General features: G+C 38.7%; 48 protein-coding genes and 1 pseudogene (1 of these 49 running past the window's edge). 28 read left to right on the forward strand and 21 right to left on the reverse strand.

The genetic code is table 11. The features are described 5' to 3' along the window. The coding region (locus tag GQR47_RS15515; RefSeq protein ID WP_165724020.1) for an IS30 family transposase at positions 1 to 856 on the forward strand (856 nt) is incomplete at its 5' end. Between the two features lie 219 nt (positions 857 to 1,075). On the opposite strand, the pseudogene GQR47_RS20530 reads toward GQR47_RS15515, so the two are convergent. Then, positions 1,076 to 1,323 (reverse strand): annotated as a pseudogene (locus tag GQR47_RS20530) (LysR family transcriptional regulator); the annotation flags it as partial. 169 nt (positions 1,324 to 1,492) lie between these two features. Here GQR47_RS20530 and GQR47_RS15520 point away from each other — a divergent pair. Beyond that, positions 1,493 to 1,972: a hypothetical protein gene (locus GQR47_RS15520; RefSeq protein WP_165724021.1), complete on the forward strand. Its 480-nt coding sequence runs from the start codon at positions 1,493 to 1,495 to the stop codon at positions 1,970 to 1,972. A gap of 22 nt (positions 1,973 to 1,994) precedes the next feature. Here GQR47_RS15520 and GQR47_RS15525 read toward each other — a convergent pair whose 3' ends face one another. Beyond that, positions 1,995 to 2,882, reverse strand: a complete 888-nt coding sequence (locus GQR47_RS15525) for a LysR family transcriptional regulator (RefSeq protein WP_002958663.1) — start codon at positions 2,880 to 2,882, stop codon at positions 1,995 to 1,997. A gap of 116 nt (positions 2,883 to 2,998) precedes the next feature. Between GQR47_RS15525 and GQR47_RS15530 the strand changes: the two genes are divergently transcribed. The 7 genes from GQR47_RS15530 to GQR47_RS15560 all read left to right on the forward strand — a co-directional run bounded on the left by GQR47_RS15530 (position 2,999) and on the right by GQR47_RS15560 (position 8,632). Further along, positions 2,999 to 4,171, forward strand: a complete 1,173-nt coding sequence (locus tag GQR47_RS15530) for an MFS transporter (RefSeq protein WP_165724023.1) — start codon at positions 2,999 to 3,001, stop codon at positions 4,169 to 4,171. A 418-nt stretch (positions 4,172 to 4,589) separates the two neighbouring features. Then, entirely contained in the window at positions 4,590 to 5,405 is an 816-nt protein-coding gene (dkgB, locus tag GQR47_RS15535; RefSeq protein ID WP_165724025.1) for a 2,5-didehydrogluconate reductase DkgB, read from the forward strand. A gap of 79 nt (positions 5,406 to 5,484) precedes the next feature. Further along, positions 5,485 to 5,772, forward strand: a complete 288-nt coding sequence (locus GQR47_RS15540) for a putative quinol monooxygenase (protein WP_024605502.1) — start codon at positions 5,485 to 5,487, stop codon at positions 5,770 to 5,772. A 426-nt stretch (positions 5,773 to 6,198) separates the two neighbouring features. Further along, positions 6,199 to 6,429 (forward strand): hypothetical protein, encoded by a 231-nt coding sequence (locus GQR47_RS15545; protein ID WP_165724026.1) that lies wholly within the window; start codon positions 6,199 to 6,201, stop codon positions 6,427 to 6,429. A gap of 94 nt (positions 6,430 to 6,523) precedes the next feature. Then, complete coding sequence (locus GQR47_RS15550; RefSeq protein ID WP_165724028.1) at positions 6,524 to 6,868, forward strand: hypothetical protein; 345 nt, start codon at positions 6,524 to 6,526, stop codon at positions 6,866 to 6,868. Between the two features lie 456 nt (positions 6,869 to 7,324). After that, on the forward strand, positions 7,325 to 7,729 hold the full coding sequence (locus GQR47_RS15555) for a hypothetical protein (protein WP_002958658.1): 405 nt from the start codon (positions 7,325 to 7,327) through the stop codon (positions 7,727 to 7,729). Between the two features lie 138 nt (positions 7,730 to 7,867). Further along, positions 7,868 to 8,632 (forward strand): 2-keto-4-pentenoate hydratase, encoded by a 765-nt coding sequence (locus GQR47_RS15560; RefSeq protein WP_165724030.1) that lies wholly within the window; start codon positions 7,868 to 7,870, stop codon positions 8,630 to 8,632. A gap of 8 nt (positions 8,633 to 8,640) precedes the next feature. Here GQR47_RS15560 and GQR47_RS15565 read toward each other — a convergent pair whose 3' ends face one another. Next, on the reverse strand, positions 8,641 to 9,294 hold the full coding sequence (locus GQR47_RS15565) for a DUF6058 family natural product biosynthesis protein (RefSeq protein ID WP_138490422.1): 654 nt from the start codon (positions 9,292 to 9,294) through the stop codon (positions 8,641 to 8,643). Positions 9,295 to 9,465: 171 nt separating this feature from the next. Here GQR47_RS15565 and dapA point away from each other — a divergent pair, with 171 nt between their 5' ends. Next, a complete protein-coding gene (gene dapA / locus GQR47_RS15570) occupies positions 9,466 to 10,383 on the forward strand; it encodes a 4-hydroxy-tetrahydrodipicolinate synthase (protein ID WP_154902881.1) in 918 nt (305 codons plus the stop codon). Between the two features lie 129 nt (positions 10,384 to 10,512). Then, positions 10,513 to 11,817 (forward strand): DEAD/DEAH box helicase, encoded by a 1,305-nt coding sequence (locus GQR47_RS15575; protein WP_002958629.1) that lies wholly within the window; start codon positions 10,513 to 10,515, stop codon positions 11,815 to 11,817. Between the two features lie 31 nt (positions 11,818 to 11,848). On the opposite strand, the gene GQR47_RS15580 is transcribed toward GQR47_RS15575, so the two are convergent. Together GQR47_RS15580 and GQR47_RS15585 are read right to left on the reverse strand one after the other, a co-directional pair. Further along, complete coding sequence (locus tag GQR47_RS15580) at positions 11,849 to 13,348, reverse strand: amidase family protein (protein ID WP_165724031.1); 1,500 nt, start codon at positions 13,346 to 13,348, stop codon at positions 11,849 to 11,851. Between the two features lie 95 nt (positions 13,349 to 13,443). Beyond that, positions 13,444 to 15,051 (reverse strand): NAD(P)/FAD-dependent oxidoreductase, encoded by a 1,608-nt coding sequence (locus tag GQR47_RS15585; RefSeq protein WP_154902879.1) that lies wholly within the window; start codon positions 15,049 to 15,051, stop codon positions 13,444 to 13,446. A gap of 194 nt (positions 15,052 to 15,245) precedes the next feature. Here GQR47_RS15585 and fdxA point away from each other — a divergent pair, with 194 nt between their 5' ends. The 3 genes from fdxA to GQR47_RS15600 all read left to right on the forward strand — a co-directional run bounded on the left by fdxA (position 15,246) and on the right by GQR47_RS15600 (position 20,272). Continuing rightward, positions 15,246 to 15,569, forward strand: a complete 324-nt coding sequence (fdxA, locus tag GQR47_RS15590) for a ferredoxin FdxA (protein ID WP_002958626.1) — start codon at positions 15,246 to 15,248, stop codon at positions 15,567 to 15,569. Positions 15,570 to 15,705: 136 nt separating this feature from the next. Continuing rightward, a complete protein-coding gene (locus GQR47_RS15595) occupies positions 15,706 to 17,949 on the forward strand; it encodes a carbohydrate binding family 9 domain-containing protein (protein WP_165724033.1) in 2,244 nt (747 codons plus the stop codon). A 412-nt stretch (positions 17,950 to 18,361) separates the two neighbouring features. Beyond that, complete coding sequence (locus GQR47_RS15600) at positions 18,362 to 20,272, forward strand: bifunctional diguanylate cyclase/phosphodiesterase (protein WP_165724034.1); 1,911 nt, start codon at positions 18,362 to 18,364, stop codon at positions 20,270 to 20,272. A gap of 115 nt (positions 20,273 to 20,387) precedes the next feature. Here the strand turns inward: GQR47_RS15600 and GQR47_RS15605 are convergent, their stop codons facing one another. The 7 genes from GQR47_RS15605 to GQR47_RS15635 form a co-directional block, all read right to left on the reverse strand. Next, positions 20,388 to 21,089 (reverse strand): TorF family putative porin, encoded by a 702-nt coding sequence (locus tag GQR47_RS15605; protein WP_024603578.1) that lies wholly within the window; start codon positions 21,087 to 21,089, stop codon positions 20,388 to 20,390. A gap of 9 nt (positions 21,090 to 21,098) precedes the next feature. Further along, the gene (locus tag GQR47_RS15610; RefSeq protein ID WP_165724036.1) at positions 21,099 to 22,316 is read right to left on the reverse strand and encodes a BCCT family transporter; all 1,218 of its coding nucleotides are present in this window, start codon (positions 22,314 to 22,316) and stop codon (positions 21,099 to 21,101) included. Positions 22,317 to 22,474: 158 nt separating this feature from the next. After that, the gene (gene betA / locus GQR47_RS15615) at positions 22,475 to 24,142 is read right to left on the reverse strand and encodes a choline dehydrogenase (RefSeq protein WP_165724037.1); all 1,668 of its coding nucleotides are present in this window, start codon (positions 24,140 to 24,142) and stop codon (positions 22,475 to 22,477) included. Between the two features lie 11 nt (positions 24,143 to 24,153). After that, on the reverse strand, positions 24,154 to 25,617 hold the full coding sequence (betB, locus tag GQR47_RS15620; RefSeq protein ID WP_165724038.1) for a betaine-aldehyde dehydrogenase: 1,464 nt from the start codon (positions 25,615 to 25,617) through the stop codon (positions 24,154 to 24,156). A gap of 1 nt (position 25,618) precedes the next feature. Further along, positions 25,619 to 26,194, reverse strand: coding sequence for a transcriptional regulator BetI (betI, locus tag GQR47_RS15625; protein WP_024603276.1), 576 nt, complete (start codon positions 26,192 to 26,194; stop codon positions 25,619 to 25,621). 409 nt (positions 26,195 to 26,603) lie between these two features. Further along, positions 26,604 to 26,909 carry a hypothetical protein gene (locus GQR47_RS15630; protein ID WP_002958617.1) on the reverse strand — a complete coding sequence of 102 codons (306 nt, stop codon included), beginning with the start codon at positions 26,907 to 26,909 and terminating at the stop codon, positions 26,604 to 26,606. After that, on the reverse strand, positions 26,909 to 27,166 hold the full coding sequence (locus GQR47_RS15635) for a DUF3081 domain-containing protein (protein ID WP_008169639.1): 258 nt from the start codon (positions 27,164 to 27,166) through the stop codon (positions 26,909 to 26,911). Before GQR47_RS15635 ends, GQR47_RS15630 begins: the two co-directional genes overlap by 1 nt. 146 nt (positions 27,167 to 27,312) lie before the next feature. On the opposite strand from GQR47_RS15635, the gene GQR47_RS15640 reads away from it, so the two are divergent. Next, complete coding sequence (locus GQR47_RS15640) at positions 27,313 to 28,593, forward strand: flavohemoglobin expression-modulating QEGLA motif protein (protein ID WP_002958615.1); 1,281 nt, start codon at positions 27,313 to 27,315, stop codon at positions 28,591 to 28,593. An 80-nt stretch (positions 28,594 to 28,673) separates the two neighbouring features. Here the strand turns inward: GQR47_RS15640 and GQR47_RS15645 are convergent, their stop codons facing one another. From GQR47_RS15645 to GQR47_RS15660, 4 genes are read right to left on the reverse strand one after another with little or no spacing between them, the layout of a single operon-like run. Continuing rightward, positions 28,674 to 29,477: a DUF1338 domain-containing protein gene (locus tag GQR47_RS15645; RefSeq protein ID WP_165724039.1), complete on the reverse strand. Its 804-nt coding sequence runs from the start codon at positions 29,475 to 29,477 to the stop codon at positions 28,674 to 28,676. Between the two features lie 35 nt (positions 29,478 to 29,512). After that, complete coding sequence (astD, locus tag GQR47_RS15650; protein ID WP_165724040.1) at positions 29,513 to 30,979, reverse strand: succinylglutamate-semialdehyde dehydrogenase; 1,467 nt, start codon at positions 30,977 to 30,979, stop codon at positions 29,513 to 29,515. A 7-nt stretch (positions 30,980 to 30,986) separates the two neighbouring features. After that, positions 30,987 to 32,021, reverse strand: coding sequence for an arginine N-succinyltransferase (astA, locus tag GQR47_RS15655; RefSeq protein WP_010553006.1), 1,035 nt, complete (start codon positions 32,019 to 32,021; stop codon positions 30,987 to 30,989). Between the two features lie 50 nt (positions 32,022 to 32,071). Beyond that, positions 32,072 to 33,277 carry an aspartate aminotransferase family protein gene (locus GQR47_RS15660; protein WP_165724041.1) on the reverse strand — a complete coding sequence of 402 codons (1,206 nt, stop codon included), beginning with the start codon at positions 33,275 to 33,277 and terminating at the stop codon, positions 32,072 to 32,074. Positions 33,278 to 33,471: 194 nt separating this feature from the next. Between GQR47_RS15660 and GQR47_RS15665 the strand changes: the two genes are divergently transcribed. Continuing rightward, positions 33,472 to 33,900 (forward strand): Lrp/AsnC family transcriptional regulator, encoded by a 429-nt coding sequence (locus tag GQR47_RS15665; RefSeq protein ID WP_002958609.1) that lies wholly within the window; start codon positions 33,472 to 33,474, stop codon positions 33,898 to 33,900. Between the two features lie 518 nt (positions 33,901 to 34,418). Continuing rightward, a complete protein-coding gene (locus GQR47_RS15670; protein ID WP_165724042.1) occupies positions 34,419 to 35,585 on the forward strand; it encodes a cellulose-binding family II protein in 1,167 nt (388 codons plus the stop codon). 59 nt (positions 35,586 to 35,644) lie between these two features. On the opposite strand, the gene GQR47_RS15675 is transcribed toward GQR47_RS15670, so the two are convergent. Next, positions 35,645 to 36,577, reverse strand: a complete 933-nt coding sequence (locus GQR47_RS15675; RefSeq protein WP_024595451.1) for a hypothetical protein — start codon at positions 36,575 to 36,577, stop codon at positions 35,645 to 35,647. 386 nt (positions 36,578 to 36,963) lie between these two features. On the opposite strand from GQR47_RS15675, the gene GQR47_RS15680 reads away from it, so the two are divergent. The 10 genes from GQR47_RS15680 to rluF all read left to right on the forward strand — a co-directional run bounded on the left by GQR47_RS15680 (position 36,964) and on the right by rluF (position 52,513). Continuing rightward, positions 36,964 to 37,266, forward strand: a complete 303-nt coding sequence (locus GQR47_RS15680; protein ID WP_024595450.1) for an isoamylase early set domain-containing protein — start codon at positions 36,964 to 36,966, stop codon at positions 37,264 to 37,266. A 9-nt stretch (positions 37,267 to 37,275) separates the two neighbouring features. Next, positions 37,276 to 39,270 carry a 4-alpha-glucanotransferase gene (gene malQ / locus GQR47_RS15685; RefSeq protein ID WP_165724043.1) on the forward strand — a complete coding sequence of 665 codons (1,995 nt, stop codon included), beginning with the start codon at positions 37,276 to 37,278 and terminating at the stop codon, positions 39,268 to 39,270. After that, entirely contained in the window at positions 39,271 to 41,478 is a 2,208-nt protein-coding gene (gene glgB, locus GQR47_RS15690; RefSeq protein ID WP_165724045.1) for a 1,4-alpha-glucan branching protein GlgB, read from the forward strand. It abuts the gene before it with no gap. Continuing rightward, positions 41,471 to 43,534: a glycogen debranching protein GlgX gene (gene glgX, locus GQR47_RS15695; RefSeq protein WP_165724047.1), complete on the forward strand. Its 2,064-nt coding sequence runs from the start codon at positions 41,471 to 41,473 to the stop codon at positions 43,532 to 43,534. Before glgB ends, glgX begins: the two co-directional genes overlap by 8 nt. Further along, complete coding sequence (locus GQR47_RS15700) at positions 43,527 to 46,064, forward strand: glycogen/starch/alpha-glucan phosphorylase (RefSeq protein WP_165724048.1); 2,538 nt, start codon at positions 43,527 to 43,529, stop codon at positions 46,062 to 46,064. Before glgX ends, GQR47_RS15700 begins: the two co-directional genes overlap by 8 nt. Before the next feature lie 14 nt (positions 46,065 to 46,078). Then, positions 46,079 to 47,380 (forward strand): glucose-1-phosphate adenylyltransferase, encoded by a 1,302-nt coding sequence (gene glgC / locus GQR47_RS15705; protein WP_002958601.1) that lies wholly within the window; start codon positions 46,079 to 46,081, stop codon positions 47,378 to 47,380. A gap of 80 nt (positions 47,381 to 47,460) precedes the next feature. After that, a complete protein-coding gene (locus GQR47_RS15710; RefSeq protein ID WP_165724050.1) occupies positions 47,461 to 48,996 on the forward strand; it encodes a glycogen/starch synthase in 1,536 nt (511 codons plus the stop codon). 89 nt (positions 48,997 to 49,085) lie between these two features. Continuing rightward, positions 49,086 to 50,300 (forward strand): HDOD domain-containing protein, encoded by a 1,215-nt coding sequence (locus GQR47_RS15715; protein ID WP_149603661.1) that lies wholly within the window; start codon positions 49,086 to 49,088, stop codon positions 50,298 to 50,300. A 30-nt stretch (positions 50,301 to 50,330) separates the two neighbouring features. Then, a complete protein-coding gene (locus GQR47_RS15720; RefSeq protein ID WP_165724078.1) occupies positions 50,331 to 51,401 on the forward strand; it encodes a DUF418 domain-containing protein in 1,071 nt (356 codons plus the stop codon). A gap of 86 nt (positions 51,402 to 51,487) precedes the next feature. Continuing rightward, a complete protein-coding gene (gene rluF / locus GQR47_RS15725) occupies positions 51,488 to 52,513 on the forward strand; it encodes a 23S rRNA pseudouridine(2604) synthase RluF (RefSeq protein ID WP_165724052.1) in 1,026 nt (341 codons plus the stop codon). A 22-nt stretch (positions 52,514 to 52,535) separates the two neighbouring features. On the opposite strand, the gene GQR47_RS15730 is transcribed toward rluF, so the two are convergent. After that, the gene (locus GQR47_RS15730; RefSeq protein ID WP_165724054.1) at positions 52,536 to 53,120 is read right to left on the reverse strand and encodes a hypothetical protein; all 585 of its coding nucleotides are present in this window, start codon (positions 53,118 to 53,120) and stop codon (positions 52,536 to 52,538) included. Positions 53,121 to 53,182: 62 nt separating this feature from the next. Further along, positions 53,183 to 53,437 (reverse strand): MetJ regulator of methionine regulon, encoded by a 255-nt coding sequence (locus GQR47_RS15735; RefSeq protein ID WP_165724056.1) that lies wholly within the window; start codon positions 53,435 to 53,437, stop codon positions 53,183 to 53,185. A gap of 242 nt (positions 53,438 to 53,679) precedes the next feature. Here GQR47_RS15735 and GQR47_RS15740 point away from each other — a divergent pair, with 242 nt between their 5' ends. Continuing rightward, entirely contained in the window at positions 53,680 to 54,012 is a 333-nt protein-coding gene (locus GQR47_RS15740; RefSeq protein ID WP_165724058.1) for a PBPRA1643 family SWIM/SEC-C metal-binding motif protein, read from the forward strand. Between the two features lie 110 nt (positions 54,013 to 54,122). Here the strand turns inward: GQR47_RS15740 and GQR47_RS15745 are convergent, their stop codons facing one another. Both GQR47_RS15745 and GQR47_RS15750 read right to left on the reverse strand, forming a co-directional pair. Continuing rightward, on the reverse strand, positions 54,123 to 57,191 hold the full coding sequence (locus GQR47_RS15745; RefSeq protein WP_165724060.1) for an efflux RND transporter permease subunit: 3,069 nt from the start codon (positions 57,189 to 57,191) through the stop codon (positions 54,123 to 54,125). Positions 57,192 to 57,193: 2 nt separating this feature from the next. Beyond that, positions 57,194 to 57,671, reverse strand: the 3' portion of a protein-coding gene (locus GQR47_RS15750) for an efflux RND transporter periplasmic adaptor subunit (RefSeq protein ID WP_165724062.1). 605 nt of this gene lie beyond the right edge of the window; 478 of the gene's 1,083 nt are visible here — the last part of the coding sequence; its start codon lies off the right edge, out of view; the stop codon is at positions 57,194 to 57,196.

The following is a 57,671-nucleotide window of genomic DNA, read 5'->3' on the forward strand; positions in this document are numbered from 1 at the left end:
GATTTCAAGAGAGCTTTCTAGAAATACAGGTAAGCGAGGTTACAGACACAAACAAGCTCATGAGCGGGCTTTGTTTCGCCGAAGAAGTGCAAGAAAACCGCTTAAGATGACACCTGAAATGATAGCTTTAATTACCCAGAAGCTTAATGAGAAGTGGAGTCCTGAACAAATAACGGGATGGTTACGCAAAGAAAGTGAACAGTCTGTCAGCCATGAATGCATTTATCTGTATATCTGGGAAGATAAAAAAGCAGGTGGTGATTTATACCTACATCTGCGCCGACACGGTAAGAAATATCACAAGCGCAGTCATGGTAAAACAAACCGAGGGCAAATAAAAAATCGCGTTAGCATTGAAGAGCGCCCACAAATAGTTGATGAGAAAGGCCGTATCGGAGATTGGAAAATAGATACCGTCATAGGCAAAGGTCATCGAGGCGCCCTTGTTACCATTGTAGAGCGGGTTACCCAATTCACTGTATCAACTCAGGTGGCAGGCAAAACAGCACAAGCCGTCACTGCGGCGACGATAGAACTATTAAGGCCATATAGGTCAGCGCTTCATACCATCACGGCTGACAATGGAAAAGAGTTCGCTTATCACGAGCAAATCACAGAGGCTTTAAGTGTACCTGTTTATTTTGCTCACCCTTATCACTCATGGGAGCGCGGATTGAATGAAAACACGAATGGATTACTACGTCAGTATTGGCCGAAGAGCACAGATTTTAAGGCGGTAACACCAGCGCAAGTTATACCAGTACTTGAGCAACTTAATAATCGTCCGAGGAAGACACTTGGATTTGAAACGCCTGCAAAATTGATGCAGGATCACTTGGCGGCTAAAGCCGCCTAAACGTTATGCACTTCAGGTTTGAATCCGCGTTTAATAAGCATATCAATATCAATATTAATACGCAGAACTTATAAACTAAGCCTAGGCCTTATAAAATCTAAAAACGCCACAATTCGCGGTGATACCGCATTTTTTCGCCGCTGCTTGCGCTAAGCGAAAACGTAAATAAAATGAGTTTTACTAACGGCCAAATTTACGAGCATGTAAGTTCGAATCTTATAAATCACCAATACGTATGGCTAAGTCTGTTTTATGCTCGAGTAAATTAATAGTACTGCCGTGTGAGGTTATATCAAGCGTTATGTGAGAGTATTACTTAGCGAATTCACCAATTAAAGGCGTAAGTTGATGCAATACAAAAGGGTTTGCCGAATCTATTAGCTGCTTGCCATTTGGCGATTGTTTTAAAGCTTTATGGCGTTTTCATCTGTGCATAAAATATTTAGCCTTTCGCAGGCGTATTTTAAAAGTATAGCTTTCCTAGCATTTTAAATTAAGCAAAATAATACCCCGTGGCGACTTATAAATCCTGTTGCCGTTTAAAGTGCGGACGGTCAATTTGTTACCATGTTTGGAATGATAATTGCTTCTAATTATAAAAATAAAGTCGTCAATTTTTAGACACATGAGGCAAAAATGAATTTTGGAACTCTTTCTTCACAGTTATACAATGACAATAGCTATTCGAATCTAAGTAATTTAAAGAAAAACACTGTAAAAACGGATGATCCTAGTAAAAGTCCAGAGGCTAAAGCAGACTCTTCTTTAAATAAAGACGCCGAAAAAACTACGAGCTCTACTGCAGCTACTGAAGACGCAAAGTCTATCATTAGCAGCGAAACAGAAGATTCGAGTGACAATTCAGCAGTTCAAATGAATAAAGCGATCGAGTCAATTAAAGATTTACAGAGTAAAATAAGAGAAATGACCAATAGTTCTGATACGCCCACAGGGGAAGCGATAGAAGAGCTAAGCGAACTTAAAAAGCAACTCGATAGTGAGCTATCGTCGATACAATTGACAGTGCGAAAAAATGTATCTACTTTAATGGATTCAATGTTTTCATCATCTTCAGATAATAAAAATTCAGGTTTGCTTTTTAATAACCAAGCATAATTTAACTTGCTTTTTAATATAGTTATAAGCTTAGTCGTGGCTTTATAAAATCTAAAAAAGCCACAATTCGAGACGATACCGCACTGTTTTTATAATACACGGCTTGTACAACCTCTCGGTTATTAGGAGAGCTAACTGCACTGGGTAACACTTCAACTAATTTACCTGTTTTTAGGTCATTGCCAATCATAAAGTGAGAAAGTAGTGCCACACCTTGATTTGCAATACATAGTTGGCGCACTGTTTCGCCGCTGCTTGCGCTAAGCGAAAACGTAAATAAAGCGGGCCTTACTAACGGCCAAGTGTTTAATTTAGGGGAGTCACTAAAACCAATTATTTTGTGATTTTGTAAGTCATCTATTTGCGTAATTGTTGCGTTGTTTTTTATATATTCTGGGCTGGCTACAATACGTAACTGGCTGCTGCCAAGTTTACGAGCATGTAAATTTGAGTCTTTTAAATCACCAATGCGTATGGCTAAATCGGTTTTATGTTCAAGTAAATCAATAATGCTGTCGTGTGAGGTTATATCAAGCGTTATGTGGGGGTATTGCTTGGCAAATTCGCCAATTAAAGGCGTAAGTTGGTGCAATACAAAAGGGCTGGCCGCATCTATTCGCAGCTTGCCACTTGGCGCGTGTTTTAAAAGCTTTATGGCTTCTTCACCAGTATAAAGCGTATTTAACCCTTCGCGCGCATATTTTATAAAAGTATGGCCTTCTTCGGTAAGCTCTAATCGGCGCGTTGTTCTGTTTAGTAAAGTGCATTGCAGTGTATTTTCAAGGCGTGATACAGCTCGCGACACTTTAGCCACCTGTTGATCGAGCAAATTAGCCGCTCCCGAAAAGCTTCCACAATCTACTACCGTTATAAACGTTTCTAAATCTTCAGTTTTTGAATGAACTGCCATAAGTATACCAACACCATCTTTGCATTATTAACAAAAGTATTTTGTCACTAATGCTATTTTTTGCAAATGATATTTTAGCCAAACTACATTCTTCAAATATTAATGAGGATATAACTATGCCATTGGCTTTGTGGGCGCTTACCTTAAGCGCATTTGCAATAGGAACAACTGAGTTTGTAATAGTGGGATTAGTACCCACCATTGCAAACGACTTAGGCGTAAGCCTACCTTCAGCAGGTTTGCTTGTAAGTTTATATGCGGTTGGCGTTGCCATTGGTGCGCCGGTGCTAACAGCTTTAACGGGTCGTTGGAATCGTAAAGTGGTACTAATAAGCTTAATGGGCTTATTTGTTTTAGGTAACTTACTTGCTTGGCAAGCGCCAAGTTACGAAACATTAATACTTGCGCGCATTTTAACGGGGCTTGCCCATGGTGTGTTTTTTTCAATCGGATCGATGATTGCCACAAGTCTAGTAAGCAAAGACAAAGAAGCCAGTGCAATAGCCATTATGTTTACCGGGCTTACTGTAGCACTAGTAACTGGTGTGCCACTAGGTACATGGATTGGACAACACTTTGGTTGGCGTGCAACGTTTTTAGTTGTGTCGGTATTAGGTTTAATTGCATTAATCGGCAGCTCTATTTTAGTACCAAAAAACTTAAAACAATCAATACCAGCGACGTTTAAAGAGCAACTACAAGTAATCGTAAAACCGCGTTTATTACTGGTGTATTTAATGACGATATTGGGCTATGGCGGCACGTTTACAGCGTTTACTTATTTAGCACCTATTTTAGAGCAACAAACAGGTTTTGCGCCTTCGGCTATTGCCTTAATAATGCTTGTTTACGGTGTATCGGTAGCGATAGGTAATATTTGGGGTGGAAAGTTGGCCGACAAACGCGGCCCAATTAGTGCACTGAGCATTATATTCAGCGCTTTGAGTATTATTTTACTGATATTTACCTTTACGATGGAATCAAAAATTGCCGCTGTACTTACTATTTTAGTATGGGGCGCATTTGCTTTTGGCAATGTGCCAGGCTTGCAACTTTATGTTGTAAAGCAAGCACAAAAGCACACGCCAAATGCGGTGGATGTTGCATCAGGTTTGAACATAGCCGCATTTAATATTGGTATTGCACTTGGCTCAATTATTGGCGGTAGCGTAGTAGAGAACATGACCCTGCAAGATACAGCATGGATAGGCGCCGTTAACTCTGTTTTAGCACTTGGTGTTACACGCTACAGCGGTATGCTTGATAAACGTGAAATTCAGCAAGCATAAAGCCTTAGTAGGGTCTGTTGACCTTTTTGGATTAAATTTGTTCAATCTAGGGATGATTTAATCACGGAGCGAGGTTTGTAACCTAGTGGGCTAAGTAAAAATCGAGGGACAAAGAGTAAATCCACCCTAGGAAGAACCTGCAGGCAGCGCGTATTTGGCATTTATGCTGCGTTATCGCCTATTAATGTGGAACAACCACACTGCATAGGCTCTGCCTTGCCTAAATACCAAATACACTGCTGCAAATGTAATCTCTAAAGATTAACAGACCCTAACCTTGAAACTAAAATTAATGACCTCATACCTGTTATGAGGTCATAGATTTTTAAGTGACAGTCGTAATAAGAAGTAAAAGGTGTATTTCGTAAAACTTTTAAAAGTTTGTATTTCAAAACCGATTATTTTATAAGGATAAACCATGACAAAACGTGTAATAGAAATGCCAGAACTAGGTATGGGAACATTCCGCTTAGAGGGCGACACTGCCTATAACTCAGTAAAAATGGCACTCGAAGTTGGGTTTCGCCATATTGATACCGCACAAATTTATGGCAACGAAGAGCAAGTAGGTCAAGCCATAAAAGATAGTAATATTCCGCGCAGTGAAATATTCTTAACCACCAAAGTGTGGAATAACAAATTAAATAAAAGCGACTTTATCCCAAGCGTTAAAAAGTCACTTGAAAAGCTACAAGTTGATTCGGTCGACTTACTGCTAGTTCATTGGCCATCGCCTGCTAACGACGAGCCAATGAGTGAATACCTCACTGAATTACTAAAAGCGAAGCAGCTTGGTTTAACTAAGCACATTGGTGTATCAAACTTCACCATTGCAAACTTAAATGAAGCAATGCAAACACTTGACTCGCGTGAAATATTTACCAATCAGGTTGAGGTTCACCCATATTTAACTAATACTAAATTGCGTGCATTTTGTGCTCAGCACGATATACATGTAACTGCGTACATGCCATTTGTAGTAGGTAAAGTACTTAAAGATCAAACCATTATCGACATTGCTAACAAGCACGATGCAAGTCCAGCACAAGTTGTTTTAGCATGGGTTAACGCAAGCGGCATGACGACAATTCCATCATCAACTAAGCGCAAAAACTTAGAAGATAACTTTAACGACCACGTTAAGTTAGATGATGAAGACATAGCCCGCATTGATGGTCTTGATTGCGGCGACCGCCAAGCAACACCGGACTTTGCGCCGCAGTGGGATCAGTAAACTTACCTCAAACGCAAAGTTAAACTAAATATTTTAAGGTGTAGATTATCTACACCTTAACTTTTAAAAAGGAATACACATGTTAACGGTTATAGCGGCACTGTCGTGCAAAAATATTGATGCAGATGTAATGCTTACAGCACTTGAAAACTTACAAAAGTCATCGCGCCAAGAAGTAGGGTGCTTACGTTATGAACTATCGGTAAAAAGTGATAATGAACATACCGATTACGTTGTTAGCGAACAGTGGGCGTCTGACGAGCACTTTGAAGCGCATAAAAACGAGCCACACTTTAAAGCATTTGGTACGCAAGTTACTGGGCTTTTAACCAATAGTAGTATTGATGTATATAAATCAATTGGTTAAGCAGCTTTATACCACTTAGCTAAACTACATAACTAAGTAAATACTCAAATAGGTGCTGTTAACTTACATCACCTTTTATTCTTACACTCTAACCTGCCTAAATACTCTACTTCCCCAATATACCAATGAAACCTATTAGGACCCTTTTTTTGTTAATGCGTAGTGCGTCAAAATCAAAAGAGGTTTATAAAACTATTAAAAGTCGTTTTGGTATCACAATCCACTCTAATATATAGCCTATTTAATTTGTTGTTTACATTAAAATTCTCTGGTGTAAATTATAGAAATATAACATGGCATTTTAGTCAGCCGTAAATAGTTCGAGTGGTACTGAATAAGAGACTCAAAATAGCAAACTATTTATATATTTTTTGTGTGTTATATTTTTAGAGCTGAGTTAATTAAACTAATAATGGAGACATGGGTATGGAAATTAATAAATCTAATCAATCTAATCAATCTATCCTTATTTTTGTAATCCCTTTATTAGCTGCGTATTTCGGATCAAAAGTCATATTTCACTTATTTGCTTTTGAGTATCTTGTGTTTACAGATACTTTTGACATTCTAAAGCTACTCATTGATATTAGTGTATTTGGAGTGTTGTTCTATATTAGTTCGCTGGGCGTTGGTTATGTCATCAGAGCTAAAACATAAGTTTTTAATCATTAGCTGGTAAATTGCTAGCTAAAAAATCACAGCCAATAAAGCCTTAACAGCTTTAAACTGTATAATTTATATAGAGATAATAATGAAAAAATTAATCGCAATAATAGCGTTGTTAGGCTTTGCCTCATTTGCACAAGCTAATGATAGTTTTGTAGTGAATGCTAAATTTTATGATAATAAAAACTTAATTGGCTCACCTACTTTAGTAGTCAATTCAAATGAAGAGGCGTCAGTTTCAGTTGATAATTCGTATAGTTTTGCTCTTACAGTAACGCCAATTGATGATTCTACTGTTAGTTTAGCAACTGACCTAAAACTAGGTGGAAAACATATGGCTCCCTCTTTAGTTGTTGAACTAGGCAAAGAAGCAAGTATTAATGTTGATGGTAAAGAGTTGTCAGTTTTAGTAAGTAAATCAAGCAGTTAATAATACCAGCCTGCATAAATCTTTGATCAATTTAACGAATTAAATTGCACTATAACGTCGTTAAAAATTTTTTATTTAGAACAACTAGATATAAAAATTTTTGCCTAGTTCTAGCGTAATTTTCTTAACGTTAAATAGACCCCATATATAAGCAGATTGGTATAAGTTAAAAACTAGGAATATAATTAATGAGAAATTCAAAAAATGAGATAGTAAAATATGGAGTCTCTTTTGGTACGGCCCTAGCAATTGCTATTTCATGGAGTGCTAATGAGTCTGTGTTATGGGCAATTTTGCACGGTTTTTTATCTTGGTTTTATGTTATTTGGCATGTAATTACGCGATAAGTGTTTTCGCGTTTGCACTGATTGATTATGTAGATTGCGGTCAATGTTAATACTCGAGCAATTACCATCTAAAACTATTAAGTCAAAAATATAAAAGGAATAATTAATAATGAAAGGTGCTGGTGGAAGCTCTGGTGGTATTGGGCATTTTTTTATTGGTTTAATTATGATGTGCGGTGGCTTTTATATGCTGCTAAACGCAATTTCGGTGACCTCTAATTTTGGACTAAGTTCTCGCATTTATAGTGTTAATGCTTTAGGTGGCTTTGGCGTTACAGGCGGCATGGTTATGATCCCATTTATTTTCGGTGTGGGTCTGATTTTTTATAATTCTAAAAATATTTTAGGCTGGGTGCTATCTCTTGGCTCGTTAACCGCACTAATATTTGGTGTTATATCGAGTGTTCGATTTAGTATGCGAACTATGACGTCGTTTGATTTGATTGTTATTATAATTTTAGCGTTTGGTGGCTTAGGGCTATTTTTACGCTCTCTCAAATCTATTGATACTTAAATAATTGCCACGCTTTGTTTTCAATACAATTTTAATTATAGGCATTTAACATGATGTTCCAATGCCTAAGCTAATACATTAATAATGTAATCCTTCCTATTTACTGCTTAACCAGTAACGTATTTTAAAGAGATTTATGTGAACAACTCAATACAGCTAAAACTAATTGCTACTCACTTATTAGCACAAAGAGAAGAAAACCCAGCACGTTCAAACTTTCCTAAAGAGTTAGTACTAGACTCGACTGACGATGCGATAGAAGTACAAAAGTTGATGATTTATTTAAATGATCAAACTGTATATGGCTGGAAGTGTATGCTGCCTTTAGATGATGGCTCAATTATATTAGCGCCTCTTTTACATGCACCTATAAAACAAGCTGAAAATTGCCCACTGTATACAACAAATAACAAAGCGCTGATAGAACCAGAAATTGCATTTATTTTACAAAGCGATTTACCAAGTAATAAAACCTATACAAATGAAGACGTAGATACTGCATTTGCCAGCGCCCATTTAGCACTTGAGCTTATTCAAAAAAGGTTTGATGAAGGCACTCCAAGCACTCACATTGAAAAGCTGGCTGATGGCCTATCTAATCAAGGCGTGTATTTAGGCCCACAAATAGATAAAGCCAAAGCGTATAACGCAAATACTGTAAATATTAACGTTAAGCAAACTGAGCTGGAGTTAAACTTTGCAGGTGTGCATCCTGCAGAACTTGCGCAGCTTCCACTTTATTGGGCGGTTAATTACTTATCAGCAAAGGGAATTAATTTAAAAACTGGGCAAGTGTTTATAACAGGCTCTTATTGTGGTGTTGTTGAGCTTAATACAGATCAGTTAACCACGGTTAGTTACGAAGACTTAGGGTCTGTTAGCACTACGTTTTTATCAAAGTAAATTTAGCGTTACTTAATAGATAAATCATATTTTAAAATAAGCGCATCTATATAGCGGGTGCGTAATGTGTGTTGTTTTTCATGATCGGCGCCATGCCCTAGCGCTTTGTTTAAAAGCTTTATGGCGGGGTGTAATAGCGCTCTTTCTTCTTGGTTTAAACTCGCTTTACTGCGCAGTTCTGTAATGTCGTCAACTAATAGCCTGCCAATGTCTACCGAGACTATTTCGTCTATTAATCCATTTTGAGTAAGTACGCCATATTTACTGCATAAAAACTGTTGCCAAACTTGCTGTAAGTGCTCGTCTATTTCACAGCCAAATAGCTCTTCGCTAAACGTAAATCCTTGCTGAGCGAGTTTAGTTAGGCTTGCAGTATATTGCTGCGCAAAATAATTAAAAGCATGGCTTGATGATTCTATTTTTTGTTTTAAAAGACCTTGCCCCCAATTAACACAGCCGCGCGGATAATAGTCGTCATATTCTTCGCATTCATACAAACCCGAATATGAGCTGCAGCTAAGTTGACTTTTAATACAGTAACTTGGTTTGGGGAACACACTTCGCTCTTGCCAAGCTAAAAGTGTATCTGCATCTATGTTTAATGCTTGGCACAGTTCATCGGTGTTATAAAAATGAGTTGCTAAGTAGTCAGATAAACGCATAAAGCCTCTGGTATCGTTAAAAATAAAATACTGTTCATATATACAGTTATTCATTTTGTATTACCAAACTCAATAACACAAGCGATTTTATAATTAAATGTGCGCTTATACCTCCAAAAATACCGGCAAGTATGTTACAAATAGCGCAAGTTTTATAAATAATGAATTTTTATGCGCACCCTAGAGAAAATTAAACAAGCAAGCCTTATTACAGCTATTAAAACGCCATATTTAGCAAACGGTGAAATTGATCTCGCAAAGTACGATGAACTCGTTGAAATACAAATTGCAGCGGGCGTTGATGGCATTGTAGTCGGTGGCACAACAGGCGAAGGCCAGTTAATGAACTGGGAAGAGCATTTAATGCTTATAGCGCACAGTGCAAACAAATATGGTGACAAACTGATTATTGTTGGTAATACCGGTAGTAACAACACCCGTGAAGCGATTAAAGCAACTAAATATGGCTTTGCCAGCGGTATGGATGCAGCACTGCAAATTAACCCATATTACGGACGTACGTCAATCGCGGGTGTTAAAGAGCACTTTAAACGCGTACTTGATATTGGACCTGCCTTTATTTACAACGTAGCCGGTCGCACAGGTCAAGACCTAACACCTGATATTATTGAACCATTAGCACAGCACTCGAACCTAATTGGTATTAAAGAATGTGGCGGCAATGAGCGCATTGCACAGTATGAGCAGCAAGGCATTGCGTGTTGGTCGGGTAACGACGATGAAGCACATGATGCTCGTCATGTACACAAAGCTCACGGTGTTATTTCGGTTACTTCTAACCTTATTCCTGGGTTGTTTCGCCAATTAATGGATACTAAAAATGATGAGTTAAATACGTCATTACAACCATTAATGAGCTGGTTGTTCTGTGAGCCAAACCCTATTGCTATTAACACTGCGATGATGATGACAGGTGCAGTAAATCCAGTATTTAGATTACCGTATTTACCGCTTAGTGATGAGCAACAAAAAGTAGGTTTGCCATTAATAAATGAGCTTAACGAACGTGAAGTTGTCGGTGGTAAAGCACAGTTATTAAAACAAAATGAGGTATTAACGCTTTCTTGAGTTGATAATCAATATTTTAATGACTTAACAAACTAATTTTTAGCTTTTAATCCAGTTTAAAGCTAACTGTTGACTCGTTTTTGCTGTATAATTTGCGACCCTTGATAATGTGGCCGTAGGTTATACAGCATGAATTTTAAATCTTTTAGTTTCGCTCCTGAAATCATCCAGGCGTTGGACGAACTTAACTATCACACTCTTACGCCCATTCAGCGCGCAGCAATCCCTGCTGTTCGTAAAGGTAAAGACGTTTTAGCCAGTGCACAAACTGGTACCGGCAAAACTGCCGCGTTTGCTTTACCTATCATCCAAAAATTGGTTGAGTCTGAACTCAGCACAACGAATGCACCTCATGCGTTAGTACTTGCTCCAACGCGTGAACTTGCAGAACAAATTGCAAATAATTTTAGAGATTTTGCAAAGCATACATCACTTAAAGTTGTTAGTTTATTTGGTGGTGTTAGTACCGCCGGCCAAGCAAACGCTTTAAAAGAAGGTGTTGATATTGTTGTTGCAACCCCAGGTCGTTTATTTGATCATATTCGTTTAGGTAACTTAAGCCTTGCAAGTGTTAAGCACCTTGTTCTTGATGAAGCTGACCGTATGCTTGATATGGGCTTTATTGAAGACATGCAAAACGTGATTAAAAGCTGTGCAGAAGAGCGCCAGATTTTACTTTTCTCAGCTACATTCCCTGCAGCAATTAAACAGTTTGCATCTAAAGTATTAAAACAAGCTGAAATAGTGCGTGTTGATCAAACTAACAGTACAGCAAGTACTGTTGAGCATGTTGTTTATCCTGTTGAAGAGCGTCGTAAGCAAGAGCTACTTTCTGAATTGATTGGTAAGAAAAACTGGCAACAAGTGCTTGTATTCGTAAACATGAAAGAAACGGCTGATGAGCTTGTTAAAGAGCTTAACCTTGATGGTATTCCGGCAGGCGTTTGCCACGGTGACAAATCTCAAGGTAACCGTCGTCGTGCTTTACGTGAGTTTAAAGAAGGCAAAGTACGTGTATTAGTGGCTACAGAAGTGGCTGCTCGTGGTATTGATATTGATGGCTTACCTCGTGTAATTAATATTGATTTACCATGGCTTGCAGAAGATTACGTTCACCGTATTGGCCGTACAGGTCGTGCTGGTCGCCAAGGTCAAGCAATCTCATTTGTTAGCCGCGAAGAAGAAAACACTTTGTTTGAAATTGAAACGTTAATCGGTCAAAAAATCAAACGTGTATATTTAGAAGGTTACGAAGTAAGTAACCGTGAAGTACTAATTGATAAAATTGGTAAAAAACCAGCGCATTTACGCCGTACACGTTCTAACAAGTTATCAGGACAAGCAACCGGTGAAGCGAGAGCAGTAAATCGCTCACGTATTTCAAGCGTTCGTAAAAGCTTAAAAGGCGAAAAACTGTCACTTAAAAAGTCATAGTTAACGCCGTTTAGTTTAAAAAAACCTGAGTTTACTCAGGTTTTTTTGTGCCTGATGATAACACCTCATCAATAATATTTGCGTATACATAAGCCGCTTGCTCGCCCTCTTTATTTGCTATTATGGACAAACCAACTGGTAAACCACTTACTTTGCCTACCGGCAGAGTTATGTGCGTTGTGCCTGCAATAGCAGATAACGAACTACTACTACCATTAAAATTATCACCATTAACTAAGTCTGTCTTCCAGGCGGGTGATACTGTAGGCGCTATAACAATATCAAGCTTGTTGTTTTTATATACATTAACAATGGCTGTCGTTGCTAAAGTGCGATAGCGTTCTTTAGTCTCTTGGTATTTTTGTTTGTTAGTTAAATCAATAGCCTGAGATTGAACTAGGATATCTTGCTCAAAGTAGGGCATTTCTGTATTTTTATTTTGAATATTAAAATTAATAAGTGCTTTTAGGCTTTTTACACCCACTTGTGCTGGAGTGCTTGCGAGGTAGTGATTAATTTCGGCTTTAAAGTCGTAAAGTAAAATATAGTATTCATCAACAAATAGCGTATCTAAGTTATCAGTAATATCTACATTAATAATAGTGTGCCCAGCCTGTTTTAATGCTTGTAACTGCTTGGCATAAAGGCGCTGCGTTTCAATTGTAAATTTGTCGCTAGGCAGTGCACCAATAATAAGTGACGATTTTGATTTTAGATTACCTGTTTTTAATTCAAACCCTGTAGTTGTTGCATCAAGGGAGCCTTCACCTTGCAAAACTGATAAAACCAGCAATGCATCTTTAAGTGAATGCGCCATCGGCCCTACTGAATCTTGGCTACTTGAAAGAGGTATAACGCCTGAGCGTGATACTTGGCCCATACTCGGTTTTATTGCATAAACTCCATTTACTGAGGCAGGGCACGTAATTGAACCGTCTGTTTCAGTCCCTAATGCTATGGGCGCAAAGTTAAGTGCGACTGCCACAGCAGAGCCTGCACTAGAACCACATGGATTACGTGTTACATCGTGCGCATTATGTGTTTGTCCGCCTACGGCACTCCAGCCTGACGATGAATAGGATGAACGAAAATTTGCCCATTCACTTAAATTAGCTTTGCCTAAAATTATAGCGCCTGCATTACGTAGTTGTTTAACAACAAAAGCATCATTATTAGTAACGTTATTTTTAAGTGCTAAAGAGCCAGCCGTTGTGGGAAGTGTGCCTTTAGTCTCAATATTATCTTTAAGAAGTACAGGTATTCCATGTAATGGTCCAGCCCAAGTTCCTTTAGTGGCAAGTTCATCTAACGTTTTAGCTTGAGCAAGTGCTGTAGGCTCTAAACTAATAACCGCATTATATTGTGGATTAAGTTTATTAATTCGCTTTATATAACTTTGGGTGAGTTGCTGTGCATTAATAGAATTATTTTTATATGCAGTGTGGATTTCATCGATGGTTTTTAGCTCTTGTGCTTTAGCGTTAAAAATTGCTAATACACTAAGCAACGAAAAGGTAAATGTTTTGATCATTGTTGAGGTGCTTGAGTTGTCATTATTTTCTATACATTTAGCACAAAAAAACCTCACAAAGTGAGGCTTTTCGATAAACAGCTTAAAAAAGAGGTTTAAGCGTTTTCTAACATAGACAGTGCGACTGCTTCAGCTGCTTTAATACCATCAATACCCGCTGATAAAATACCGCCAGCGTAACCTGCGCCTTCACCAGCAGGGTAAAGCCCTTTGGTGTTAATACTTTGGAATGTTTTATCACGCTTAATACTAATAGGCGACGAAGTACGTGTTTCCACACCGGTTAATAAACCGTCGTTAGTTGAAAAGCCACGAATTTGTTTATTAAACGCTGGTATCGCTTCGCGAAGGGCATCAATTGCAAATTGTGGTAACACTTTACTCAAGTCAGTTAACTTAATACCAGGTGTGTAAGAGGGTTGTACTTCACCTAAGTCTGCAGATGATTTACCTTTTAAGAAATCTCCAATTAACTGTGCTGGTGCATCGTAGTTGCTACCACCAAGCTCATACGCTTGCTCTTCAAGTTTGCGTTGTAAGTCTATTCCGGCAAGTGGATTACCAGGGAAATCTTGCTCTGGTGATATACCTACCACAATAGCGCTGTTAGCGTTGCGCTCACTTCGTGAATATTGACTCATACCATTGGTAACAACACGGCCTTCTTCAGAGGTTGCCGCGACTACTGTGCCACCTGGGCACATACAAAAGCTGTAAACCGTGCGGCCATTGTCGCAGTGATGAACAAGTTTATAATCGGCAGAGCCTAAAATTGGGTTTCCTGCATTTGTGCCAAAACGACATTCATCGATCATTGATTGTTTATGTTCGATTCTAAAACCGACTGAGAATGGCTTTGCTTCAACATAAATCCCTTTTTTATGGATCATATCAAACGTGTCACGTGCGCTATGGCCAACGGCTAATACAACATGTCGAGTGTTTAGTTGCTCGCCATTTGAAAGCGTTAAACCTGTTACTTGCCCGTCGTCTAAATGAATATCGTCAACACGTGTGCTAAAGCGAATTTCGCCGCCAAGCTCTATTATACGAGCGCGCATTTTTTCAATCATGGTGACAAGTTTAAACGTACCAATGTGTGGCTTACTTACGTATAAAATTTCATCGGGTGCGCCTGCTTCTACAAATTCAGTAATGACTTTTCGGCCATAATGCTTTGGATCTTTTACTTGGCTGTATAACTTACCGTCTGAGAAAGTACCTGCGCCACCTTCACCAAATTGTACATTTGATTCTGTATTAAGTGTGCGTTTACGCCAAAAGCCAAACGTGTCTTTTGTACGTTCACGTACTTCTTTACCGCGCTCTAATATAATGGGTTTAAAGCCCATTTGAGCAAGTAATAAGCCCGCAAATAAACCACAAGGACCAAAACCAATCACGACAGGGCGCTCTTTGATATTATTGTTAGCTTGGGCTACAAATTTATAACTTGTGTCTGGTGCTACTTTTACATGTTGGTCTTTTTCAAATGCTGCGAGTAGCTCGGCTTCGTTATCAACTTCTATATCGAGTGTATAAATAAGTAAAATAGCTGATTTTTTACGTGCATCATAACCACGTTTAAACACATTAAAACTGTGCAATTGTTCAGGTAGGATTTTTAGTTTATTTACAATTGCTTGACCAATTGCGTCTTCGTCATGATCAAGTGGCAGCTTAATTTCGGTTAAACGTATCATTTATATCTCTTTTAGGTGTCATAGCGGGGTATTATTACCGCTCACAATAAGGGGATGCAGGACACAACGAGTGTGCAAACATTAGGCGCGCATTTTACGTTAAAATAGCCTGATATGGCACTTATTTATTGTATTTTTGGGGTGGATGGGTATGATCCACAACTGTTGTTCAAAATCTTAGGTATTAAAATAGTATGGCGTTTGTTGTCACCGAAAATTGTATAAAATGTAAGTACACCGATTGCGTATCAGTGTGCCCAGCAGATGCATTTTTTGAAGGCCCTAATTTTTTAGCAATTAGCCCGATTGATTGTATTGATTGTGGCTTATGTGTCCCTGAGTGTTCAGCTGATGCGATATACCAAGAAGATGAGCTACCAGAGTCTCAAAAAGAGTTTACTGAATTAAATGCTGAACTTGCACTGGTCTGGCCGCGCATTACAGAGGTTAAACCTGCACCAGAGGACGCTGATGTATGGAATGGCATAGACGATAAGCTTAAACTACTCGAAACATAATACATAACAATTAGTTACTCCTTTATCATTAAATAGTTAATTTTTCATTTCAAAGTATTAACAAATGTACCTGGATAAATTACAATCCTCAGCTTAAGTTGCTCCTTATGAGTAATTACAGTCTAAATGGATGTTTATGCAGTACTTTATAACTATAATAAAAAAGTTTACCTTCCTATTTTTAAGTTTTGCTTTATTACTTTCAAGCCTTGATGTAGCGGCTAAAAAACAGCAAGTATCCTTGTCCCGTATTAATTCAAATATCACCGTTGATGGTGTTATGGATGAAGCGCACTGGCAAAATGCAACACGTATATCTTTACTTTACCAAGATGAGCCTAACGAAAAAGGCACACCCCCTGTAAAAACTGATGCCTTTATTTACGAAGATGGCACTAACTTATATGTTGCCTATGTTGCACAAGACCCAGACCCTACGCAAATTCGTGCATCACTTCGTGACCGCGATACGCTATGGGAAGACGACGTCGTTATTCTTGTTATTGATACATTTAATGATGAACGCAGTGGTTATGAATTCCATGTTAACCCGCTGGGCGCGCAAGGCGATATACGAATGACCGACACCGATGGCTGGAGCTCTGATACCTCATGGAATGCTATTTGGGATAGCGCAGGACAAATTAACGACAAAGGTTATGTTGTTGAAATGCGTATTCCTTTTAAAGCACTGCGTTTTCCTGAAAATAAAAATGAGCTAACGTGGGGTTTTTCTGTAATGAGAAACTACCAACGTGATGTGCTATATCAGCTATCAAACATGGGGTTTGATAGAAACGTGAAATGCAGCCTTTGCCAGTTTGATAAGTTAGTTGGATTTAGTGACATTGAATCAAGTAAAAATATCCAATTAACACCTACATTAACCACACTGCGTAACGATAATAAATCTGCGTTGCCAGGTGATTGGGATAAGGGTGATATAGATACTGAAGTGGGCTTAGATTTACGCTGGGGTTTAACAAAAGATGCTGTTTTAAACGCGACAATTAATCCTGATTTTTCGCAAGTAGAAACTGACTCTTTAGAGCTTGATGTAAATACAACCTTTTCAATTTATTACGCTGAAAAACGTCCTTTCTTTTTAGATGGTGCTTCTTACTTTAAAAGTAGTTTATTTGAGCTTTTATATACACGTACAATTGCAGAGCCTACTTTAGGTGCAAAGCTGACGGGTAAAACGGGCGATCATAGTTATGCGCTAATGCTAGCTGATGACGACAATAGTAATATTTTACTGCCAACGAATCAGGGCTCTGGCTTTGCAAGCTTAAACGAAAAAACGAATGCAGCCGCAGGGCGTTATCAATATGACTTAGGTCAGCAAGGTACTATTGGTATTTCAAGCACGCACAGAGAAAGTGATGACTATCACAACACTGTATTATCAGTGGATGGTAGCTACTGGTTTAATCAATCGGATACTCTTTTGTATCAAGTGTCATCTGCTGATACTCGTAACTCTGAATTTTTAATTCAAAACTATAACTTATCTCAAACTCAATCAGATGAAGCTTATGCTCTAGAACTTACCCGCGATAAACGTGATTACAAATTATTTGCATCTTATGAAAATATTGGGCAGGACTACCGCACTGATTTAGGTTATCAAGCTAAAGTCGATTATGAAAAAGTAGGCTTTGGTGGCGGACAAACATGGTACAGAGATGAATCTGATTTACTTACCTCATGGTCATACGAAGCTGACTGGGATAAAACGTGGGCACAAAATGGCGACTTACTTGAAGAAGAATACGAAGGCTTTTTGAGTTTTAAAGGTCAAAAACAATCTATTTTTGAAATTGGTTTAGTACACCGTTATGAAAATTATAATGACAATTTTTATAATCAAAATATTGGTTACATTTATACGGGCTTTAAACCCACTAAAGATTTAAAGTTATCATTATATGTTGAATACGCAAGCCGCATTGATTATGCAAATGAGCAATTAGGCGATGCGTTTGACACCCAAACCCAAATGGTGTGGGACATTAACGACCATTGGCAGCTCGATGTAAAACATAACTACAGCCAATTAGATAACCCACAAGGGGAGCGTGTATTTACAGCTAACTTAGTTGATTTTAGGCTTCATTATAAATTTAGTATGCGTTCAATTCTTAAGCTTATTTTACAATTTGAAGATATTGATAGAGACGAAAATGCCTACTTTTATCAAGTTAGCCAAATTAACAAAGACTATGGTAGTCAGCTTGTTTACTCATATAAAATTAATGCGCAAACACTGTTTTATTTGGGTTACTCAGATAGAGGTTACCAAGACGATTCACTTAAAAATATTGAGCGGGATCAACGTACCTTATTTACAAAAGTTAGCTATGCATGGCAGCTTTAAATTTTAATAATAACAGTACTAGCGATGATTTTTACTAGTTTGAGTAGCAATGCATAATGCGCAAGAATAATTTTTAAATGATGTACGACAGCGGAGCAAATGCGATTAAGGTTGAGTAAATATAAGTACTTAAAGCTGAAGTGGTGAGGCATAGATTAATGCGGAAGAAAAAATTATAGAGCTTATTGACGGCATGTATTAAATTTTAAACAATTGAAACGTTTTTGTTTATTTTTATTAATCCCACCTATACTATATGTAGATACAGTTAGTTAATCCATTATCGTTACAATTTTTTGTTATTCTAATGGCTTAGGGTTATATCAATGCTTGCGTAGTACTAAATGCAAGCGATATAATCCGCTTTTGGTAATGGGTTTGATAGGAGAAGCAAAATAGATGGATTTTTTTTATGAATAAACTTAAGCCGCTCGGTTTTATTTTCTTAATCATAGTTCTATTTTGTTTCTGCATAAACATAGAGTTAACTAATCAGATCAACCGTATAAATCTATTTCAGACTAATATTGATATACGAAGTTTCGAGATCACGAATACCTCCCTTGATATGGCTCCTTGGTATAATCCCATTTTAAATGGCCATTATATAATTAAGCAGCCAACAGCTGATTTTTTACTTATTAAAACCACTGATACCCAATTTGTAGCCGCTGATTCTAACAAGTTAATCATGATGACGCTCGCATCACCCATGAACTTTTTATTTTTATGTATATTGATATTTGGCTCAGGTATCTACTTACGTAGAGAACGTAGAAAACGTCATTATAAAAATCAAATAGCGGAACTCAACCGCCAAGCCAATAGCTTACTTACTGCATTTAATTTACAAGTTAAACCGGCAGAGAACCCATTAGGTGTAAGCAGCTTAAGTCAATCTATAAATAGCTTAAATTCACACGTAGTTAATTATGTTAAACAAACTCAAACAAGTATTTGTCAAGACAAACTGACGCTGTTAATTGACCGCCATGCATATATTGAACACATAGACAGACAAATAAATCATGCTAATCAGGAAGATCTCAAGTGTGCGCTTCTATTTATCGACTTGGATGGCTTTAAACAAGTAAATGATTCGTTTGGCCATAGTTTTGGTGATGAAATATTAGTTCAAGTGGCCAGTCGACTTGCAAATGTTTTACGTCACCATAAGTTAAGTAATATTAATAGCGCTAATCAATTAGAGCAAAACTTATCAAGATTAGGAGGAGACGAATTCTCCATATTTATAGAACTACTTGATGATAGCGACAGAGTTGTTGACATAGCGAAGCACGTGCTAAGTGAGCTTGAAAAAGACTTTGTGCTTGGCAATAAAATAGTAAAAATTAGTGCCAGTATTGGTATTGCTGCTTACCCAGAAAGCGCGTCAACCCCACAAGCACTTTTACAATTAGCTGATGTTGCTATGTACAGAGCTAAGAGTGATGGTAAGGGAATATTTAAAGTTTACTCGCCGGAAATGGGTAACAAAATGCGCCGTTATCATTATTTACTCGAAGAATTGCGTTTAGCGCTCGCGTGTAAAGATTTTTACTTGTCTTTTCAGCCAATTGTACATGTTGAAGATTGTATGATTGATTATTTTGAAGCGCTTACACGTTGGGACCACCCAGTTGAAGGTATGATCCCACCTTCAGAATTTATTCCAATAGCAGAAGAGTCGAATTTAATATTAGAGCTTGGCGATTGGATTATGCTTGAATCGTGTCGGCAAATGGCTGCATGGCATAATGCAGGTATGCGCAAAGTAAAAATATCAGTTAACGTTTCGGGCATTCAGTTAAAGCACCGTGATATTTATGATTGGATAATGAAGAAGCTAAAAAAAACCGGCTTACCGGCGACGTCTCTAATGCTTGAAATTACCGAATCAACATTTATTCAAGCCAGCCCTAGAATAATTAAAGAGCTAAGTAGATTAAGAGAAGAAGGCATCACTATTGCAATTGATGACTTTGGTACAGGTTTTAGCTCGTTAAGTACATTAGCGGATTTACCAATTGATGTTATTAAAATTGATCGCTCGTTCATAGCTCAAGCCAATAAAAGTCAAAAATATAACGATATATTAAATACAATTAGTGAGCTTGGACAAAAGCTGGGCCTTAAAATTGTAGCTGAAGGCGTTGAAGAAATAGGGCAGTTTGAGCTTGTTAAAAAAATGGGTGTGAGTTCAGTTCAGGGGTATTTAGTGAGCCGTCCTGAGTCATCAGTTAATGTAGGCAATAAAGTATTACGTAATAACACCAGCAATCTTTCTGCATCGGGTACAAGTGCGTGGGATATTGTTAGTTAGTTAGTTAGTTAGTTAGTTAGTTAGTTAGTTAGTTAGTTAGTTAGTTAGTTATTTTACAAATAAAAATGCCACTCTAAATAGAGTGGCATTTTTTGTTTAATCAGTAATTAATGTATTAAAGATCAAATGTGCGTGAAACAGCAAGTACAATACGCTCATCAGCATAATCGTAATCTAAGCTAGTGTTTTCAGCAGCCACTTCAATACCAAAACCTTCGTAGCTTGTTTGATAAGCTAAGCGGTAGTGCTTGTACGATTTTTTCTGGTTTGTATCCCAAGCCCACTTTTCACCATCAAGTGAGTTTGAAATATCAAAACTTGCACGTAGTGCGTGATTTGGAGCTAGTTCATAAGTGTGAGCAACCATTGAAATTACATGACCCGCACCTGTTCCAAAGTAATCCCAGCTATACCAAAAGTTAAGCTCAGTTTGGCCGTATTCACTTGCATAACCAAACTTAGTGTAAGCTTCAGCGTAGTTACCGTCACTGTTATTACCTTGATAAGTGTAATAAGCGATACCGTAATCAACGCTGAATTGCTCATCAAGTTGTACATATTTACCTAAGTAAGCATCAAGCTCAAAATCAGTGTCGTCACCAAAATCTACGTTTGAGGCCCAAACACCAGCGTAAACACCACTATCAAAGGCATAATCTAAGCTGCCTTGAATTGCAGGGTCGCTATCGGTCTGTGTTACACCATTAAAAGTGTAGTCAGACGCTGCAGTGATTGTTGTTGACCAATCAGCTGCTGCAGTTGTTGATAAAAGTGCAAATGGTAGTGCTACTACAAGTTGTTTTAGTTTGTTATTCATTATTAATCCCTAGTGTACTGTGTCTATTTTTGTGTAATCAATTGCGTTTGCTTTTGGTGAGCTATCTATATTTGTTACTGTTTTAAATTTACTGTAACCAATAAATGCTGCACAGATAAAGAACAAGCCGATAACTAATGCGCCTACCCACTGAATTTGTAAAAATTCTAATTTAAACAATAGTGTAAGTAATGATAGACCAACAACATTTCCGATTATGTATTTCATTTTGCCAAAACGCTTTACGGTAAAGTTTAGGTTATCTGTATATAAACGCACTAACGAATCAAGTGAGTTAATTACAAATACAATACCTACAAATACCATAGCGAAGTTTTTAATACCTTGAGTTGGGATGCCCGCTTCATGGTAGTGATAAAGTACGCTAAACCAAATCGCAATAGGAATAGAAGGGAAAATCAACATTGCACCTAATACTTGGTATGTTTTAAGTCCACCAACAAAGCGTGATGTAAATTGACCAATCATTATGCTCCACGCAAACCACCAGAATAAGTAAAACTCATGGTAATCATTAAGCGGTAAAACAAATTCATTAATGTTTGCAAAGTAAGTACCAATAGAACCTAAGTTATCTGTAAATGCTGACATTTGACTATCACCTATCACAAATGCGCCAGTCCACATAAAGGCGATTAAAGCTAAGAATAACCACGTAGTAGAAATACTTAAAATACGTACATATTTAATGTCAGTACTTGAGTACACAGCAAAACAGATAGCAGCAAACACAATTAAGTAAAACTCAGAAACTATACTTGTTCCATCGCCTAATTCGGGTAAATACCATGGTAGGTTTGTAAGCAGTAAATAAGCGGTAAATGCACATGTACCAATAATTACAACGTTATTGATAAATTTAACCCAAGGAATTTCGAAAAATTTCACTTTAGGTTCTATTACACAGAAATAAAAGCACGTAAGAAAGTAAAATCCCCAGATCAAAAATCCCCAGTAGCCAAACTCAATAGCCAGTGGATTTGCAAACGCGTATTCTGGGCTTGCTTTTATGTCTGCATAACCTGCAAACTCAGTTAAAGGAAACATAATAAGGCCAACATCTAGGCCAGAAGTAAATAGTATTGCTATAAAGGTAAAGGTTCGAACTGGTGTTACACCTACTACGCGAACATTACCCCATTTAATTAAAATAGTGATAATAGCAAGTAAGGTAAAAATGATGCCTGCATTAAGCCAAATAGTCATTGTTACCCTCCAGTAATGAATAAAAATAATTCATAAGCACTCCGTATTTTATTGTTTTATTCTCGCATTAACACAACGTAACCTATTTACATCGTGTGCCACTGCAAGGCACGCATTGGTTTAGCCCGACGAGACTAAACCTAAGCATGTGGCTAAAGTTAGATCTCCGTACTACGTTGTGTTTCTTGCCAGTTTGTTGTTATGGCAACATTCACATCCGATTTCTGTAATGGTTCTTTACCTAAAATTATGTCAGCTGCTTTTTCGGCAACCATAATAGTAGGCGCATTCAAGTTTCCGTTAGGAACTGTTGGGAATATAGATGAGTCAACAACACGTAGTCCTTCAATACCATGTACTTGCGTATTTGAATTAACAACGGCCATATCATCTCCACCCATTTTGCATGAGCAAGAAGGGTGGTAGGCACTTTCTACGGCTTGGCGTACAAAGGCATCTATTTCTTCATCTGTTTGAATATGTTTACCTGGTTGAATTTCTTCATCGCGGTATTCATCAAAGGCACTTTGTTCGATTATGTCGCGTGTTAAGCGAACGCACGCTCTAAAGCCTTCAATATCGTCTTGGTGTTCAAGGTAATTAAATAAAATGGTTGGTGGTTGCTCAGGGTTCGCAGAAGCAATAGTGACACTACCGCGACTTTTTGGTTTGTTATGACCAACATGTACCTGAAAACCATGACCTGCAAATGCACTTCTACCATCGTAACGCATAGCCGCTGGTAAAAAGTGATATTGAATATCTGGCCATTCAACACCAGGTTTTGAGCGAATAAACGCACACGATTCAAAATGATTCGTTGCACCTAAACCCGAACGCGTTAATAACCAGCGCGCACCAATCAACCCTTTTGAAACAATGCCTAGTTTGCCGTTAAGCGTGATAGGTTGCTTACACTTGTATTGAAAGTAAAACTCAAGATGATCTTGTAAGTTTTGACCTACACCTGGTAGATGATGCTGTACTTCAACGCCTGCTTTTTCAAGCGCTTGAGTATCACCAATACCAGAGAGTTGTAAAATATGTGGAGAGCCGATAGGGCCTGCACTTAATATAACGTCTTTTGCAGCATGTGCAGTTTTAACGTCGCCATTTACTTTGTATTCAATGCCTGTGGCTTTTTTACCATCTAAAATCACGCGCTGTGCTAGTGCACCTGTAATAATCGTTAAATTACTACGCGATTTAACAGGGTCTAAATACTCACGCGAAGCAGAGCTGCGCACGCCGTCTTTTACGGTCATGTGCATTGGGCCAAAACCCTCTTGCTGCGATGCATTATAATCATCTGTAGACGCGTAACCGGCCTGTACACCTGCTTTGATAAAGGTGCGGTAAAGCGGGTTTTTCATTTCGTTGCCGTTATTAACGCCAAGCGGGCCTTTGCCACCACGGTAAGTATTTTCACCAAGATAAAAGCTTTCTGCTTTTTGAAAATACGGTAAACACGATTGGTAATCCCAGCCGTTTGCACCGTGTTGCTGCCATTCGTCAAAATCTTTTGCGTGGCCACGTACGTATACCATGCCGTTGATAGATGACGAGCCGCCTAATACTTTGCCTCGAGGACAATGCATTTCACGGTTATCTAAATGAGGCTCAGGCTGCGTATGAAACTGCCATGCGTATTTTTCACTATTCATAGGAATAGATAACGCGGTTGGCATTTTTATAAAAATACTTTTATCGCTACCGCCAGTTTCAAGTAGTAACACGCGGTTACTTGAATCTTCAGATAAACGGTTGGCTAAAACACAACCCGCCGAACCCGCGCCAACAATAATATAGTCGTAATGATTACTCATAGTAGGGCGCCTTAAAATGGGCTTTCTATGTCGGCCATACCAACATAAATAGACTTAGTTTGCGTGTATTGATCAAGCGTTTGTATACCATTTTCACGGCCAATACCCGATTGCTTGTAACCGCCAACTGGCATTTCAGCCGGTGAGTTACCGTATGCATTAATCCAACAAATACCGGCTTGTAACTTATGAATTACGCGGTGAGCACGTTTAATATCACTCGTAAATACGCCAGCAGCTAAGCCTAGGTGTGTACCGTTAGCGCGTGCAATCACATCGCCTTCATCGTCAAAAACAAGCACGCTCATTACTGGACCAAATATTTCTTCTTTAACAATAGTCATATCGTCATTACAATCAATAAACACAGTTGGTGCTACAAAGTATCCATTAGGTGCAGATTCAGGTGAAAGCGTTGTACCACCGGTTAGTAGTGTTGCGCCTTCTTCAATACCTTTATTAACGTAGCTCATTACTAGTTCTTGATGCTTTTTAGAGATAAGTGCGCCAAAGTTAGTATTTAAATCTTGTGGGTCGCCAGCAATAATGTTTTTCTCAGTGCGCGCTTTAAGCTCATCAATAAACTGCTGATATACATTTTTGTGAACGTAAATACGTGTACAGTTAGTACAAATTTCGCCTTGCGTATAAAAGTTACCTAACATAGCAGCGCTAACCGCTTGCTCTATGTTGGCATCATCAAATACTAATAGTGGAGATTTACCACCAAGTTCCATCGTGACATCTTTTAACGTACCGGCAGCACTCGCTACTACTTTTTTACCTGTGCCTACTTCACCCGTAAACGATACTTTATCAATATCGCTATGCTGCGTTAGCCACTGGCCTACATCGCCCGCGCCTTGAACAACATTAAACACACCTGCAGGTACGCCAGCTTCAACAAATACTTCTGCAAGTTTAATTGCGCCAAGTGGTGTTTCTTCAGATGGTTTGAATATAAATGCATTCCCAGCAGCAAGAGCAGGGCCTGACTTCCAACATGCAATTTGTAGTGGGTAGTTCCATGCACCAATACCCGCACAAATACCTAATGGCTCTTTGCGTGTGTAGTAAAAGTCATCACCAACCATTTGTTGTTGGCCTACCTGTGCTGGCGCAAGACCTGCAAAGTATTCAATTACATCAGCGCCAGTTTCAATATCAACACAATTTGCTTCTTGCATTGGTTTACCGGTGTCGAGTACTTCTACAAGTGCTAGTTCATCGTTACGCTCGCGTAAAATAGCCACTGCTTTTAATAAAATGCGGCTACGTTCAATGGGTGTCATTGCTGACCACTGAGCAAAACCTTGCTTTGCACTCTCAATGGCTGCGTTTTGAATAAATTCGTCGGCAATTTCTACTGCGTAAATAACCTCGCCCGTTGCTGGGTTTGTTACATCAAATGTTTTGCCGTTCTGGTTTGCAAGAAAATGGCCGTTAATAAAATTTTGATAGACAGGTGTAGTCACGCTAGGCTCCATATTGCTTGATAAGTGAAAGTACATAGCTTTTTGCTAACTTTTCACAGTGTTTAAACTGATTATTGTCTGATTTACTCAGTACTGCTCTTAACCATAGGCCATCGATCATTGCGGCGCTAAGTTCTGCAGCTTGATTTGCTTGCTCAATAGGCATTAATTGTTTAAAAGAAAATGCTAAATTACTTTGCAAGCGTTTACTGTTTACATTTTGTAGTCGGTGTAATTCTTCATCATGCATCGATTGCGCCCAAAAACTTAACCACGTTCGGGTTGTATCATTACGCTGTTGTACAAGCGCAAAGTTGGCTTCGATAATAAACATTAAACGTTCAGTCGCATTTGTTTGATGATTTACTTTGCCTATCAAGTCTTGTTTTAAGCTTGTTAGTAAGTATCGAACAGTGGCTTCAATCAACCCCTGCTTACCACCAAAATAATGACTAATAATACCCGACGATAAACCTGCATTTTTACTAATGCTGTTTATAGTCGTTCCTTGTAATCCATTCGTCGCAACAGATTCTATAGTTGCGTCAATTAGCTGCTGACGCCTGACAGGTTCCATTCCAACTTTAGGCATAATTTTTATTAATTGAACGTTCAATAAAGATAAGCTTAAGGTAATAGCTCTAACAATTCAAGGTTGAGGTAAATATCTAGATGCCAAAATGTAGATTAATCATTAATAAAAGAGCAATTAATAGGACAAAGAAGATGTGGTTTTTATTTATTTAATTTTATTTAAAACAGTAGCTTGAGAATTTAATTTTTAAATTTAATAATAGTAATGATTTGTTTACAGCAATAAATGAATAAAATGTCAAAAAACCATTAGAACAATAATAGTTAGAGTACTAATAGTATTATTTTGATACAAAAGAACACTAAACCTGCAATTGCTTAGTGCTCTAATAAATTTATATGGAGAGTAAACTTTGTGGTTTTATCGCTTTAAAGCGCTTGGTATTGAAAGGTTAGGCATTATTAATAACGCCTTTAAAAAGTAGGGGGTAACGTCTTAGTCTATTGCCAATGTAGTCATCAGCTAAAATTTGCTGGCAAATGAAATCAATATCTTTGCTTGCTTCAAATACCCAATCAAAGCGCTCTATAGCCAGTAAAAAACCACGCTTTAAATGAGTTTGAGAACGGTACTGTTCTAGGTTGTCTTGAATAATAGAGACTTTACTTGGATTAGCTTTAAGCTCTTCTACTACTTGATTAATAAAAGTAGTATTGAGCTTACTGGTCGGGCGGTGTCTGAGTTTTCGTGGGTGCATTAGCTCTCGTTTGCAATGTTATATAATTTTTTCAAAAAGTCGTCTTTATGCTTTTCATGCTCGTAGTCAAGGTGGTAAGTATTATGAAAACCAAAGCGCAGTTCTACGCCGCTACCTTGTAGATATACGGTGTAACCGTCTACGTCTGAATATGCAGTAACTCCCTGATAATGTTTGCCTTCATCAGTCATTTCACCTTTTTGAATTATGCGTTCATATACGGCTAAAATCTGTTTATTGTCGAGTTCGTTTTTCATGTTTTATACCTTTTATTAAAAAGCTAATACGATATAGATATGAGGGTCGATCATCTTAAAAACAATAGCTAAAAAAATGTGATATTGCTTTGTAATTTGGCCTTTTTAAATTATGCTCAAAATTCATTTATTGTTGAGCTTACACCATGATAGACAAGGCGTTACTACTAAAAACTCGTGAGTTATCGGATCAATTAATTGCATTGCAAACGCCTATTAGGATACTCGATGCTATTAATTGGGATAAACAAACTAAAGAGGAGTTTTTTAGACAAAAATGTCAAAAAAATCCACTGATCGATCGTGCATACTATCAACAGCGCGATCTTGGTTTTGTACCTAGCGAGTTACGCCAAGCGTTTTCTACTTTGCACCGTAACATTATTAACCAATTGGGTCAGTTAAATCCCATAGCTCAATACATGGGAAAAATGTGCACAGAGTATAAAACAGTATTAAGCATGCTTGAGTATCGTGGCACACCAGAGTTTCATGACTTATCGGTGGAGTTATTTGGTCACCCTAAAGATTTATTTCATGCCGGTGAGCCCTCACTTTCTGAGCTAGCTAATATGCTAGATAAACCGCTGCAAAATTTACTTATAGCCGACATACTGCCTGACGACCCTAAAAATATTGATGCTGTTGATGCAGTGCGTATTCTGTCTGAGCAAGTAACCGCTAGTATGGCAGGCATAAACGTTGAGGTAATGCTTAGCGATGGTATTGTTAGTGATGCAGCCGCAGGTGCTAATAATATAAAGCTTAATCAAGATGTTAAGTTTTCTCAGCGCGAACTTGATATTTTAGAAGTTCACGAAGGGTGGATACACGTCGGTACCACTCAAAATGGTTTAGCTCAGCCTTATTTAACGTGTTTGAGTAAAGGCACGCCAAGCTCCACTATTACCCAAGAAGGCTTAGCGGTCCTTACCGAAATTATTACTTTAAAATCAACTCCAAGGCGTTTATCTAAATTAGTGAATCGTATTCAAGCCGTTACAAAGGTAATAGATGGCGCCGAGTTTGTAGACATTTACCGTGATTACGTAGCGCAAGGTTTATCAAAAGATGACAGCTACACACTTGCGCAGCGTGTATTTAGAGGCAGTACGCCAACAGGTTTGCCTTTTACAAAAGATATTGCTTACATTAAAGGCTTTGTACTGGTTTATAACTTAATACGCGTTGCAATACAGCTTGGTCGAATAGATAGACTTCCTTTATTACTGGTAGGTAAAATATCGATAGATGATTTTAGATTAATATCGCAGCTTCATGATTTAGGTGTAATAGAGAGTCCACAATTTGTACCACCACACTTTAAAGATTTACGCGGTTTGGCAACTTGGTTGAGCTTCGGTCGTTTTATTGGCGACTTGTCGTTTGAAAAGTTAGAAAACGATTATAAACCGCTATTTTTATAATTAATCAATATAACTTATCGACACATCGACATAAAAAAAGCCCATAACGGGCTTTTTAAAATAAGGTACTTTAGGTTTTGCTATCGAGCGTTCGTGCTTTCAAATATTTTGTCAGCTGAGGCTGCAACAAAACCAGTATAAAGCTCGCCGTCTGCTTTAGGGTAACGAATAGCAAACTCATAAAAGCAGCTAGGAATGCTCATATCACCGTCACTAAAGGTAACTGAGTATTCATCAGCAAGTGTTGACGATTGCTCTAGTAACACCTCTGGTGAGCCTTTAACTTCACCGCCTGACGTATTAAGCGAAAAGCCGGCGTCTTTTAGGGCTTGGTTAACATCATGAATGTTATCAAACTTAGCAAGCGTATTAATATTTACGGTAAAGTGATTGGCACGGTAACCCCACGCCGACATCCACGCTGCATATTCGCTTTCAGCTAGCAGTTGTTTGTAAGTATCGGTGCTTACTTGCCAATGCGTGCCTGAATATAAAAAGTTGTCTGCTGTAACTGCACTTTCGTCAATTTGACTTACCATATCTGTCACGATGGCTTGTAACTCTGGCGAGCATTTTTCTACTAATAGTTCAGAGATAAATACTTTTGGCTGATTAGGATCGCTATGCTCATAGTGTTTTGCGTAAAGTTTTTTAGCTTCAAAGTGGTACTCACCACATTCTTTGTAACCAATTGCTAAAAAGTGAGCGGCGAGCTTTTCAAGACCCACTTTTTCTATATTAAATGTACGCAGCGCAATATGATCGTTAATGATGTCATCTTTTTGCGTTGACCCTAAAAGGTCATGAATTTTATCTGCCGATGGAGTTACGTTTAAATAGTTTTCCCAAAGGTTCTCAAATAATGTGTTTACATCAGTATGCATGTTAAGTCCTTAAATCTAAAATTTGGTTTTATTGCTTATTCAATTACTAAGCCCGGCGCTAGGGTTTGCGGTAAGCTCACTTTGTCTGACTCCACAGATGCGACAGGGTATGCGCAATAATCGGCGGCATAGTATGCACTTGCTCTGTGATTACCACTGGCGCCAATACCGCCAAATGGAGCTGCACTAGAGGCACCTGTAATGGGGCGGTTCCAGTTAACAATACCGGCACGAATGCGCTTTAAAAAGTGAGTGTAGTCATCTTCACTGTCGCTAAGTAAACCTGCAGATAAACCAAAGCTTGTGTTGTTGGCTTCAATAATTGCGCTGTCAAAGTCGGTATAACGATACACTTTAATTAGCGGTCCAAAATGCTCTTCATCTGGCATGTCGGTAATGCTTGTTACATCAATAATGCCCGGGCTTACAAAACCTGTGCCTGGTTTTAATTGCTTAAGTTCAACAAGGATTTGTGCACCTTTTGAGACTAATTCACTTTGCGCAGCAACCATACCCAGTGCTGCTTTTTCGCTTATCATTGCACTCATAAAAGGCTGCTCTGTAGCAAAGCTGTCGTCTACAACTATGTTTTTAGTTGCGCTTATTAGCTTTTCTAAAATAGCATCGCCATTGAGCGACTTTTCAATAAATAAGCGACGTGCACACGTACAGCGCTGACCTGAGGTAATAAAGCCTGATTGAATAACATCGTGCACAGCAGCGCTTACATCACTCACATCTTTTACAATCAGTGGATTATTACCGCCCATTTCAAGCGCTAAAATCTTACCGGGGTGTCCAGCAAACTGTTTATGTAGTAAGTGACCTGTGTTTGAGCTACCGGTAAAAAACAAGCCATCTATATCTTTATGAGAGGCAAGTGCTTTACCTGTTTCAATTTCACCTTGCACAAGGTTAATAACACCCGCTGGTAAGCCCGCTTTTAGCCAAAGTGAGAGGGTAAATTCTGCCACGTGCGGAGTAAGCTCTGATGGCTTAAATACCACTGTGTTGCCAGCTAGAATTGCAGGAACAATATGTCCGTTTGGTAAATGCCCCGGAAAGTTATACGGGCCAAAAATAGCCACAACGCCATGCGGTTTGTGTCTAATAAACGCTTTAGCACCGGGCATTGGGTTTTCGGTTGTACCGGTACGCTCATGGTAGGCTTTTACAGATATAGCTACTTTACCTGTCATTGCGCCTACTTCGGTGCGGGTTTCCCATAATGGCTTTCCTGTTTCGCGTGCAATTATGGTCGCAAATTCTTCGCTGTGTTCTTTTAATTGTGCTGCGAAGCTTTCAAGAATGACTATACGCTCTTCAAGTGGTTTGTCTGCCCATTGTAATTGCGCAGCTCTGGCTGCTTTTATAGCCGAATCTACTTGATCAGCGTTTGCGCCATTACCTTGCCATACCACATCGCCATTACTTGGATTGATTGACTCAAATACTGGGCCAAGGCCTGTATGCCACTGGTTATTAATTAGGTGTGTATTCATAAATTATTTACAGGCGGAAAAATCGCGCTGCGTCTCCTTGGCTTAAATTAAGCGCCTTAGCCACATCTTGGCTAATGACGAGAGTATGTTTTGCATGATTGTAGTGTGCGTCTTTGGTAAATGTTGCTCTAAAGCCACTTACGCCTTGATTACATACAGCCAGCGTATCTGAGCTATTTTGTGATATGTGATCAAGCTCACCAATAGTAATAGGGCAAACTTGAGAGTCACGAATGCTGCGAATATTACCAAGCTTTGCTTCAACCGTTGGGCCTGCGTCAAATAAGTCAACGTAGCCTCTGTGCTCAAAACCTTCTTTTTCTAATAATTTTAGCGCAGGTTTTGTTTTTTCATGCACATGGCCAATAACAGCTTGGGCTTTTTTGCTAAGCAAGTTCACATAAATAGGGTACTTAGGCATTAACTCGCTAATAAATACCTTATCGCCTAAGCCCACTAAGTGATCCGCTTGTGGAAATTCGATACTAAAAAAGTGCTCTTGCAGCCATTGCCAAAAAGGAGAATGACCGTCTTCGTCGCTAACACCGCGCATTTCTGCGATAACAGTATCGGCAAAACGCTCGCTGTGCTGAGCCATAAACAAAAAGCGTGAACGAGATAAAAATCGACCCGTTAGGCCTTTACGGCTATTTTCGCGCAAAAATAATGTACATATTTCTGAGCAACCAGTGTAGTCGTTACACATGCTTAAAATATCAACGGTGTTATATACATTTAAAGTAGGCGAGTGGTGTACTGTTTTACCCAAATGATAATGATATAAAGGCACCGATAAACCTACTGCGGCTTCTATAGCGGTTGTGCCAATAACGTCACCTGTTTCACTGTCTTCTAAAACAAATAAATAGCTTTCATCAAGTGGCTGGTTAATGTTTTTGGCAAAGCTTTTTTCAGCACGTTCAATTTTTTCTTTAAGCTGTGCATCGTCCACAGGCAAAGAGGTAAACCCATGACCGGATTCAATCGCTATTTGTTTAAGCGCGTCAAAATCATTGGCAGTAATAGGACGTAATACTTGCATTTATTGCTTGCTCCAATAGCACGCCTGTAGGCGTGCTAATTTAAACTATATTAACCGTTTACTACGTCGCTAACGGCTTTTTCAAAGCGCGCTAAGCCTTCTTTAATATCTTCAAACGGAATAATTAAAGACGGTGTAAAACGAATTACATTCATACCCGCTACAAGATTCATCAAACCATTATTAGCACTGGCTACTAAAAAGTCGCGTGCGCGACCTTCAAATTTGTCATTTAGTACTGCGCCAATTAATAAGCCTTTACCACGTACTTCGCTAAATACGTTGTATTTTTCGTTAATTGCGTTTAATCCGTCACGGAATAATTGCTCGCGCTCTTTAACACCGTTTAGTACGTCTGGTGTATTTACTGTATCAAATGCCGCTTCGGCCACAGCACAAGCAAGTGCGTTTCCGCCATAAGTAGAACCGTGAGTACCAATTTTTAAATGCTCAGCAATAGGTGTACGAGTGATCATAGCGCCAATAGGAAAACCACCACCCAATGCTTTTGCCGTTGTTAAAATGTCAGGAACAACCCCTAAACCTTCATAAGCGTATAAATCGCCTGTGCGACCAACACCCGTTTGTACTTCATCAAAAATAAGTAACGCGTTATGTTTAGTACAAAGTTCGCGTACTTTTTTAGCAAATTCATCTGTTGGTGAAATAATACCGCCTTCACCTTGTAATGGTTCCATCATAACAGCACATGTTTTATCGCTGATCAGCGCTTCAAATGCCGCTATATCGTTAAAATCACAATGTACTATGTCCGCAGGTTTTGGACCAAAGCCATCTGAATAAGCCGCTTGCCCGCCCACAGTTACTGTAAAGAATGTACGACCATGGAAACCTTTATTAAATGCAATAATTTGCGTTTTTTCAGCGCCATATACGTCCAATGCATAACGACGCGCTAGCTTGAGGGCTGCTTCGTTTGCTTCTGCACCTGAGTTTGCAAAGTAAACTTTATCAGCAAATGTTGCTTCAACCATTTTTTGAGCTAAACGAAGTGCTGGCTCATTGGTCATAACATTTGATAAATGCCAAATTTTTTCGCCTTGCTCTTTTAATGCTTTAACTAATGCAGGATGACAGTGACCCAAACAGTTAACGGCAATACCACCGGCAAAATCAATGAACTCATTGTTATTTTGATCCCAAACGCGTGAACCTTCACCACGAACTGGGATAATTGCTGATGGGTTATAGTTTGGTACCATTACGTCGTTAAATAAGTCTCTTGTTACTTGCATTTTTACACCTAAATTTAATGGGCTTAGATAAAAGATTAGTTGCTAACTCAAAGAAGAATATAGCCTTTATTCTTCAGCAAACACGTTATTATTTCTTATAGAGGTCATTATCGAAGGTTAGCTGTTAAAATTGCAGTGCTATTTTGTGAAAAATGATTAAAATAAAAGTCAAAATAACGAAGAAAATAACCATTATGATAACTCCACAAGATGAAAAGCTACTTTCTGTACTAAAAACAAATGCAAGAGCGAGTATTTCTGATCTTGCGCGAATGCTTGACTTGTCTCGTTCAACAGTACAGAGCCGAATGCTCAAATTAGAAGAAACCGGTGTGATTAAAGGTTACAGCGTTGATTACGGTGACGACTACCTTAGTAAAATGGTATCAGCTCATGTGTCTATAAAAGTAAGACAAAAATTAACAACTAAAACAAACATTGAGCTTAAGCAAATTGATGCTATTTCACAGCTCTATGCCATAAGTGGTGAGTTTGATTTAATTGCAGTGGTCCAAGCTCAAAATTTAGAACAGCTTAGTCATTTGTTGGACGATATAGGAAATCTTGATGGGGTGGAGCGAACAACATCTTCTGTAATTTTAGAAACTAAATTTAAGCGCTAGGGTTGGGTAGTTCCTTTGTTTTTAGTCGTTAAGTGAACACTCGGTATACTTTAGGTCAATAATAAAAAGGCTAGGGTCTGTTGAACCTTCAAGGTTAAATTAACAGCCCCCAAAAGATTCTTCCTAGGCGCTATTTTCTCTTGGTTGCCTACATAGATGCAGGGGAGGGGGCGTGAGCAGGGCGCGGAAGCTTTGCTCGGTTTTTATTTATTCTTACATGGATGTAAGCAATTAGAATAACGCAGGAGCAGTTATCGAGCACACTAGCTTATAAATCTTGCGCCGCAATTAAATAGCACCTAGTTTGAACAAATTTTTATCCACAAAGATAAACAGACCCTAGATATAAATGCATTAATTTAAATATTTAAGCCTGCTTTTTATAAGTTAATAGCAATAAATCATAGATTTAAATATTGAAGCTATTGATAAGGTACAAAATTTTGTAAAGAAAATTAATACTTTTTTATATGCATGACTATACTTGTTTTAATTTGTACATTATTTAGCAATGGATTATGCCCGCATATCTTTTCACTCTTTTGTTAGGTTTAACTGGGCCTCTCCAGTTTGGGACAAACTTACCCACCACAGCTCCTAATAATGCAGTCAACCAAGTCGAGTGTATTTTATTTGAAATGGGAGCGCCTTTTCAGCTACAAACCTTGCCATGGTTACGTGCACGTCGAGAAGTAAAGTTAGAGCGCTTAGATGGATATTTCACAACCCATTTAATGCCTGAAATGAAAGCTTATGGACGTATATCATCCCCCATTTTTTTAGAAAGCTGGTACTGGTTCACTCACCCAGAGAGCATTAATAAACCAAAAAATAAAATGCGTTATGGTGCAGTAAGAGGAAGTTATCAAGCAAATTGGTTTAAAACTCAGAATATTATTGCTGAGGTAGAAGTAAATTCATTAGAAGAAATAGTAAATGTAATGCACCATAAACGGATTGATAGAATCCTACTTGATTTAGACGATTTTGAATTAGCAGCCTCTAAGCTAGGGATCAATAAAGACGAGTACCAAAAAGAATTTTTTAGATATGTACCTTTGGGATTATTTGCTTCGCATTCACTTATCAAACGCCTTCCTGAATTTATGCAGCAGTTCGATGAAAATATAAATACTTGTGCGCAAGCTCCATTTTCACTATCAAAAAGTGAAGAAACGCAAATACTTGATAGGCTCTACAGTAGCGCTAAAACCTTATTAAACTTACCTAGTTTAGTCGAAGAAGTTCAAATAAGTAATGAGTCTCCTTTGAGTGAGCCTGAAATTATGAAACGAGACCAGCTATGGATAAAAGAAAGTAAACACGTTGGGCATGCTGATGCGTTAACTATGCTTGATTTACCGTTATCTAAGGTATTTAAAAAATGGCAATCGCAGTTTAAAGGTGTTGTTACTGAGCTTATATTGACTGATAGCCAAGGAAAAAATATAGCAATAAGTAAGTTAACCAGTGATTACTGGCAAGGAGATGAGAATAAGTTTACTAAAATATTTAAACAGTCAAAGGACTATAACTTTGATAGCGTTACATATGATGCATCAACACATCATTTTCAAGTACAGCTAAGTTTTCCTGTTTTAGATAATAATAGCCATATTGGAGTGTTGATTTTAGGTGTTGATGTAGAAAAAGCACTCCATTCGTCAAACGAAAAGAGTAACTAACTCGATACCTTTTACATAAGTTAGCTAAGCTTTGGAACTTTTGCTTAGCTAACATTATATTATGGATGTATTTTTTCTGAGGTCGGCTTTTTTCTTATAATTTCTTTTTTGGCTTCATCAAGCTTTATAAAATAAGCATTACCGCCAATACCTTTAAACTCTTCATCTGTAAATACAATAGTATTGTCATCAAAAAAAGTGACAGCTTCTTTTTGAGTTACTATTCCTAAGTCAATTTTTGATACATCGCCAGAAAAAAACTTATCACCCTCAAAATTTTCGAATAACCAAATACTGGTTGAATCAAGTAATATCAGCTTTTTACGATCAGGGCTTAAAGCAGCCGATGTTATCCAGCATAGCTTTTCTAAAGTGGTACATGTTTTAAATGAATCTATTAACTCGGCTTTAAAATTAGCAGCATGATCGCCCACTTTATAAACCTTAGTAATACCATCAAATGGCTCTGTGCGGTTTTTAGTAAATAAATATAAGTGACGTCCTAGAGCTACAAATGCCTCTAAATCAAAATTACGGTTATTGGGCTTTATAGGACTGCCATCCATTTCGGGGTAGGTAAACTTAATTATTTCTGCTTGAGTCGTATCTGTTTTTATATCTATCGGGTTTTCTATTTTATAAATAGTGAGCCATCTACGATCGTTTTTGTTGTTACCAAAATCGCCTAAAAAGAAGTGCCCAAATTTGTTTTGGGTCATGTCTTCCCAATCAATGTTTTTAGCGTTTTCAACTAAAATTTCTTTAGCAATAGAACCGTCTTTATTGAGTCTGTATAGCTTTGGTTCATTGCCTCCGTCGTTAATAGCCCATAAACGTTGTTGTTTATCAAATTCTATTCCTGATATTTCTTTTAATTTAGGATCAACTGAGATTTCTTTTTTACTGTATAGGGTATAAATTGAGGTACCAATAAATGCAGCTACAACTAAAAAAATGATGGTGGTAGTTATTAAAATGGTTTTTTTCAACATGAAATTAATGATATTTCAGAGTATTAGAATGATGTGTATTATCCATGATGAAGTAATATAAAAAAAGTAATTTAGGATTTTAAATTTTCTTCGGATATTTGCAGCTATAAATATCTATATATTGAACTAATGAGGTTTTTAATAGTTTGTTGGTTTGAATATTGCTCTGTATGTTAAGTATCATTTAAAGCGTATTGTATATAAGGTTAATGCACCTTTTTGGTGTCATTGAAATATTATTTGCACTGTAATAAAGCGTAAATAAAGTTTTGTTTAACTAATAACACGTTTAATGATTTTTAGATGGTTACCACATCGCCTTTTTGTTTAGTTGTATGGCCTGTGGCAAAGATTAAGTACCCTTTTTGGTTTAGTTGGAGCCTGCTATGTTGAATAAACGTTTTTTTAAAACAAAAGATGAAGCTGAAGTTACTTTTGAATTTTCTCATCCAGAGGCAGAAGAAGTTTGCTTATTAGGTGAATTTAATGATTGGAAACCAGTGCCAATGAAGCTTTATAAAAAACAAGGTGTGTTTAAATTTAAGCAACGCTTACCTATCGATCAACAATTTCACTTTCGTTATCTGATTAATGGAGACATTTGGGATAACGACCATCAAGCTGACGGTTATATCGGCAATACATTTGGCACAGAAAACAGCATAGTAAATACTCAACGCACTAATTAAGGCGATTCAATGGATGCTCTTTCGCAGTTGTTTTACCTGCATGGTATTGGCTTTGAATTCACTAAGTATACAGGTGAACAGGTATTTTTTAGCGAAGAAACGCGTAAACGTGCTTTGCAATGTTGTGGTGTTGATACAAATAATAAAGCAGGAATAGCTCAACTAACTTATGATTTAGATGCATCGCTTTGGCTTGATTTAGTACCTTGTGTGAGTTTAGTTGAGCAAACTGCATGTTTGTTAAAGCTTCGTATAGATGAACGTCAGCAATATTTAGCCGCTAATATCGATGTCCCTTCACTTGGAATGCATTTAGCATTTGATAACCTTTATAACTTGGCTGTCACTGGTGAATATTACTTGCATGGCGTTCGCTATATTGAGCTGGCACTACCCATTGGTAATATGCCAATTGGCTATCATGACGCTAATGTTCAGGTAGGTGAGCAACACGCTATTACACAAATTTGGTGCGTGCCTGAGCAAGTCTATCAAGTGGGAGACACAAAGCGCACTGGATTATCTATTCAGCTTTACACATTAAAAAATAGAGCGAATTTTGGTATTGGCGACTTTGACGATTTATTAGCGCTTACAAAACTATGCAGCTCCCATAACATGGATTATATATTACTTAATCCACTGCATTTGTTATTTGCTGATATGCCAGAGCGAGCCAGTCCTTATAGCCCTAATAGTCGCGCTTTATTAAATCCTCTTTATATTTCTATCGTACTAAGCGAAGACGCAATAAATAACGAAAACCTTGACGCCATTATGCAGCTAGATGATGTCGCTGCACTTATTAAAAGTAATGATCAGTTTATAGATTATGAAAATGTAAGCCGTATAAAGTATACGTTATTTGAAGCGCTTTATAATCAGTTTGAATTAACGGCAAGTGATGAGCGTCGCCAAGCGTTTACTGATTTTTGTAATGCTCACTCTACTACGTTAAATACCCTCGAATCAGATAACCTAACATTTGCTTATTACCTGCAATGGCAAGCGCATATGCAACTTGCACTGTGTCAAAAAAGTTGCGCAGAGAGAGGCATGGCTATTGGCTTAATAAACGACTTAGCTGTTGGTTGTGCTGGCGATGGGGCTGAATTTAAAAACCAGCAATCGCTGTTTAGCCAAGGTGCAAGTGTAGGCGCTCCACCCGATCCATGGGCTGAAGCAGGTCAAAATTGGGGCCTCCCAGCCCTCAATCCCCAAAGCCTTAGTAATAATCACTACCAATTTTACCGCTCGCTCATTCGCGCAAACATGCAAAACGTAGGTGGGCTTCGAATTGACCACGTAATGGCTATTAGGCGCCTATGGTGGTGCTTTGAAAGCAATGGCGAACAAGACGGCTGTTATGTTTACTATCCGTTTGAGCATTTACTTGCCATTTTAAAAATTGAATCGCATATTAATCAGAGTATTGTTATTGGTGAAGATTTAGGCATCGTACCGCCAGAGGTTAGGGAAGCTTTGGCATCTAGCGGTATTTTTTCCAACAGCTTATTTTATTTTGAGAAACAACACAGTGGAGAGTTTTTATCGGTAGATGAGCTAGCAAAACATTGTTTGTTAATGATAGCCAATCACGATGTCCCTCCATTTACAGGCTGGTGGCAACATGATGATTTAGATATTAAGCAACAATATAAGCTTATAACTTGCAATGAATACGAGCAACTAAAGCAACAGCGAATAGAAGAGCAACAAAGGTTACTACGTTTTATTAATCACCATGGCAATACAACTGAGCTTTTATTACATAGTGAAGCTGTGACTGTTTATAGCGCACTTGCATTGTGTTTAGCAGGCTCTCAATCGCGTTTATTTGCAATACAAATAGATGACTTAGATGAGCAAAAGTATCCGGTTAATATCCCCGGGACAGATAAAGAATATCCTAATTGGCGACGTGTATTAACGCATACCAGTGAAGAAATTTTTACCAAAAATGCCTCACTTTTAGCTGCTATCGATTCAATAAGGAAAGGTTAAATGAGCAGTACAACTAATGAAAATAGTTACGATGCACAAGTACACGCATTAAATATAGGGCGATTTAAAGACCCATTTAGCTTCTTAGGGGCACATAAAACGGATGCTGAGGTTGAAATTCGTTTTTATCTACCTTGTGCAATAAGCGTAAGTGTTACATTAAATAATAAAAGTATTAAGGCGAAACGCTACCAGCAAAGTGACTTATTTATAGCCAAAGTTGATGCTTTGCCCACTGCGCCATATGAATGCATTGCTCAGTACACAGATAGCAGCGTTACCTTTTATGATGAATACAGTTTCCAAAGCACACTTGATGCAGAGGCAATGTATTTATTTAACGAAGGCAGTCTTGAACATGCTTACTCGCATTTTGGTGCACATTTTAGTACTCAACAAAACGTAGACGGTGTACGTTTTTGTGTATGGGCGCCTAATGCGGCAAGTGTCTCTATTATTGGTGAGTTTAACTTTTGGCAAGCGAATCGCCACTTTATGCGCTTTCATCCTGCAAGTGGTGTATGGGAGTTATTTGTACCAGGCCTTAAAGCTGACATGTGCTACAAATTTGCAATTACCGCGCAAAGTGGAGAGGTGCTCGAAAAAGCCGACCCTTATGCATTTAAAATGCAACAAGCACCTGGCACTGCAAGTGTACTGCAGTATAAACCAGAACCTATAAAGCTTGGCGAGCAGGCACTTCAAAACAGACAAAAGCGTAACCATATAGATGCACCAATTAGTATTTATGAAGTGCATTTAGGCTCATGGCAACGGGCTGAAAACAACCGCTATTTAAGTTACACAGAGCTTGCCGATAAACTCGTTAGCTACGCTCTTGAAATGAATTTTACTCACCTGCAACTTATGCCAATAAGTGAATACCCGTTTGATGGTTCGTGGGGGTATCAGCCTGTTGGATTATTTGCACCTACCAGCCGCTTTGGCGACTACAACAGCTTTAAATACTTTGTAGAGCAGTGCCACAAAGCTAATTTAGGTATTTTGCTTGATTGGGTACCAGGGCATTTTCCAAGCGATCCGCATGGCTTACATCGATTTGATGGCACCCATTTATATGAGCATGCTGATAAGCGCCAAGGGTTTCATCCTGATTGGAATACCTACATTTATAACTACGACCGTCCTGAAGTTAAAAGCTTTTTAATATCAAATGCTATGTATTGGCTACATCAATTTGGTTTAGATGGCCTGCGTGTAGATGCCGTAGCTTCTATGTTGTATTTAGATTACAGCCGAAAAGAAGGCGAGTGGGTTGCTAATTGTTACGGCGGGCGTGAAAACTTAGGTGCAATTGAGTGCCTAAAGCAAGTCAATATGCGCAGCTATAAAAACAACCCAGGCATTATGATGGTTGCTGAGGAGTCGACAGCATGGCCGGGTGTCACCCAAAGTGTTGAGCACAACGGTTTAGGCTTTGGTTATAAGTGGAACATGGGTTGGATGAACGATAGTTTGCATTACATGCAGCACGACCCTTTATATCGTCAGCATCATCATCATGAAATGACTTTTTCGATGGTATACGCGTTTAGCGAAAACTATATATTGCCATTAAGCCACGATGAGGTAGTACATGGTAAAGGCTCGTTAATTGAAAAAATGCCAGGCGATGATTGGCAAAAATTTGCAAATTTACGCGCTTATTACGCATTTATGTGGGCACACCCGGGTAAAAAACTCTTATTTATGGGCGGTGAAATTGCACAGCGAAAAGAGTGGGGGCACGATCATTCTATCGATTGGCATTTACTTGAGCACCAAAGCCACAGCGGTATAAAGCACACCGTAAAAGCGCTCAATACCGTTTATAAAACCCAACCCGCGTTGTATGAGCTAGATTCGAGCGCGGCTGGTTTTACCTGGATAGATAACAATAATAATCAGCAGAGCATTTTAAGCTTTGTTCGCTATGCTAAAAACGCAAAAAACTTTGTGGTTGTTATTGCTAATTTTACCCCCGCGTCCTATGAAAACTACGTTATTGGCGTACCGAGTAAAGGGCGTTACAAGGTCATTGTAAATACAGACGATACTCAGTTTTTTGGCTCTGGCGTTGAGGTAACTAGAGATTCTTCGCTGATAGTTCAGGCAATAAACGAATCAAATCATGGTTTTAAACACAGTATTTCAATTGCCATTGGTGGCTTAACTACTATTTATTTACAAAAGGTTGATGATGAGTAACCGATTTGATGTAGCACCCGGTAATGTAGAACCACTTGGCTCTAGTGTTATTGATAATGGGGTCAACTTTGCGCTTTATGCGCCTGGGGCGAGCCAAGCTTATGTATGCCTGTTTGATAAAAGTGGCCATTCAGAAATACTAAAAATGGCGATGAATATCAACGAAGGGGGTATTTGGAGTATTCATATTTCGCCATTAAACGCCGGTGCGCTTTATGGTTTTAGAGTTGAGGGTGAATATAACCCTAAAAATGGTCAACTGTTTAACGAAAATAAGCTGCTGATAGACCCATATGCAAAAGACTTGTTTGGTGAGTTTACTTGGAGTGAACGCCATTACGGGCAAATGCCCATCGGTACTAAAAGCACTGTAAATAATGCGATTGATATACCTAAATCAAAAGTAGCGGCTCCTACGTTGTATAGGCATAAAAAGCCTAACCACCGTTGGTCAAACACGGTTATTTATGAGTGTCATGTAAAAGGTACAACGTGTCGTCATCCTAAAATTCCCAAATCTCTACAAGGGAAGTTTTTAGGGTTAAGCCACCCAAGCTTTATTGAACACTTACAAAGCTTTGGTGTTACAGCCGTTGAGCTTTTGCCTGTTCATTCTTTTATTAGTGAGCAATTTTTAACAGGGAAAGGTTTGCAAAACTACTGGGGATACAACACGCTTAACTTTTTTACGCCCCATAAAGACTATTTGGTAAACGATGATATAAACGAGTTTAAGCAAATGGTTCAAGAGCTCCATGCTGCAGACATAGAAGTCATATTAGATGTTGTTTACAACCATACAGCTGAAGCAGGGGCGGATGGCCCTATACTATCGCTTAGAGGCTTTGATAACTTAGCCTATTACCGCACAGTAGAGGGGCAGCCTGACGTATATATAAACGATACCGGCTGTGGTAATACCATAAATATTGACCACCCTAAAACACTGCAACTTGTACTTGATAGCCTTCGTTATTGGGTTGAAGTAATGGGAGTTGATGGTTTTAGGTTTGATTTAGCGACCATTTTAGGCCGCTCAAAAGCAGGCTTTAGCTCCGCACATACTTTTTTACAAGTAGTTGCCCAAGACCCTGTGCTTAACAAAGTTAAGTTAATAAGTGAGCCTTGGGATATAGGCCCAGGTGGTTATCAGCTTGGTGCATTTCCGCCGCCATGGCGAGAATGGAACGATCAATATCGCGATGTAATTAGACGTTTTTGGCAAAGTGAAACAGGCATTATTGCAAGCGTTGCAAAACGTTTGCATGGATCGTTTGATATTTTTGAGCACAGCCAACGTGGGCCGCTCAATAGTATTAATTTTATAACGAGTCATGATGGTTTTACCCTTGCTGATTTAGTGAGTTATGAGCATAAACATAACGAAGCTAATGGCGAGCAAAATCGAGATGGGCACAGTGCAAATCATTCGTTTAACTGTGGGGTAGAAGGTTTTACCAGCGACTCTAAAATAAACGCACTGCGCTTACAGCAACAAAAGAACTTTTTACTTACTTTAATTCTCTCAAAAGGTGTTCCCATGATTGCTGCTGGTAGCGAAATGGCGCACTCGCAAGGGGGGAATAACAATGCTTATTGCCAAAATAATCGCACTAGTTGGCTTGCCTGGAAAGATTCTCAACTTAATCATTCGTTAACACGATTTATTGATGATGCATTAAAAATTAGACGTGCGCACAGTGCGTTTAAACACAGTGTATTTTTAGATGATATAGACGAGCGTTTTACCGTTAAGTGGTTTACCGAACAAGGTAAAACCATGACTGATGCTCACTGGCATGAAGATACCAGGCAGTTTTTAATGTATAGCTTACTTGATAAGCAAAACAATCATGCATTGCTGATTGTATTTAATGCCAGTGAAAAAACAATTTTTTGTCAAATGCCCCCATCGCCAATTAATGCGCCGTGGCAAATGATTCTATCAAGTGTACATAATGCATCTGTGAGCAGTAATGAAGATGCGATGGTTGAAATTTCAGCACAAAGTAGTTGGGTTTTTAGTGCCAATTTAGAGGATGTTAGTCATGGTTAAACAAAGTGATCAAGTGTGTGTAGTAAAGAGCTGGCAAGAAGGGCCCGTTATTGATGAAAGTACGCTTAAAGATGACTTAACACGGCATTTTTATTATACCCTCGGCCGAGATAAGGTGGGTGAATCGCAGCATTATTTGTATCACGCATTAGCGCTTACTATTCGCGACAGACTTGTGGCCCGCTGCAGAGAAACGAATCAACAAGTTAAGCAAGAGAAACGCCGCAAAACGGCTTACCTTTCTCTTGAGTTTTTGATGGGGCGTGCGCTAGGTAATGCTGTTTTAAATCTAGATTTAGATGAACAAGTAAGCTCAGCACTACAAGAGTACTGCACAACAATAGAAACAATTGAAGACGCCGAGCACGACGCTGGCCTAGGAAATGGTGGGCTAGGGCGCCTTGCAGCCTGCTTTTTAGATAGCTGTGCTAGTTTAGCGTTGCCTGTTATTGGCTATGGCCTACGATACGAATACGGCATGTTTAATCAATCGATTAAAGATGGTAACCAAATTGAGCAACCAGATAACTGGCTACGTGAAGGGCATCCATGGGAGCTAAGCGCACCAGAGCATGCAAAACATGTGAAGTTTGGTGGCTATGTGCAAAGTTACACAGATAAATTTGGCAGAGAGCACCGTCAATGGATGGGCTCACAAGATGTATTAGCTGTACCGTACGATGTCCCTGTCCCTGGGTATAAAAACAATATCGTAAATACACTTCGTCTGTGGAAATCAGAGGCAACAGATGAATTTAATTTAACCGAATTTAATGCGGGCAGTTATTCAGAAGCCGTCGCACAAAAAAATCTAGCCGAACAGATCACCATGGTGCTGTATCCAAATGACAGCAGCGAAAATGGTAAGGAGCTTAGGTTACGCCAACAATACTTTTTATCATCGGCGAGTATTCAAGACGTAGTAGACCAATGGGTTTCCCAACATGGCGAGAGCTTTAGTGACTTTGCTGATTTTCATGTTTTTCAGTTAAATGACACGCATCCAAGTATTGCTGTTGCGGAGCTAATGCGTATTTTAATTGATGATTACGAATTAAATTGGAACGACGCTTGGGAAATTACAACTAAAACAATGGCTTATACAAATCATACGCTACTTCCTGAAGCGCTTGAAAAATGGTCTGTTTCGTTGTTTTCAAAATTATTGCCACGCATTTTAGAAATAGTTTACGAGATAAATGCACGCTTTTTAGCACAAGTTGCACAGCAATGGCCGGGAGATGTTGAAAAGCAACGTGCATTGTCACTGATTGAAGAGGGTGATGAGCCGCAAATTCGTATGGCTTATTTAGCTATTGTAGGTAGTTACTCTGTAAATGGCGTAGCAGCACTTCATACTGAACTGTTAAAAGCGGGATTATTTAAAGAATTTTATGCACTGTGGCCAGATAAGTTTAATAACAAAACAAATGGTGTAACACCTCGTCGATGGCTTGCGCATTGTAATCCAGTATTAAGTGAATTAATTGGTGAAAAAATTGGCCATGATTGGGTTAAAAACTTTTCAAAAATTAGTGACCTACGTCGTTTTTATGACGACAAGGCATTTCATGAGCAGTGGCAAAATGCTAAACGTGAAAACAAACAACGTTTAGTTGATTTAGTTAAGGCGCGCTGCGATATCGATTTTGATGTATCAATGATGTTTGACGTACAAGTAAAACGTATCCACGAATACAAACGTCAGCTATTAAACATACTTCATGTGATTCATTTATATGACCGTATTCGCCGTGGGGATACCCAAGGGCTTGTTCCTCGTTGTGTTCTATTAGGTGGTAAAGCAGCGCCGGGTTATTACATGGCTAAAAAAATTATTAAGCTTATTAATAACGTGGCAGAGGTTATAAATAAAGACCCTCAAGCTGCGCCATATTTACGCGTCGCCTTTTTGCCTAATTACAACGTAACCGCAATGGAAGTTATTTGTCCTGCAACTGATCTCTCAGAGCAAGTATCTACCGCAGGCAAAGAAGCGTCTGGTACTGGCAACATGAAATTTATGATGAATGGTGCATTGACAATAGGCACGCTGGATGGCGCAAACATTGAAATTAGAGATGCTGTTGGTGCTGATAACTTCTTTTTGTTTGGCGCACAAGCGCACGAAATTGACGATATTAAATCACGTTATAATCCAGAGCATTTAATATCGCAAAATAGCGATTTAAAGAATGTGATGCAATTACTCGAGAGCGGGCATTTTAATTTATTTGAGCCATGCTTATTTGACGACATAACAAATGCAATTAAGAGCCCGCACGATCCATGGCTTGTTGCTCACGATTTTGAAAGTTATGTAGCAGCTCAAAAAGAAGTTGATAAAGCTTACGCAGATCAGACCTACTGGACACAAATGAGTATTTTAAATACAGCAGCCAGTGGTATGTTTTCAAGTGACAGAACCATAAGCCAATACAGTGAAGATATTTGGCATTTAGAACCCCTCAATATTAGTGAAACAGACTTAACGACAACTAAAAGCCATGCCACTAACAGCCTAGACTAAATGGAGAGAGTATTATGCCTAATTATGCAAATCGCTACATAAGTAGCCTAACCAGAGAAACTTACGCGTTAATACTGGCAGGCGGTCGCGGTTCTCGCCTGCATGAGTTAACCGATTGGCGAGCAAAGCCAGCAGTTTACTTTGGTGGTAAACATCGAATTATCGATTTTCCACTATCAAACTGCATTAACTCGGGTGTGAGACGTGTTGGTATTGCTACACAATATAAATCACATTCATTAATACGCCATGTTAATCGCGCATGGGGGCACTTTAAAAAAGAGCTAGGAGAGTCGGTTGAAATACTACCTGCATCTCAGCGCCAAGGTGATGATTGGTATTGTGGAACCGCAGATGCTGTTTTTCAAAACATAGATATTATTCGTCACGAGCTTCCTAAATATGTGATGATTTTGTCTGGAGATCATGTGTACCGTATGGACTATGGTGCTTTATTGGCTGAACATGTGCAAAAAGGCGCAGATATGACTGTGTGTTGTATTGAAGTCCCAGTAGAGGAAGCCGCAGACACGTTTGGTGTAATGACCGTTGATGAAGAAAATAGAGTGTGTCGTTTTGATGAAAAACCAGCAATGCCGAGCTCCGTACCCGGCAAGCCAGGTACATGTTTAGCATCAATGGGGAACTACATTTTTAATACTGAATTTTTGTTTGAGCAACTTAAAAAAGATTCTGAAAATGAAGGCTCTGGACGCGATTTTGGTCACGATATTATTCCAGCGATTATAGAAGAGCATAATGTGTTTGCCTTCCCATTTAGAGATCCAAACCAAGAAGGGCAACCTTATTGGCGAGATGTAGGTACGCTTGATTCGTTCTGGGAAGCTAATATGGAACTGGTAATGCCAGAACCACAACTTGATTTATACGATCCAACGTGGCCAATATGGACTTATCAAGAGCAACTACCACCTGCTAAGTTTATTTTTGATGATGAAGATAGACGTGGTATGGCTTTAGACTCAACAGTCTCGGGTGGGTGTATTATTTCGGGCTCTGCGGTTAGAAAATCCCTATTGTTTTCTAATGTCCACGTTCGCTCATTTTGTACCATTGAGCAGTCGGTAATTTTACCCGGTGCAGTTATAAACCGAGGTTGTAAAATTAAACGCGCAATAATAGATAGAAGCTGTGAAATACCTGCAGGTCTTGAAATCGGTTTTGACAAAAAAACAGATGAAGAAAACGGCTTTAGGGTATCTAAAAAAGGTATCGTTCTTGTTACACGTGATATGCTCACTGAGCTTGCAAAAAAGTTAGAACGCCAAGCGCGAGAAAATAAAAAGCTAGCGTAACAACAAGTTAGATAAGCACGACAACATAGCTTGCTCATTTGTGAGCAAGCTCACACAGGTTTAAAGGAAATAATAAATTAATGCATGTATTAATGGTTGCAGCAGAAAATGACGCGTTACCAGGCGCAAAAGTAGGCGGTGTGGCAGATGTAGTACGCGATGCACCTAAGGCTCTCGCAAAGCAAGGTATAACGGTTGATATTGTTATTCCTGACTACGGGTTTGAGCCGCTTGAGCGTATTTATATAGGTGAAGTAACCGTTGCATTTAATGCTCAACCCCATGTATTAACCATTTTTAAAGTACAACAAGCCGAAAATAATGTAAGCCAAATTGTTATTAGCCACCCGTTATTTAGTGAATCAGGCAGTGTATATTGTAATGATGCACCGGGGAGGCCTTTTGCAACTGATGCGACTAAATTTGCTCTATTTAACGCAGCCGTCTGCGAAGCGTTATTACAAGGTGTATTAAAGCGCCCTACAGCGCTGCATTTACATGATTGGCACAGTGCCTGCGTTGCAGTTTTACTTAAGTTTGAGCCACGTTATAGCTCACTTAATACCTTACCCATTGCCTTCACAGTGCATAATATTGCACTGCAAGGTATTAGGCCTTTCAAACATGATGATTCAAGCTTAGAGGCGTGGTTTCCATCACTTAGTTATAATGGCCAGCAATTATGCGACCCGCGTTACCCTCATTGTTTTAATCCCATGCGCAGTGCAATAAATCTATGCGATAAAATACATGTTGTATCGCCAACTTATAGCCAAGAGGTTCTTGAACCTAGTAATTACGAACATGGTTTTTTTGGTGGCGAAGGGCTTGAGCAAGATCTGCAAAATGCAGCAAGCCAAGGCAAGCTTGTTGGTATTTTAAATGGCTGCGAATATCCAAGCAATGCACTTGAAGGAGCAACTCTCGCTGATTTTTATAGCCAAGCTGAGAGTACTTTGTTTGGTTGGATGACCAATTACGAGCAGTTACAAAGTGGTTACTTTATTGCCCACCAACGACTACAACAATTTAAAGCAACGGTTAATAACGGTCCATTAGTTACAAGCGTTGGCCGTCTTACTGAGCAAAAAGTGTTGCTATTGTGCCAGCAGGTTAATGGGGTTTTAGCTATTGATAAAGTGTGCCAATTAATTAATGAACATAACGGCAGACTTATTATTCTCGGCTCGGGTGACAAAGAGCTCGAAAGCATATTTACCAAAGCAATGGCGCGTAATTCCAATCTTTTATTTTTAAAGGGGTATGGGCAAGGTGTTGGCGATTTAATGTATCAATTAGGTGACTTATTTTTAATGCCAAGCTCGTTTGAACCGTGTGGTATTAGCCAAATGCTAGCAATGCGAGCGGGGCAACCGTGTTTAGTACACAGTGTTGGCGGATTAAAAGATACTGTTAAACACCACGAAAATGGTTTTAGCTTTAATGGAGACACGTTGGCAACGCAAACGCGTAATTTAATTAGCTGTTTAGACGAAACTCTCTTAATTAAAAAGCAAAATCCTAAAAGATGGCATAAAATTAAGCACAGCGCAGAGCAAATGCGTTTTTCGTGGCCACAAGTGGCAACTGATTATATAACAACCTTATACCGGTAAATCGTTTCTGTACTTTAAAGTTTAGTGACAAATCTACCTGCTTAGGGTTTAATTACTTAGTATTATATAAAAGCTAAGAAGTAGGTAATGTGTCTGTATTTGTTGCAAGGCAAGCAATATTCAATCGAAGTAAAAAAGTAGTAGCCTATGAGCTACTTTTTCGTGATAGTCCAAAAAATTATTTTCCAGATATTGCAGAAGGCCAAGCAACAGCAAGGCTTATTATGGAAAATCAATTAAATTTAGGTACACGCCATATTACATCAGGCAAAAAAGCGCTTATTAATATAGGACCAGAATCACTAAAACTCGATTTATGTGCTTTCTTACCATGTCAAGACGTTGTGATTGAGCTGCTCGAAACCATAGAACCTACCGACGATAACTATGAGCTATGCCGAGGTTTATTTCATAGTAACTACAAACTCGCGCTCGATGACTTTGTATATAAACCACAATGGGATCGTTTTTTAAAGCTTGTGAAGCTCATTAAATTTGATATTGCAATTACACCTCTTAGCGAAATACAGCCCATAGTTACTAAGTTACAAGCGCATAAACAAATAAAAATACTAGCCGAAAAAATAGAAACACAAGAAGACTATGAGCTTGCCTTTGATATGGGGTTTGATTATTTTCAAGGCTATTTTTTTGCAAAGCCTACCATGATCAAGCAAAACGACATTGATTATAATTATGGTTTAGTCGTCGCTATTTACGCCGAAATAATGAAGCAAAGCCCTGACATTAAAACCATCGCAAGCCTGTTTGAGCTAGATGCTGCACTCGCATATAAGTTACTGAGATTAATAAACAGCGGTGTGTTTCCTATACAAAGCCAAATATCGTCATTAAAGCAAGCGCTTGTGTATTTAGGACACGAACGCCTGAAAAAGTTTGTGAGCCTTATTGTTACTGCTCATACAGCGGGTAAAAAGCCAGCAGAGCTAATGCAAGTATGTGTTGTACGTGCTCGCTTTTGTGAGCTGGTGGCAAAAAAGGTTAATAAAAGTCAGTCAGGCGAAGCATTTTTAACAGGGTTATTCTCGTTACTAGATGCAATCCTTGATCAACCAATGAGCTTGCTTGTTGAAAAGCTACCTTTCCCTGATGAAATAAAAACGGCATTATTAGGGGACAAAAACACACTTTATTATATTTTAAACGTTGTTAAAGCATATGAAACAGGAAGCTGGTGGGCACTTGAACAAGCTGTACTTTTGTTGAATATAGACAGTGCTATACTACCTCCACTTTACCAGCAGTCAGTCGATTGGGCTGACAGTTATAAGAATAATATTTAACGGATAATAGCTTTAATGCGCAATTATAATATGGACTTTATTCGCGGCGTTGCCGTGCTTGGCCTCGTTTACATGAATGCTTACGCCTTCGGCATTTTTGAATATGGGTATTCCTCCTTAACTAATCCTCCTGTTAGCGACTCAATTATTCACACCCTTAGCAGCGTGTTTGTAGACGGGCGTTTTAGAACGCTGTTTAGTTTGCTTTTTGGTGCTGGGCTTTACATTCAGTGGCAACGTTACAAGTCTGAAGTGCAAATAAAAAGCAGGCTCTATTGGTTAATCCTCTTTGGTTTAGCGCATGGTTTTTTACTTTGGGCCGGTGATATTTTATTTGTTTACGGTGTATCTGGCTGGTTTGTTATTAAATATTTAGAAAGTGATAGCAATGTACTTTTAAAAAGAGGGCTTGCATTTACCTTGTTGTCGGCTGTGGTTACCTTACTTGTTATATCTAGCGTACCCGATGAAATAATTTACCGCGATACAGCACAGTTTATTGAATTATATAACCCACACTATATTGATTACTTTATTAGTAACCTTGCTATGAACACGTTAATGCTTGTTATGGTGCCAATAATGACAATGTGGATGTGCGTGGGCCTTATGCTCATTGGCATTTATTTATATAAACAAGACGTTTTTAGTAAAGGCTTAACGACTCAGCAATTAATAGTTTGCGGTGCAATGACCCTTGTTTTTTGTGGAATCAGGCTTTATGCATCACAGCTTAATGGCAGCTTAGGATATGGGGTGCAAGAATTTATAAATATGTTTGCGGCGCTAGGTATGGCTACGCTGTATATTCATTTAATTGTTAAATTTTGCAATAACAGCGCACATGTTGGCAAGCTTATTCAACAAGCGGGGCGCTTAGCATTTACTTTATATATTAGCCAAACACTCATACAACTGTTGTTATATAAAGTGCTATTTACACACTGGGTGCTCAATTTTGATCGTATTGACTACTGGTTAGTTGCAACGGCATTAGTTGCACTGCAGCTCATATTTACCTTTATATACAGCCGTTATTTTAACCAAGGCCCGCTTGAATTTGTATGGCGTAAATTAACGAAAGCAAAAATTAATGCTTAAACACCTATAAATTTTAAATTAGGGGCGAAAAAATAGTGTGGGTGGTTTACACTACTCGCCTTAAAAATTACTACGCTATAAGTGCCATGACCGAATTAAAACGTTTAAATAAATTTATTAGTGAAACAGGATTTTGTTCACGCCGCGAAGCCGATAAATATATTGAGCAAGGTCGTGTCAGCGTTAATGGCTACTCGCCTGAAATGGGCGTAAAAGTTGCTGCTACCGATGTTGTATTGGTTGATGGCAAGCCACTTAAAGCCACACCAAAGCGCGTTTATATTGCTTACAATAAACCCGTTGGTATTACGTGTACTACCGAAAGTAAAATTCAAAGTAATATTATTCGCGCGGTAAATTATCCTACGCGTATATTTCCAATAGGGCGTTTAGATAGACCTTCTGAAGGGCTTATATTTTTAACTAACGAAGGTGACATCGTTAATAAAATTTTGCGTGCGGGTAATAACCACGAAAAAGAATATGTTGTTACGGTTGATAAACCGCTTAATCGTCAGTTTGTTACAAAAATGGCCAATGGTGTGCCTATTTTAGATACCGTGACTAAAAAGTGTAAAGTGACACAAACGGCCCCTAAAGAATTTAAAATAGTACTTACACAAGGTTTAAACCGCCAAATACGCCGTATGTGTGAATATTTAGGTTACGAAGTGGTGACGTTAAAGCGCACTCGTATAATGAACGTAACACTAAAAGGTTTAAAGGTAGGGCAGTGGCGTCATTTATCTGATACTGAAATGGCGCAAATAAACGACTCGATTTCTGACTCAGGTAAAACTCAAGAACATTCGCTTGATGCTAATAAACAATCAGAAAATAATACGCCGTCGATTCCTAAAAAGCGTGATTTTCAGGGTGAAAATCCTCGCCGTTTTAATAAAGGCGAACAAAGTGGCGAGCGTAGTACTGAGCGAAATTCAAGTCGCAACTCTGATCGCAGTAATGCTAATGGCGAGCGCAAAAATGAGCGCAGTAAAGCACCTTATCAAAAGCGTTCTACCACGTATGTTGGTAAGCCAAAAAGTATTAAAGAGAACAAGTCGTCACAGTCAAAACCTAGCTCGGGGCGTACCCTTAGCTTAAAAAAATAATCTGCAGCTAAGTGGTATTCTACTACCACTGTATTTCTTGTACTATATTGCCAAGTGGGCTTGTAACGCCCACTAAATTTATATTGTTATTTTGCAAAGTCACCAATTTATTCTTATCTAAATACCATCTAAAAGTGTATTTTCTGTAGTTCTGTAAACTAAGCACAGTTAGCGTTGCACAACTGTACTCATAATCATTTGGGCAACTACCTACCTCGAGTAATTGATGCTCTTGCTGCCATATATTATTGCTGTGTTTATTGGCCCATAATTTCACAGAAATACAAACTGACGTCCATAACCATAAGTAAATTAAAATGGGCAAAAACAGTGGTATAAATGCGCTGCGGAACTTCCCATGCTCAGCAATATAATTTTTAACTGTATGTTTAAATTCAAAGTTATTATTGTATTTTTTATATAGGTGCCTTAATAAAACAACCGACAACACTATCGCCGTTATTGGAAATAACGTAAATGTTAAGGTGTTATATATACTGTTGGGGATAAAAGCGGGGTCGGCTTGTTCATCCCATGCAAGTAAAACCAGCGGAGGTGCTGTTACTAAGAGTAATAAGGCGCTGTTGAAGAGTTGCTTAAAGGTCAAAGGGTATTCACTTATAAAATGTTGCTTGTATAAAGCCCAAATTAGCGCTTAATGTTTCGCTATTAAATGCTAAAGCCAATATAAAATAAGAGTATACCTAAATAAATTGCAATCGCCGATAATGCGTTTTTAGAGCGCAGGCGTTTAGCTATATCGCGTGTACCATCAACCATGCCGGAAACTACCAGCAATAAGCCTCCTGTAAATCGGTAGTTGTTTAAGTTCACGTTACCATTTTCATCAGTTATAAAGCGTAAATAACCAAAAAGTATAAAAAGGCTGCCCGCTATTAGAAGTGCAATTTTAAAGTTTTCCAAGGCTTTTCCATAATATTGAGTTAGATATTAAAACGCCACTGAGTCTAGCTAGTATAATTTTACTATATTTCGAATTCAAATTTTGCCTAAATCCATTAAATGTCCTCATTATGTCGCTATATTAGGCGTATATACGCTAAAGCTTGATTTATATTGTGCATTAGCAAGTACACCTTAGTTATATGTTGGGTAAGCTGTTAAGATGCGCCGTCTTAATAATGTAGAAAGGTTATAGAAGTAACATGTCAAAATTTTTCTTTATGGGTAAGCCCGACATAATGGGTAAAAATAACAGTAATGGATTTGCACCAAAACGTACTGCAAAGCCAGGCACAGAGTCACACCCGCTCACGCTAATTGTAAACTCAGCTGAACGACAATCAGAAATAGAAGCCATACTAGAAGAGCATTCGCTGTTTGCTTCAATTGAAGTTAAAGCAGACGTACCAGAAGATATTCGCGAACTAGACTTTGCGCTTAGTAAATCCACACCACAAGTATTTGATAAAGTACCAGAGCGTAACGCACCTTGTGTATGTGGTAGCGGCAAAAAATATAAAAAGTGTTGCGGTTAGTTTCTTAACAACTAAATATGTAGCCTTTCTTTTTTTATCGGTATTAAATAAAAATGCCACAGGATTTTGAACCTGTGGCATTTTTTAATGTTAACCAATTATATGTTTAACTACTTACGCGGTTCGTAATCAATTCTAAATATCACGGTGTACAGTACCGGCACTACAATTAGAGTCAAAATTGTAGCAAAGCCCAAACCAAACATAATTGTTACCGCCATTGACTGGAAGAACACGTCAAATAACAGCGGGATCATACCCAAAATAGTAGTTATAGCTGCCATTGCAACTGGTCGTACACGGCTCACACCAGAGTCAAACACGGCTTCATAGGGCGATTTACCTTCCCTTAATTCGAGGTTTATTTGATCAACTAATACAATACCGTTTTTAATTAGCATACCGCTTAAGCTTAACAAACCAAGTAGCCCCATAAAGCTAAACGGCGCATTCATAGCTAACAAGCCCGCGCTTACACCGATAATAGCTAACGGAACCGTTGCCCAAATCACAAGTGGTTGCTTAAGCGAGTTAAAAAGTAATACGGTTACTGCAAACATCGCTAAGTAACCCAGCGGTAATGAGCCAAATATTGCTTTTTGAGCCTTGCTTGAAGATTCAAACTCGCCGCCCCATTCCAGTTCGTAACCGCGCGGTAATTCCATGTTTTCTATTGGTCCGCGAATACGTGCAAATAGTTTAGCAGGGGTTTCATCTCCTAATACATCGTGATCGGCCATAATCGTAATTGTACGTTTGCGATCGCGGCGCATTATTAGGCTGTCTTCCCACTGTACAATAAACTCGTCTACCACTTGGGTTACTGGTACAAATACACCAAGTACTGGGCTGTATATTTGAAGGTCGTGTACGCTTTCTACGTTTAAGCGCTCGTTAGCAGGAGATCGTGCAATAATAGGCAGCAACTGCGTGCCATCGCGATATACGCCCACTTGTTTACCCGATAAACTTGTTAGTAATACATTGTCTAAGTCAGATTTACTAATACCTAAGCGGCGTGCTTTTTGCTCGTTAAACTGCGGGCGAATCATTTTAGTACGTGCACGCCAGTCATCACGAATATTGTACGCGCCATCGTCGTTACCAATAAGTTCTTCAGCTTTAGCAGCCAATTGTCTTAAAATAACAGGATCAGGGCCTGAAAAACGCGCTTCTATTTTTGCATCAGTAGAGGGGCCGATTTCCATTGGCTTAATTTTAAGCTGTGCAGAGAGTGCATGATTATTTGAGTAATCACGTACAGTTTGCATTACAGTCGCTACGGCTTCTCTGTTGGCTACACGAATAATTAATTGCCCGTACGCGGGATATGACTTTTCTGGTGCGTAGGTAAGCATAAAGCGTGGAGCGCCTTGGCCTGTTGTACTTGTTACTTCTTCAACAAGGTCTTCTTTTTGCAAAAACTCTTCAAGTTTTTTAACGCCCTCTAGGGTTGAGCGAATATCAGATCCTTGCTCTTGCCAGTAATCTACATAAAACATAGGTGTATTAGAGGCAGGAAAAAACGACTGTTTAACAGAGCCAAAACCAACAACCGCAGTACACAGTAAAACAACCATTAATATAAGCGTGGTTTTTCTAAAGTGCAGCGCTAAATCTAAAATCGCTTTGTAACCGTTAAAAATAAAACCTTTGTATGGGTCTTCATCTTCTTGGCCTTCTTCGTTTTTAAACTCGTTTTCTTTGAACATTAAATTGGCAAAAAATGGCGTTAACGTTATGGCTGTTATCCAACTTAACAAAAGCGAAATAAACAACACCCAAAACAAGCTGCCGGCAAATTCACCACTGGCATCAGAGCTTAAACCAATTGGCGCAAAGGCAGTGACTGCAATGACTGTTGCACCTAGTAAGGGCCATTTTGTTTGCTCAACAATATTAACCGCTGCTTTGAGTTTTGTTTGCCCACGTTTAAGGTTTATTAGTATCCCTTCGGTTACAACTATTGCGTTATCAACCAGCATCCCTAGGGCAATAATAAGTGCTCCAAGTGATATGCGTTGCAAGTCGATGGCAAACAACTTCATAAATATAAACGTACCCAGTACAGTAAGCAGTAAAATACCACCAATTAAAATACCGCTTTTTAAACCCATAAATAACAGCAGTACTACAATAACAATCGCAATAGCTTCAAGTAAGCTGATAATAAAACCATCAACCGATTTTTGAACCTCTTGTGGTTGGTTGTATACCGAATTTATGTCAATACCATGAGGGCGTTGATACTCAAGTGAAGCTAAGTGATCGTCAATGTGTTTACCCACATCAACTACGTTAACTCCTGACATAAACGACACGCCAATAAGCAAAGCTTGCTGAGAATTATAACGAATAACATTGTTAGGTACTTCTGCGTACTCTCTGTAAACCTTTGCTACGTCGCCTAAATAAATAAGCTCACTTGCACCAGGTTTTGAAATTAATAGCGTTTCGAGCTCTTTTACATCTTTAAATTCGCCAGTAGGGTGCAAGCGAATTGACTCATCGCCTACGCGAATTTTACCCGCATTAGAAACCGTATTTTGCGATTGCAGTAACTGAAATATATGACTTGGTGCAATACCTAATTGAGCTAATTTACGCGTTGAGACTTCAACCATTACTTGCGGTTGTTGCTCACCTGCAACCGTTACTTTACTTACGCCTTTAACCAAGACTAGCTCACGTTTTAAAAAGTCTACGTAGTCTTTAAGCTCGTCATATGAGTAGCCATCACCGGTTACCGAATACATAACACCGTAAACATCGGCAAAGTCATCTAAAATAGTACTTGGGTAAACGCCGCTGGGAAGCGAAGGGGAGAGGTCGTTAATTTTACGACGCATTTCATCCCAAATTTGGCGAAGTTGCTCTTTTCGATAAGTGCTTTTCATCTCTACCGAAATTTGCGACTTGCCGTTAGATGAAATAGAAGTAACGTAATCAACATAAGGGAGTTGCTGAATCGCGTTTTCCAGAGGAAAAGTTACTTCTTCCTCTACTTGTTGCGGCGACGCGCCAGGGTACATGGTAATAACCATGGCTTTTTTAAGCGTAAACTCAGGGTCTTCTAATTGCCCTAAATCAAAATACGACACGGTACCGCCAATTAATAGCAGCAGCGTAAACATCCAACTGATTACTTTTTTCTCTATGGAGAGTTGTGCAAAGCTCATAATTATAAGCCTCGCTCTTTATTCCATGCTCTTACTTTCATGCCTTCTTTTAGTGAATGCACACCGGCAGAAACAACAATTTGGCCTTCTTTAATACCACTTAACACCTCAATACCATCGCGGTGTAGCTGGCCAATTTTTACTGCTTGTTTATGTACTTGGCTAGTTTCTGAATCAAAAAGCCACACGTAGGCATTATCTTTAATAGATTCTTGAGGTTCAGAAAACACTGATTCAATTGGCAGTATTGTGTAAGACACTTGCGAGCGAGTTACTTTACTTAAATCAATAAATACACTGCCCGTCATACCCGCTAGTAAATTAAAGTCCTCAGGTACTGGTAGCGAAAACACAACTTTATAGGTAAGGGTTGCAGGGTCTGCTTGGGTATCCCACTCTTTAATATCAAGTGTGTATTCTTTATCGTCAAAGCCATCGAATTTTACAGTAGGGTGGTAATCAGTGCCTTTTTGAAAACGA

The sequence above is a fragment of the Pseudoalteromonas sp. Z1A2 genome, assembly GCF_011378755.1.
In the GTDB taxonomy this organism is placed as follows: Bacteria; Pseudomonadota; Gammaproteobacteria; order Enterobacterales; family Alteromonadaceae; genus Pseudoalteromonas; species Pseudoalteromonas distincta.

Bases quoted from the DNA above. Each gene is read 5' to 3' on its own strand.
- glgC (WP_002958601.1), top strand. From the start codon at position 46,079: ATGCCTAATTATGCAAATCGCTACATAAGTAGCCTAACCAGAGAAACT.
- GQR47_RS15520 (WP_165724021.1), top strand. From the start codon at position 1,493: ATGAATTTTGGAACTCTTTCTTCACAGTTATACAATGACAATAGCTAT.
- GQR47_RS15600 (WP_165724034.1), top strand. From the start codon at position 18,362: ATGAATAAACTTAAGCCGCTCGGTTTTATTTTCTTAATCATAGTTCTA.
- GQR47_RS15630 (WP_002958617.1), bottom strand. From the start codon at position 26,909: ATGCACCCACGAAAACTCAGACACCGCCCGACCAGTAAGCTCAATACT.
- GQR47_RS15595 (WP_165724033.1), top strand. From the start codon at position 15,706: ATGCAGTACTTTATAACTATAATAAAAAAGTTTACCTTCCTATTTTTA.
- astA (WP_010553006.1), bottom strand. From the start codon at position 32,021: ATGCAAGTATTACGTCCTATTACTGCCAATGATTTTGACGCGCTTAAA.
- GQR47_RS15745 (WP_165724060.1), bottom strand. From the start codon at position 57,191: ATGAGCTTTGCACAACTCTCCATAGAGAAAAAAGTAATCAGTTGGATG.
- GQR47_RS15525 (WP_002958663.1), bottom strand. From the start codon at position 2,882: ATGGCAGTTCATTCAAAAACTGAAGATTTAGAAACGTTTATAACGGTA.
- glgX (WP_165724047.1), top strand. From the start codon at position 41,471: ATGAGTAACCGATTTGATGTAGCACCCGGTAATGTAGAACCACTTGGC.
- dkgB (WP_165724025.1), top strand. From the start codon at position 4,590: ATGACAAAACGTGTAATAGAAATGCCAGAACTAGGTATGGGAACATTC.
- rluF (WP_165724052.1), top strand. From the start codon at position 51,488: ATGACCGAATTAAAACGTTTAAATAAATTTATTAGTGAAACAGGATTT.
- GQR47_RS15540 (WP_024605502.1), top strand. From the start codon at position 5,485: ATGTTAACGGTTATAGCGGCACTGTCGTGCAAAAATATTGATGCAGAT.
- GQR47_RS15545 (WP_165724026.1), top strand. From the start codon at position 6,199: ATGGAAATTAATAAATCTAATCAATCTAATCAATCTATCCTTATTTTT.
- betI (WP_024603276.1), bottom strand. From the start codon at position 26,194: ATGGAACCTGTCAGGCGTCAGCAGCTAATTGACGCAACTATAGAATCT.
- GQR47_RS15675 (WP_024595451.1), bottom strand. From the start codon at position 36,577: ATGTTGAAAAAAACCATTTTAATAACTACCACCATCATTTTTTTAGTT.
- GQR47_RS15635 (WP_008169639.1), bottom strand. From the start codon at position 27,166: ATGAAAAACGAACTCGACAATAAACAGATTTTAGCCGTATATGAACGC.
- GQR47_RS15555 (WP_002958658.1), top strand. From the start codon at position 7,325: ATGAAAGGTGCTGGTGGAAGCTCTGGTGGTATTGGGCATTTTTTTATT.
- GQR47_RS15645 (WP_165724039.1), bottom strand. From the start codon at position 29,477: ATGCATACTGATGTAAACACATTATTTGAGAACCTTTGGGAAAACTAT.
- GQR47_RS15565 (WP_138490422.1), bottom strand. From the start codon at position 9,294: ATGCGTTTATCTGACTACTTAGCAACTCATTTTTATAACACCGATGAA.
- GQR47_RS15700 (WP_165724048.1), top strand. From the start codon at position 43,527: ATGGTTAAACAAAGTGATCAAGTGTGTGTAGTAAAGAGCTGGCAAGAA.
- GQR47_RS15670 (WP_165724042.1), top strand. From the start codon at position 34,419: ATGCCCGCATATCTTTTCACTCTTTTGTTAGGTTTAACTGGGCCTCTC.
- GQR47_RS15550 (WP_165724028.1), top strand. From the start codon at position 6,524: ATGAAAAAATTAATCGCAATAATAGCGTTGTTAGGCTTTGCCTCATTT.
- GQR47_RS15640 (WP_002958615.1), top strand. From the start codon at position 27,313: ATGATAGACAAGGCGTTACTACTAAAAACTCGTGAGTTATCGGATCAA.
- astD (WP_165724040.1), bottom strand. From the start codon at position 30,979: ATGAATACACACCTAATTAATAACCAGTGGCATACAGGCCTTGGCCCA.
- GQR47_RS15585 (WP_154902879.1), bottom strand. From the start codon at position 15,051: ATGATACGTTTAACCGAAATTAAGCTGCCACTTGATCATGACGAAGAC.
- GQR47_RS15610 (WP_165724036.1), bottom strand. From the start codon at position 22,316: ATGACTATTTGGCTTAATGCAGGCATCATTTTTACCTTACTTGCTATT.
- GQR47_RS15530 (WP_165724023.1), top strand. From the start codon at position 2,999: ATGCCATTGGCTTTGTGGGCGCTTACCTTAAGCGCATTTGCAATAGGA.
- glgB (WP_165724045.1), top strand. From the start codon at position 39,271: ATGAGCAGTACAACTAATGAAAATAGTTACGATGCACAAGTACACGCA.
- GQR47_RS15605 (WP_024603578.1), bottom strand. From the start codon at position 21,089: ATGAATAACAAACTAAAACAACTTGTAGTAGCACTACCATTTGCACTT.
- betA (WP_165724037.1), bottom strand. From the start codon at position 24,142: ATGAGTAATCATTACGACTATATTATTGTTGGCGCGGGTTCGGCGGGT.
- fdxA (WP_002958626.1), top strand. From the start codon at position 15,246: ATGGCGTTTGTTGTCACCGAAAATTGTATAAAATGTAAGTACACCGAT.
- GQR47_RS15710 (WP_165724050.1), top strand. From the start codon at position 47,461: ATGCATGTATTAATGGTTGCAGCAGAAAATGACGCGTTACCAGGCGCA.
- GQR47_RS15680 (WP_024595450.1), top strand. From the start codon at position 36,964: ATGTTGAATAAACGTTTTTTTAAAACAAAAGATGAAGCTGAAGTTACT.
- GQR47_RS15740 (WP_165724058.1), top strand. From the start codon at position 53,680: ATGTCAAAATTTTTCTTTATGGGTAAGCCCGACATAATGGGTAAAAAT.
- GQR47_RS15660 (WP_165724041.1), bottom strand. From the start codon at position 33,277: ATGCAAGTAACAAGAGACTTATTTAACGACGTAATGGTACCAAACTAT.
- dapA (WP_154902881.1), top strand. From the start codon at position 9,466: ATGCGCACCCTAGAGAAAATTAAACAAGCAAGCCTTATTACAGCTATT.
- GQR47_RS15720 (WP_165724078.1), top strand. From the start codon at position 50,331: ATGGACTTTATTCGCGGCGTTGCCGTGCTTGGCCTCGTTTACATGAAT.
- GQR47_RS15580 (WP_165724031.1), bottom strand. From the start codon at position 13,348: ATGATCAAAACATTTACCTTTTCGTTGCTTAGTGTATTAGCAATTTTT.
- malQ (WP_165724043.1), top strand. From the start codon at position 37,276: ATGGATGCTCTTTCGCAGTTGTTTTACCTGCATGGTATTGGCTTTGAA.
- GQR47_RS15575 (WP_002958629.1), top strand. From the start codon at position 10,513: ATGAATTTTAAATCTTTTAGTTTCGCTCCTGAAATCATCCAGGCGTTG.
- GQR47_RS15665 (WP_002958609.1), top strand. From the start codon at position 33,472: ATGATAACTCCACAAGATGAAAAGCTACTTTCTGTACTAAAAACAAAT.